At 36.6% G+C, this 57671-nt stretch carries 50 protein-coding genes and 4 tRNA genes (1 of these 54 only partly in view); 39 read left to right on the top strand and 15 right to left on the bottom strand.

The features are described from left to right. From V2145_RS19165 to rlmH, 17 genes are all read left to right on the top strand, one after another. Positions 1 to 461, top strand: partial view of a YybS family protein gene (locus tag V2145_RS19165; RefSeq protein WP_094910940.1) — the 3' portion only. 487 nt of this gene lie to the left of the window's left edge; the window shows 461 of its 948 coding nt (coding positions 488–948); its start codon lies off the left edge, out of view; the stop codon is at positions 459 to 461. A 38-nt stretch (positions 462 to 499) separates the two neighbouring features. Then, positions 500 to 2473 (top strand): DHH family phosphoesterase, encoded by a 1974-nt coding sequence (locus V2145_RS19160; RefSeq protein ID WP_330988113.1) that lies wholly within the window; start codon positions 500 to 502, stop codon positions 2471 to 2473. Beyond that, positions 2470 to 2919: a 50S ribosomal protein L9 gene (rplI, locus tag V2145_RS19155; RefSeq protein WP_025907889.1), complete on the top strand. Its 450-nt coding sequence runs from the start codon at positions 2470 to 2472 to the stop codon at positions 2917 to 2919. The genes V2145_RS19160 and rplI overlap by 4 nt, the downstream gene beginning before the upstream one ends. A 120-nt stretch (positions 2920 to 3039) precedes the next feature. Beyond that, positions 3040 to 4404 (top strand): replicative DNA helicase, encoded by a 1365-nt coding sequence (gene dnaB, locus V2145_RS19150; protein ID WP_094910942.1) that lies wholly within the window; start codon positions 3040 to 3042, stop codon positions 4402 to 4404. 187 nt (positions 4405 to 4591) lie between these two features. Continuing rightward, positions 4592 to 5878, top strand: a complete 1287-nt coding sequence (locus tag V2145_RS19145) for an adenylosuccinate synthase (protein ID WP_094910943.1) — start codon at positions 4592 to 4594, stop codon at positions 5876 to 5878. A 143-nt stretch (positions 5879 to 6021) separates the two neighbouring features. Further along, positions 6022 to 6094: transfer RNA gene (locus tag V2145_RS19140), tRNA-Lys, on the top strand. A gap of 13 nt (positions 6095 to 6107) precedes the next feature. Further along, positions 6108 to 6179, top strand: a tRNA-Glu gene (locus V2145_RS19135). Positions 6180 to 6204: 25 nt separating this feature from the next. Then, a tRNA-Asp gene (locus V2145_RS19130) sits at positions 6205 to 6280 on the top strand. 9 nt (positions 6281 to 6289) lie between these two features. Beyond that, positions 6290 to 6362 (top strand) — tRNA-Phe (locus tag V2145_RS19125). Positions 6363 to 6555: 193 nt separating this feature from the next. Next, positions 6556 to 7263, top strand: a complete 708-nt coding sequence (gene yycF / locus V2145_RS19120) for a response regulator YycF (RefSeq protein WP_076513581.1) — start codon at positions 6556 to 6558, stop codon at positions 7261 to 7263. Between the two features lie 9 nt (positions 7264 to 7272). After that, positions 7273 to 9168, top strand: coding sequence for a cell wall metabolism sensor histidine kinase WalK (gene walK, locus V2145_RS19115; RefSeq protein WP_094910944.1), 1896 nt, complete (start codon positions 7273 to 7275; stop codon positions 9166 to 9168). Further along, positions 9159 to 10523: a YycH family regulatory protein gene (locus V2145_RS19110; protein ID WP_094910945.1), complete on the top strand. Its 1365-nt coding sequence runs from the start codon at positions 9159 to 9161 to the stop codon at positions 10521 to 10523. Before walK ends, V2145_RS19110 begins: the two co-directional genes overlap by 10 nt. Continuing rightward, entirely contained in the window at positions 10510 to 11289 is a 780-nt protein-coding gene (locus V2145_RS19105; RefSeq protein WP_094910946.1) for a two-component system regulatory protein YycI, read from the top strand. Before V2145_RS19110 ends, V2145_RS19105 begins: the two co-directional genes overlap by 14 nt. Positions 11290 to 11307: 18 nt before the next feature. Continuing rightward, on the top strand, positions 11308 to 12102 hold the full coding sequence (locus V2145_RS19100) for an MBL fold metallo-hydrolase (protein ID WP_094910947.1): 795 nt from the start codon (positions 11308 to 11310) through the stop codon (positions 12100 to 12102). A 127-nt stretch (positions 12103 to 12229) separates the two neighbouring features. Continuing rightward, on the top strand, positions 12230 to 13444 hold the full coding sequence (locus V2145_RS19095; protein WP_131887570.1) for a S1C family serine protease: 1215 nt from the start codon (positions 12230 to 12232) through the stop codon (positions 13442 to 13444). A gap of 76 nt (positions 13445 to 13520) precedes the next feature. Further along, on the top strand, positions 13521 to 13679 hold the full coding sequence (locus V2145_RS19090; RefSeq protein ID WP_131887569.1) for a CxxH/CxxC protein: 159 nt from the start codon (positions 13521 to 13523) through the stop codon (positions 13677 to 13679). 73 nt (positions 13680 to 13752) lie between these two features. Continuing rightward, positions 13753 to 14232, top strand: a complete 480-nt coding sequence (gene rlmH, locus V2145_RS19085; RefSeq protein WP_094910949.1) for a 23S rRNA (pseudouridine(1915)-N(3))-methyltransferase RlmH — start codon at positions 13753 to 13755, stop codon at positions 14230 to 14232. A gap of 63 nt (positions 14233 to 14295) precedes the next feature. Here rlmH and V2145_RS19080 read toward each other — a convergent pair whose 3' ends face one another. Beyond that, a complete protein-coding gene (locus V2145_RS19080) occupies positions 14296 to 15468 on the bottom strand; it encodes an MFS transporter (RefSeq protein WP_330988112.1) in 1173 nt (390 codons plus the stop codon). An 81-nt stretch (positions 15469 to 15549) separates the two neighbouring features. On the opposite strand from V2145_RS19080, the gene yeiL reads away from it, so the two are divergent. The 11 genes from yeiL to V2145_RS19025 all read left to right on the top strand — a co-directional run bounded on the left by yeiL (position 15550) and on the right by V2145_RS19025 (position 26685). Beyond that, complete coding sequence (gene yeiL / locus V2145_RS19075; protein ID WP_330988111.1) at positions 15550 to 16227, top strand: transcriptional regulator YeiL; 678 nt, start codon at positions 15550 to 15552, stop codon at positions 16225 to 16227. A gap of 139 nt (positions 16228 to 16366) precedes the next feature. Then, positions 16367 to 17116, top strand: a complete 750-nt coding sequence (locus V2145_RS19070) for a methionine ABC transporter ATP-binding protein (RefSeq protein WP_311856034.1) — start codon at positions 16367 to 16369, stop codon at positions 17114 to 17116. Continuing rightward, positions 17109 to 17771 (top strand): methionine ABC transporter permease, encoded by a 663-nt coding sequence (locus V2145_RS19065; RefSeq protein ID WP_330988110.1) that lies wholly within the window; start codon positions 17109 to 17111, stop codon positions 17769 to 17771. The genes V2145_RS19070 and V2145_RS19065 overlap by 8 nt, the downstream gene beginning before the upstream one ends. Before the next feature lie 15 nt (positions 17772 to 17786). Next, positions 17787 to 18617 (top strand): MetQ/NlpA family ABC transporter substrate-binding protein, encoded by an 831-nt coding sequence (locus V2145_RS19060; protein WP_311856036.1) that lies wholly within the window; start codon positions 17787 to 17789, stop codon positions 18615 to 18617. Between the two features lie 175 nt (positions 18618 to 18792). After that, on the top strand, positions 18793 to 20118 hold the full coding sequence (locus V2145_RS19055) for a 2-hydroxycarboxylate transporter family protein (RefSeq protein WP_311856037.1): 1326 nt from the start codon (positions 18793 to 18795) through the stop codon (positions 20116 to 20118). Positions 20119 to 20626: 508 nt separating this feature from the next. Further along, positions 20627 to 21028: a hypothetical protein gene (locus V2145_RS19050; RefSeq protein WP_131887564.1), complete on the top strand. Its 402-nt coding sequence runs from the start codon at positions 20627 to 20629 to the stop codon at positions 21026 to 21028. A gap of 228 nt (positions 21029 to 21256) precedes the next feature. After that, positions 21257 to 22843 carry an ATP-binding protein gene (locus V2145_RS19045; protein WP_286175387.1) on the top strand — a complete coding sequence of 529 codons (1587 nt, stop codon included), beginning with the start codon at positions 21257 to 21259 and terminating at the stop codon, positions 22841 to 22843. A 1-nt stretch (position 22844) separates the two neighbouring features. Continuing rightward, positions 22845 to 23525, top strand: a complete 681-nt coding sequence (locus tag V2145_RS19040) for a response regulator (protein ID WP_330988109.1) — start codon at positions 22845 to 22847, stop codon at positions 23523 to 23525. A 214-nt stretch (positions 23526 to 23739) separates the two neighbouring features. Next, positions 23740 to 24687, top strand: a complete 948-nt coding sequence (locus V2145_RS19035) for a tripartite tricarboxylate transporter substrate binding protein (protein WP_442956801.1) — start codon at positions 23740 to 23742, stop codon at positions 24685 to 24687. Between the two features lie 13 nt (positions 24688 to 24700). Beyond that, entirely contained in the window at positions 24701 to 25159 is a 459-nt protein-coding gene (locus V2145_RS19030) for a tripartite tricarboxylate transporter TctB family protein (RefSeq protein WP_094910960.1), read from the top strand. 26 nt (positions 25160 to 25185) lie between these two features. Beyond that, on the top strand, positions 25186 to 26685 hold the full coding sequence (locus V2145_RS19025) for a tripartite tricarboxylate transporter permease (protein WP_330988107.1): 1500 nt from the start codon (positions 25186 to 25188) through the stop codon (positions 26683 to 26685). A gap of 65 nt (positions 26686 to 26750) precedes the next feature. Here the strand turns inward: V2145_RS19025 and ahpF are convergent, their stop codons facing one another. Together ahpF and ahpC are read right to left on the bottom strand one after the other, a co-directional pair. After that, positions 26751 to 28280 carry an alkyl hydroperoxide reductase subunit F gene (gene ahpF / locus V2145_RS19020; RefSeq protein ID WP_330988106.1) on the bottom strand — a complete coding sequence of 510 codons (1530 nt, stop codon included), beginning with the start codon at positions 28278 to 28280 and terminating at the stop codon, positions 26751 to 26753. A 13-nt stretch (positions 28281 to 28293) separates the two neighbouring features. Further along, complete coding sequence (ahpC, locus tag V2145_RS19015) at positions 28294 to 28857, bottom strand: alkyl hydroperoxide reductase subunit C (RefSeq protein ID WP_094910963.1); 564 nt, start codon at positions 28855 to 28857, stop codon at positions 28294 to 28296. Positions 28858 to 29491: 634 nt separating this feature from the next. Here ahpC and V2145_RS19010 point away from each other — a divergent pair. From V2145_RS19010 to V2145_RS18985, 6 genes are all read left to right on the top strand, one after another. Next, a complete protein-coding gene (locus V2145_RS19010; protein WP_131887562.1) occupies positions 29492 to 31228 on the top strand; it encodes a cache domain-containing sensor histidine kinase in 1737 nt (578 codons plus the stop codon). Between the two features lie 51 nt (positions 31229 to 31279). Continuing rightward, a complete protein-coding gene (locus V2145_RS19005) occupies positions 31280 to 32452 on the top strand; it encodes a response regulator (protein WP_094910965.1) in 1173 nt (390 codons plus the stop codon). A gap of 24 nt (positions 32453 to 32476) precedes the next feature. Next, positions 32477 to 33751, top strand: a complete 1275-nt coding sequence (locus tag V2145_RS19000) for an ABC transporter substrate-binding protein (RefSeq protein ID WP_330988105.1) — start codon at positions 32477 to 32479, stop codon at positions 33749 to 33751. Between the two features lie 238 nt (positions 33752 to 33989). Then, positions 33990 to 35477: a glycoside hydrolase family 68 protein gene (locus tag V2145_RS18995; protein ID WP_131887559.1), complete on the top strand. Its 1488-nt coding sequence runs from the start codon at positions 33990 to 33992 to the stop codon at positions 35475 to 35477. A 148-nt stretch (positions 35478 to 35625) separates the two neighbouring features. After that, a complete protein-coding gene (locus V2145_RS18990) occupies positions 35626 to 37173 on the top strand; it encodes a glycoside hydrolase family 32 protein (protein WP_131887558.1) in 1548 nt (515 codons plus the stop codon). Between the two features lie 143 nt (positions 37174 to 37316). Further along, complete coding sequence (locus V2145_RS18985) at positions 37317 to 38762, top strand: DEAD/DEAH box helicase (protein WP_330988104.1); 1446 nt, start codon at positions 37317 to 37319, stop codon at positions 38760 to 38762. Between the two features lie 35 nt (positions 38763 to 38797). Here V2145_RS18985 and V2145_RS18980 read toward each other — a convergent pair whose 3' ends face one another. Next, positions 38798 to 40249: an alpha-amylase gene (locus V2145_RS18980; RefSeq protein WP_330988103.1), complete on the bottom strand. Its 1452-nt coding sequence runs from the start codon at positions 40247 to 40249 to the stop codon at positions 38798 to 38800. Between the two features lie 180 nt (positions 40250 to 40429). On the opposite strand from V2145_RS18980, the gene proB reads away from it, so the two are divergent. From proB to V2145_RS18965, 3 genes are all read left to right on the top strand, one after another. Further along, positions 40430 to 41251, top strand: coding sequence for a glutamate 5-kinase (gene proB, locus V2145_RS18975; RefSeq protein ID WP_094910971.1), 822 nt, complete (start codon positions 40430 to 40432; stop codon positions 41249 to 41251). Positions 41252 to 41368: 117 nt separating this feature from the next. Beyond that, positions 41369 to 42130, top strand: coding sequence for a threonine/serine exporter family protein (locus V2145_RS18970; RefSeq protein WP_094910972.1), 762 nt, complete (start codon positions 41369 to 41371; stop codon positions 42128 to 42130). 15 nt (positions 42131 to 42145) lie between these two features. Next, the gene (locus V2145_RS18965; protein ID WP_025910424.1) at positions 42146 to 42601 is read left to right on the top strand and encodes a threonine/serine exporter family protein; all 456 of its coding nucleotides are present in this window, start codon (positions 42146 to 42148) and stop codon (positions 42599 to 42601) included. Between the two features lie 57 nt (positions 42602 to 42658). Here V2145_RS18965 and V2145_RS18960 read toward each other — a convergent pair whose 3' ends face one another. From V2145_RS18960 to V2145_RS18915, 10 genes are all read right to left on the bottom strand, one after another. Continuing rightward, complete coding sequence (locus tag V2145_RS18960; RefSeq protein ID WP_330988102.1) at positions 42659 to 44731, bottom strand: LTA synthase family protein; 2073 nt, start codon at positions 44729 to 44731, stop codon at positions 42659 to 42661. A 168-nt stretch (positions 44732 to 44899) separates the two neighbouring features. After that, positions 44900 to 46273, bottom strand: coding sequence for an O-antigen ligase family protein (locus tag V2145_RS18955; RefSeq protein WP_131887554.1), 1374 nt, complete (start codon positions 46271 to 46273; stop codon positions 44900 to 44902). Positions 46274 to 46298: 25 nt separating this feature from the next. Next, positions 46299 to 47804 carry a murein biosynthesis integral membrane protein MurJ gene (gene murJ / locus V2145_RS18950; protein WP_094910975.1) on the bottom strand — a complete coding sequence of 502 codons (1506 nt, stop codon included), beginning with the start codon at positions 47802 to 47804 and terminating at the stop codon, positions 46299 to 46301. A 27-nt stretch (positions 47805 to 47831) separates the two neighbouring features. Then, positions 47832 to 48164: an EamA family transporter gene (locus tag V2145_RS18945; protein ID WP_094910976.1), complete on the bottom strand. Its 333-nt coding sequence runs from the start codon at positions 48162 to 48164 to the stop codon at positions 47832 to 47834. Next, positions 48157 to 48498 (bottom strand): EamA family transporter, encoded by a 342-nt coding sequence (locus V2145_RS18940; protein ID WP_247600547.1) that lies wholly within the window; start codon positions 48496 to 48498, stop codon positions 48157 to 48159. The genes V2145_RS18945 and V2145_RS18940 overlap by 8 nt, the downstream gene beginning before the upstream one ends. Further along, entirely contained in the window at positions 48495 to 50201 is a 1707-nt protein-coding gene (locus V2145_RS18935; RefSeq protein ID WP_286175386.1) for a DUF6020 family protein, read from the bottom strand. Before V2145_RS18935 ends, V2145_RS18940 begins: the two co-directional genes overlap by 4 nt. Before the next feature lie 5 nt (positions 50202 to 50206). After that, entirely contained in the window at positions 50207 to 51136 is a 930-nt protein-coding gene (locus V2145_RS18930; protein WP_094910978.1) for a glycosyltransferase family 2 protein, read from the bottom strand. A 2-nt stretch (positions 51137 to 51138) separates the two neighbouring features. Beyond that, positions 51139 to 52233 carry a glycosyltransferase gene (locus V2145_RS18925; protein ID WP_311856061.1) on the bottom strand — a complete coding sequence of 365 codons (1095 nt, stop codon included), beginning with the start codon at positions 52231 to 52233 and terminating at the stop codon, positions 51139 to 51141. A gap of 260 nt (positions 52234 to 52493) precedes the next feature. Continuing rightward, positions 52494 to 53282 (bottom strand): endonuclease/exonuclease/phosphatase family protein, encoded by a 789-nt coding sequence (locus V2145_RS18920; RefSeq protein ID WP_330988101.1) that lies wholly within the window; start codon positions 53280 to 53282, stop codon positions 52494 to 52496. A gap of 2 nt (positions 53283 to 53284) precedes the next feature. Beyond that, positions 53285 to 54922 carry a PTS transporter subunit IIBC gene (locus V2145_RS18915; RefSeq protein ID WP_094910981.1) on the bottom strand — a complete coding sequence of 546 codons (1638 nt, stop codon included), beginning with the start codon at positions 54920 to 54922 and terminating at the stop codon, positions 53285 to 53287. Between the two features lie 218 nt (positions 54923 to 55140). Between V2145_RS18915 and pgmB the strand changes: the two genes are divergently transcribed. Next, positions 55141 to 55806, top strand: a complete 666-nt coding sequence (gene pgmB, locus V2145_RS18910; protein ID WP_094910982.1) for a beta-phosphoglucomutase — start codon at positions 55141 to 55143, stop codon at positions 55804 to 55806. Between the two features lie 115 nt (positions 55807 to 55921). After that, entirely contained in the window at positions 55922 to 56785 is an 864-nt protein-coding gene (locus V2145_RS18905; RefSeq protein ID WP_094910983.1) for a Cof-type HAD-IIB family hydrolase, read from the top strand. Between the two features lie 23 nt (positions 56786 to 56808). Here V2145_RS18905 and pdxK read toward each other — a convergent pair whose 3' ends face one another. Beyond that, complete coding sequence (pdxK, locus tag V2145_RS18900; protein WP_094910984.1) at positions 56809 to 57633, bottom strand: pyridoxine/pyridoxal/pyridoxamine kinase; 825 nt, start codon at positions 57631 to 57633, stop codon at positions 56809 to 56811. Positions 57634 to 57671 lie beyond the last annotated feature (38 nt).

The raw sequence follows: 57671 nt of genomic DNA, 5'->3' as shown, positions 1-57671 counted from the left end.
AAACCATTACAACTTTTAAATATTTACTTCCACTGTTTATTGTCATGTTGGGGGTTGTTTGTGCCTTCTTTTCTCAGTTAATCGCTGCATCTGTATTAAAGCGTTTGAAGCATGATATTGAATCATTTCCACCATTTCGTGAACTGCAATTACCTAAAAGTGTAATTTGGTACTATTTAATTGTATTAATTTTATCATTTCCTTCATTTAATTTTGAAGAGGGATCATTTATGTTTATCGCCATCTTAAATTTAGCGATGGCCTTGCAAATGTTAGTCATGTTACAAGGATTTTCTTTTATCTTTTATTTTTCATATCAAAAAGGTTATTCGAAAGCAATTCCAGTGATTGTAACAATTTTGGCATTTATTCTGCCAATTCTCCTTCAATTTGTACGTATCTTAGGTATAATTGATTTAGGATTTAATTTACGTAAGCGTATTGGGAATGTGGATAAATAAAAGTTAATGTGGAACTTAAAGATTAGGAGCTGAAATAGATGCCTGTCTTTACAAAGAAAAATATCATTCGTTATCCATTTTATTTACTGTACAGTATTGCTCTTATTTTAGTAGGGGTAGTGACATATCACAACTGGATGATTGGCGTAGGGGGCTTTGTGCTTTTACTGGTGACCTTGCTGCTGTTTATTAAAATGGAGCGAATGTTAGTAGACGAGCTTGAAAAGTATATCTCAATGATTTCTCACCGGGTGAAAAAAGTGGGGGAAGAGGCATTAATGGAGATGCCGATTGGGATTATGTTGTTTAATGATGAATATCAGATTCAATGGACTAACCCTTTTCTAGCTTCTTGTTTTGATGAGGATTCATTAGTAGGACGTTCCTTGTATGATGTAGCCGAAAGTGTTGTTCCGTTAATTAAGCAAGAAGTTGAGACAGAAGTAGTCACTTTGCATGAAAGAAAATTTAAAGTAATTATCAAAAGAGAAGAACGTCTACTTTACTTTTTCGATGTTACAGAGCAGATAGAAATTGAAAAATTGTATGCTGATGAAAGAACCAGCATCGGTATTATCTTTTTAGATAACTATGATGAGCTTACACAAGGAATGGATGATCAAGTGAAAAGTAACCTGAACAGCCAAGTTACTTCTCTGCTTAATCATTGGGCTCAAGAATATGGTATCTTTATCAAACGGACGTCTTCTGAGAAGTTTATTGCAATTATGAATGAACAAACATTACTTCATCTTGAACGTAGTAAATTTTCGATTTTAGATCAAGTACGTGAAGAAACGTCCAAACAGAATATACCGCTTACACTAAGCATTGGAATCGGTACTGGAACCTCTCCATTACCTGAATTAGGTGCACTAGCTCAATCCAGCCTTGACCTAGCACTAGGACGTGGTGGAGATCAAGTAGCGATTAAACAACCAAATGGTAAGGTGAAGTTTTATGGTGGCAAAACAAATCCAATGGAAAAGCGTACAAGAGTACGTGCACGTGTCATTTCGCACGCCTTAAAAGAGCTTATCACCGAAAGTGGTCAGGTTATTATCATGGGGCATAAATATCCAGATATGGATGCGATAGGCGCTGCAATTGGTATTTTAAAAGTAGCACAAGTAAATCAAAAAGATGGATTTATCGTTTTAGATCCTCAACATATTGATACGGGTGTAAAGCGGCTTCTAGAAGAGATTAAGAAAAGTCCTGATCTTTGGGAACGATTCATTACCCCTGATGAGGCACTTAATCTAGTGGGTGACGATACATTACTGGTGGTTGTCGATACTCATAAGCCTTCACTTGTAATTGAAGAACGATTATTAAATCGAGTTGAAAACGTTGTGGTCATTGATCATCATAGACGAGGCGAGGACTTTATTGAAGATCCTCTACTCGTCTATATGGAGCCATATGCTTCCTCTACTGCCGAATTAGTGACAGAGCTATTAGAATATCAACCTAAGCGTTTTAAAATTGATATGCTAGAAGCCACTGCTTTATTGGCAGGGATTATTGTAGATACGAAAAGCTTTACCCTTAGAACTGGTTCTCGAACGTTTGATGCTGCGTCCTTTTTAAGATCTCAGGGAGCTGATACAGTTCTTGTTCAAAAGTTCCTTAAAGAAGACATTAATCAATATGTGCAAAGAGCTCGTTTTATTGAACACGCAGAAATCTATAAAGCAGGAATTGCTATCTCAAGAGCAGATGAAGCTGAAACGTATGATCAAGTGTTAATTGCACAAGCTGCCGATACATTATTATCGATTAGCGGAGTCGTTGCTTCATTTGTTATTTCGAAAAGAAGAGATCAGCTTGTTGGAATCAGCGCTCGCTCACTAGGTGATATCAATGTTCAAGTAATTATGGAAAGCTTACAAGGCGGCGGTCATTTAACGAATGCAGCTACTCAATTACAAAACATGACGTTAGATCAAGCAGAAGAGCTATTAAAGCAAGCAATTGATGAATACTTGGATGGAGGTAAAAAATCATGAAAGTCATTTTCTTAAAAGATGTAAAAGGTAAAGGGAAAAAAGGAGAGGTTAAAAACGTAGCCGATGGTTATGCACATAACTTCTTATTGAAGAATGGATATGCTGTTGAAGCAACAGGTGGTAATGTAAAAGTATTAGATGCTCAAAAGAAAAAAGAACAAAAAGAAGCTGCACAGGAATTAGAAAACTGTAAAGAACTAAAGAACACGCTCGAATCTCTAACAGTAGAGTTAAAAGCTAAATCAGGTGAAGGTGGCCGTTTATTTGGTTCTATTACAAGCAAGCAAATTGCAGAAGAATTAAAGAAAAAACATAACATTAAAATTGATAAGCGTAAAATCGAATTAGATGATGCTATTCGTGCGCTAGGTTATACAAATGTACCTGTGAAACTACATCCTGAAGTAACGGCTACAGTAAAGGTTCATGTAACAGAACAAAACTAATGATAAACAAGGATTAGTCTATAAATAGTAAGGTTAAAATAAGAATAAATTAAATGTTGGCGCGAAGAATTTCGCGCCAACATTTGCGATAATCGAAAAAGCGATAGAGGGGCATAAACTATGAATGATCTTTTTGCTGATCGTCTACCGCCTCAAAATATCGAAGCTGAACAGGCGGTATTAGGGGCAATTTTCCTAGAGCCATCTTCTTTAACGTTAGCGTCTGAGTTATTAATTCCAGAAGACTTTTATCGAGCAGCTCACCAAAAGATTTTTACATGCATGCTAAAACTTTCAGACCAAGGTGAACCGGTCGACTTAGTTACGGTTACATCAGATTTAGCAAATCAAAAAATCTTAGAAGAAATAGGTGGAGTGGCATATCTAAGCGATTTAGCTAACTCTGTACCAACTGCTGCTAACATTGAATACTATGCGAAAATCGTAGAGGAAAAATCGATTCTTCGCAGGCTTATTCGAACAGCGACTGATATTGCTTCAGAGGGTTATGCGAGAGAAGATGAAGTCGAAGTCTTATTGAATGAAGCGGAAAAAAACATTTTAGAAGTAGCACAGCGTAAAAATACGGGCGTGTTTCAAAATATTAAAGATGTTTTGGTACAAACCTATGACAATATTGAAGTTCTTCACAATCGTAAAGGTGACATTACAGGGATTCCAACAGGGTTTACTGATTTAGACCGCATGACTGCAGGGTTTCAGCGAAACGATTTAATCATTGTTGCCGCACGTCCATCGGTAGGTAAAACTGCATTTGCGCTAAATATTGCCCAAAACGTAGCAACCAAAACAGATGAAAACGTAGCGATTTTCAGTTTGGAGATGGGAGCGGAACAGCTTGTTATGAGGATGCTTTGTGCAGAAGGTAATATTGATGCACAAAGGTTAAGAACAGGCTCTTTAACATCGGAAGATTGGGGAAAGCTAACCATGGCAATGGGCTCTCTATCTAATGCTGGTATTTATATAGATGACACGCCAGGTGTACGAGTAGGAGAAATTCGCTCAAAATGTAGACGTCTGAAGCAAGAAGGCGGCCTAGGAATGATTTTAATTGATTATCTACAGTTAATTCAAGGAAACGGTCGAAGCGGCGAGAATCGTCAACAAGAAGTATCGGAGATTTCTCGTTCGTTAAAAGCATTGGCACGTGAACTTCAAGTTCCTGTTATTGCACTATCTCAGCTTTCACGTGGAGTTGAGCAACGTCAAGATAAAAGACCAATGATGTCGGATATTCGTGAATCAGGAAGTATTGAGCAGGATGCTGATATTGTTGCCTTTTTATATCGTGAAGACTACTATGAAAAAGATACTGAAAATCAAAATATTATCGAAATTATCATTGCTAAGCAGCGTAACGGGCCAGTTGGAACGGTGCAATTAGCTTTTGTGAAGGAATATAATAAATTCGTAAACTTAGAAAGACGCTTTGATGATTCGGGTGTACCACCAGGTGCATAAACCTCTCAATTCGAGAGGTTTTTTTGTATATATATCGTATATGTTCGGTAAAAAGCAGTATATTATCTTTGTTTAAGATTAAATAGTTCGGATTTACATTGACTTTACTATGATAAATTGATACACTTATTTACGGTTAAATTATGTCGTAGTAGGCTGTTGCTTACTAAGCGGAGGTGCTTAAGATATGTCTTCAGTTGTTGTAGTAGGAACACAATGGGGAGATGAAGGAAAAGGGAAGATTACAGACTTCCTGTCAGAAAATGCAGAAGTAATTGCACGTTACCAAGGTGGAAACAATGCTGGTCATACGATTAAGTTTAATGGTGAAACGTACAAATTACATTTAATTCCTTCAGGGATTTTTTATGATGATAAAGTTTGTGTGATTGGAAATGGTATGGTTGTAGATCCAAAAGCACTTGTTCAAGAATTAAAATATCTACATGATCGTAACGTAACAACAGATAACTTACGTATTAGTAACCGTGCGCATGTTATTTTACCTTACCACTTAAAATTAGATGAGGTAGAAGAAGAGCGCAAAGGTGATAATAAAATTGGAACAACGAAAAAAGGAATTGGTCCAGCATATATGGATAAAGCTGCACGTGTAGGTATCCGTATTGCAGATTTATTAGACCGTGAAGTGTTTGAAGCAAAATTAACGCAAAACTTAGCTGAAAAGAATCGTCTTCTTGAAAGAATGTATGAAGTAGAAGGCTTTAAATTAGAAGATATCTTAGATGAATATTACGAGTATGGTCAACAGGTTGCAAAATATGTTGTCGATACGTCTGTTGTATTAAATGATGCTTTAGACGAAGGTCGTCGCGTACTATTTGAAGGTGCACAAGGTGTTATGTTAGATATCGACCAAGGAACATATCCGTTTGTAACTTCTTCTAACCCTGTTGCTGGTGGGGTAACAATCGGTTCAGGTGTAGGTCCTTCAAAAATCAAGCATGTAGTGGGTGTATCAAAAGCATACACAACTCGTGTTGGTGACGGTCCGTTCCCAACAGAATTAACAAACGAAATTGGTGATCAAATTCGTGAAGTAGGTCGTGAATACGGAACAACAACAGGTCGTCCACGTCGCGTTGGTTGGTTTGACAGCGTAGTTGTTCGTCACGCGCGTCGCGTAAGTGGTATTACAGATTTATCTTTAAACTCAATCGATGTTTTAACAGGAATTGAAAAATTGAAGATCTGTGTAGCATATCGTTATGAAGGTAAAATCATTGAAGAATTCCCAGCTAGCTTAAACGTTTTAGCTAAATGTGAGCCTGTTTATGAAGAGCTTCCAGGTTGGACGGAAGATATTACAGGTGTGAAATCTTTAGATGAGTTACCTGAGAATGCACGTCATTATTTAGAGCGTGTTTCACAATTAACTGGTATTCCGTTATCCATTTTCTCAGTGGGACCAGATCGTAAACAAACAAACGTATTACGCGGAGTTTATAGCTAATAGTGTAAAAAAACCAACGTTTAGTTTCTTAAACGTTGGTTTTTTTGTTAAATTCATTTCTTAAAAATATTTTTCTAAAAAAACTATTGCATTTAATATCTAAATCATGTTATTATTACACATGTCGCTGATATTCATAGTATGAGCCATTAGCTCAGTTGGTAGAGCATCTGACTTTTAATCAGAGGGTCGAAGGTTCGAGTCCTTCATGGCTCACTTTTATTACTATGGCCCGTTGGTCAAGCGGTTAAGACACCGCCCTTTCACGGCGGTAACACGGGTTCGAATCCCGTACGGGTCATTTTTATTACATATTATAAACTGAGGGTCCCGTGGTGTAGCGGTTAACATGCCTGCCTGTCACGCAGGAGATCGCGGGTTCGATTCCCGTCGGGACCGCCATTTGATGATGGCTCGGTAGCTCAGTTGGTAGAGCAAAGGACTGAAAATCCTTGTGTCGGCGGTTCGATTCCGTCCCGAGCCATAAAAAGCATGACTTTTAAAAGTCATGCTTTTTTGTTTGTATATGGTTGAAAATTAATGCTGTTGTTGTATAGTAGAGGATGAATTTGTGACGATTACTATGTTATGAAGTATAATACAATTAGTGTATTCAAACATTATGAATACTTACTTTCCTATTTTTTGTTCGAAATGATAAAAGGAGAACGATGATCATGGATAAACGTATTTTAGTAGTAGATGATGAAAAGCCAATTGCAGATATTTTAAAGTTCAATCTGCAAAAAGAAGGTTACGAAGTGTTTTGCGCTTACGATGGTGTAGAAGCACTTGAAAAGGTGGAAGAAGTACAACCAGAAATGATTCTGTTAGATATTATGCTACCGCAAAAAGATGGCATGGAAGTGTGTCGAGAAGTTCGAAAAAAGTATGATATGCCAATTATTATGTTGACCGCTAAAGATTCTGAAATTGATAAAGTACTTGGCCTTGAACTAGGTGCAGATGATTATGTAACAAAGCCTTTCAGTACGAGAGAGCTGTTGGCGCGAGTGAAAGCAAATTTAAGAAGACATCAACAGATTTCAAATAATGTTGAAGAAGAAGAGAGCAATGAGATTACAATCGGTGCACTTGTCATTCATCCTGATGCTTATATTGTTTCAAAGCGTGGAGAAACGATTGAATTGACACATCGTGAATTTGAATTGCTGCATTACTTGGCAAAGCATATCGGACAAGTTATGACGCGAGAGCACTTGTTACAAACAGTATGGGGCTATGACTATTTTGGTGATGTTCGTACAGTTGATGTTACTGTTCGAAGATTACGTGAGAAAATTGAAGATAACCCAAGCCATCCAATGTGGATTGTAACAAGACGTGGGGTAGGTTATTATTTGCGTAGTCCAGAGCAGGAGTAACGCTACGTTATGAAGAAAGTCCGGTTTTTTCAGTCCATTCATTTGAAGTTTGTATTAATTTATGTATTGCTTATTTTAATTGCAATGCAAATCATTGGTGTTTATTTTGTACGCCAGTTAGAAAAAGAACTTGTTAATAACTTTACAAATTCATTGACAGAACGTGTAGGGTTACTTGCTTATAATATTGAACAAGAGCTAGAAAAAACACGTAACGACACGTCCCCTACTTTAGAAGAAGACTTAGAAGTAGTGCTGAGAGACTTTGCTTCTATGCAAGGGATTTCTTCTAAAGATATATTAGAAGTGCGCGTTATTGACCCGAATAGACGTATTATAGGGACATCAAATCCAAACCCTGAACAAATAGTAGGGAAAAAGATAAATGATTTAGCCGTTACGAATGCTCTTTTAGCAGGTACATCTTCTAATAAGGTATATCGTAAAAGTGGTGACAGAATTAGAGTATTGACTGTGCCTATTCGTCTACAGGATGATGTAGGAGGAAATGCTTCTACAAATCCAAATAGCCGAGAAAGTTTACAGTCAGAACAAGAGATACTAGGTGCTGTTTATTTAATTGCGACGATGGAGCCGGTCTACGAGCAAATGAGGAAAATTAATAGCATCTTTGCTTCCGGTACAGTTATATCGTTAGTTATTACAGCACTTTTAGGTGTGTTTTTGGCTCAAACGATTACACGACCAATGTCTGAGATGCGTAAGCAGGCATTAGAAATGGCAAAAGGAAACTTCTCAAGAAAAGCAAAGGTCTATGGTTATGATGAGATAGGACAGCTTGCCTTAACGTTTAATAATTTGACAAGGAAACTGCAAGAAGCACAAGCTACTACTGAAGGAGAGCGGCGTAAGCTAAGCTCTGTACTTGCTCATATGACAGATGGTGTTATTGCTACTGACCGTAAAGGTAGAGTGATTTTAATTAATGACCCAGCTGCGTCGATGTTAAACGTTTCACGTGAAACTGTATTGTCAGAGCCCATTGTCACGCTTTTAGGTTTAGATGAAACACATACATTCGAAAGCTTATTGGCTAATCAAGATTCACTAATCCTTGATTTTAGTACGAAAACAGAACCGTTTATCTTGAGAGCCACTGTGTCAGCTATTCAAAAGGAAACAGGTTTTATCAACGGAATCATTATTGTCTTGCACGACATTACAGAGCAAGAGAAAATCGATCAGGATCGACGGGAGTTTGTAGCAAACGTCTCTCATGAACTTCGAACACCTTTGACCACAATGCGAAGCTACTTAGATGCTTTGGCAGAAGGCGCGTGGCAGGATAAAGAGATAGCTCCAAACTTCTTACATGTTACTCAAACAGAAACAGAGCGCATGATTCGTTTAGTTAATGACTTGTTGCAATTATCTAAGTTAGATAGCGAGGACTATCGTTTTAGTCGAGATCCGGTTAACTTTGTAAAGTTCTATCATTACATTATTGATCGTTTTGAAATGACAATTGAGCAAGGAATTACTTTTGTTAGAGAACTACCTGATGAATCCATCTATGTAGCGATTGACCAAGATAAAATTACGCAAGTATTAGATAATATTATTTCAAATGCGATTAAGTATTCACCAGAAGGGGGAACAATTACGTTTTCCATTAAACAACACACGCATGAAATTGTGGTGAGTATTAAAGACCAAGGCATGGGAATACCAAAGTCAAATCTGTCTAAAATCTTTGAACGCTTTTATCGTGTGGATAAAGCGAGAACGCGTAAGCTAGGAGGAACAGGTTTAGGTTTAGCGATCGCAAAAGAAATTATTGAAGCTCATGATGGTCGAATATGGGCAGAAAGTAAAGAAGGGGTTGGGACATCTATTTACTTCACACTCCCAATTGAAAGCGAGAATGATGAAGAATGGGAATGAGATATGAAAATATAAAAACCATTGTGCTAGTGATTCTGGTGGTTTTAAGCTTATTCCTGACTTGGAATTTATGGTCCTATCAATCACCTTCTGATTTAAACACTGAAACCCAAAACCTTCAAGAGGCTGAGGTAGGTGGAAAGAGTGAACTGGAGGAATATATACGTCCTACGAAGGTACTCTATCACCAAAGCGGCAGTCACTATCTATCTCATGAAGAAAAGCAAATAGACTCATGGTTGCAAGAGATGAAAACGTGGAAATTAGCAGATATTACGGATGTTTCGAGTGCCATTGAGCCTAGTGGCTTTTTAAACTATGTTCATGATAATAATTCTGTAGAAATTGTATATCCTGACCTAATACCAGTGGAAACTTTTCAGCAAATGTTTAGTTTTACCACAGATAAATTACCAAGGATAGATTTTGATCGGGTAGTCATAAAGATAAAAAAGACGCCTACTTTGTCTGTAAATATGTATTTGGTGAACTATAATCAACAAAAAGTGTATGCAGTAAAAATTAGTAATGTAGTGAAGAACGATGTGCAAAAACTAGCAGATGCGGGAACGTCAGCAGAGCGTTGCGTAGTTTATAAAAAGAATGAAAACCGATATATTTTCATACCAGCTCAAACGCCTGATATGCACAAGCTTTATGCATATGAAGCACCTTTAGATATTCGTAAATTTCAAGATGCGCTGTTTACAAATCCAAGTTATGCCCGAACAGAAAGCTTAGCATATAGAGAGCTGTATACAGAAGGAACAAAGGTTATTAATGTAAATACACGAACAAATGTGATGGAGTATGTTAACCTGGTGAATTCGAATACAGAATCAAATGATGACGCAAATTTATTAAATCGTAGCTTTAGCTTTGTTAATGATCATGCTGGATGGACAGAGCCCGATTACCGTTTTGATAGTTGGAATCGTGTAACAAAAGAGATTACATATCGTTACTATCACGATAATCACCCTGTATATAGCAACCAAGGCATGACAGAAATCTATCAAAGGTGGGGTAATGCTGAAGTCTTAAATTATCGTCGACCTTTGTATCGCTTTGTTCAAGTTTCCTTACCTGAAACGAAAGTGCAGCTCCAGTCTCCTCAAGAAGTAATTGAAATGATTGAAAAGCATCAGGATTTTGATCCTTCTCTGCTAAATGACATATCAATTGGATATCAGCTTGAGGAAGGGATTGGGAACAATCAACAAAAAGATAAGGATAAAGCCGAGTATGATTCAAATTCCGTTACATTGGTTCCTTCTTGGTTTTACTACTATAATAACAAGTGGTACCGAGTTACGTTACCTGATGAAGGAGGCGTAAACGGTGGATTGGAATAAAACGAAATCGATTTTCATTGTAACGTTCCTAGTCTTAGATTTATTTTTAATTTATCAATTCATGAAAAAGCATGATCAAGATCAGTATTCATTATTTGTTGAATCAAGTATTGAAGATCAGCTAGCTGCAGAAGGAATTACTTACACGGAGCTTCCTAAGATTGAAAAAAATGCATCTTCACTAAACGCAAATAGTAAAGGGTTTAGTGAAAGCGATTTGAAAAAGCTTAAAAAACAAAAAGCAAAATTAATTGATGAAAAAACAATTGAAAGTACGTTAGATAAACCAATTCCTGTTCCTACAAAGAATAAAACATCAAAGCTAAACCAGTTCTTACAAGACTATGTTCTTTCCGGGAATGCATATACACTTTGGAAAATCAATGAAGATAAAAATACAATTACATTTTATCAACAGTATAAAAATAAAGTTATTTACGATAATGAAAATGGCATTGTCATTGCGCATTTAAATGACAAAAATGAAATTACTTCTTATGAGCAGACCCTTATGGAAAATATCGAGCCTTTAGACGATGAACAAGAAGTTCTTGCGCCAATTAAAGTGCTTGAAAATCTGTATTTAAAAGAAGAGTTAACCGAAAAAAGCACGGTAACAGAAGTAGAGTTAGGTTATTATACTTTTGATTTACCTTTGCCAAGCTCACAGGTCCTTGCACCTACTTGGCACGTTGTCGTAGACGAAGATGTTGACTATTTTGTAAATGCTTTTGAAGGGCAAATCATTCAAAAGAGTTCAAAATAGTATATTGGAGTGAGAAAAATGAGTTTGCATTTTAGCGTGCTAGCTAGCGGTAGTACTGGAAATGCGATTTTTGTAAGTGATGGAGACCAATCGCTATTAGTCGATGCAGGCTTAAGTGGTAAAAAAATGGAGTCACTTTTTCAAGAAATCGATCGAGATATTCACAACGTATCGGGGATACTGGTAACTCATGAACATAGTGATCACATTAAAGGGCTAGGCGTGTTAGCCCGTAAATATAAGCTACCTATTTATGCAAATGCAAAAACATGGAAAGCTATGGACGGGTTAATTGGCCAGGTATCACCGGATCAACAATTTCACTTTGAAATTGGTGAAAATAAAACATTTGGAAGCATTGATGTTGAATCGTTTGGTGTGTCGCATGACGCTGCTGAACCAATGTTTTATGTTTTTCATCAAGGAGATAAAAAACTGACGTTAATTACGGATACTGGCTATGTAAGTGATCGTATGAAAGGCATTATTAAAAATAGTCAGGCTTATGTTTTTGAAAGCAACCATGATGTTGAGATGCTTCGCATGGGCAGGTATCCTTGGAGCGTTAAGCGTCGTATTTTGAGCGACGTGGGGCACGTTTCAAATGAGGATGCAGCATTGGCAATGGCTGATGTTATTGGCGATCAGACAGAGAGGATTTATCTAGCTCATTTAAGTTTAGATAACAATATGAAAGAAATTGCTCGAATGTCTGTTTCACAAGTTTTAGCTGAAAAAGATATTGATGTGAAAGAACAGATAAAACTTTATGATACAGACCCTAATAGACCAACACCGATTGTTTATGTATAGTCTACATGAACAAAACAAAAAATAACTTCATTTAGATGGTTAGAAAGAAACAGAAGTGTCTAAAAAAGTAATAGTTAATCTGTTTCGGTACGTATAATCATAATAAATGAAAAGGTCGGTGATGGATATGGAACATTATGATGAGAATCGTGAACCGTCTCCTTCACGTCAAAAGCCAAGAAGACGTGGAGGCTGGTTTCTGTCGTCATTAATAGGAGCAATCATTGGAGGAATAGTGGTTGTCATTGCACTTCCATTTTTATCGGAATCAAATTTACTTCCAAACCCTCCAGCAGAAGAAAGTCAAGGCTCCATTCAAAATGGTGAAGATATTGTTCAGAAAACGGTATCTGTTGATGTAAACACAGATACTACAAAAGCTGTGAACCAAGTTAATGAAGCAGTGGTTGGAGTAGTAAATATTCAGCAAGGCGAAAGTTTTTGGAATGAAAGTGGGACAGACGCTGGCACGGGTTCGGGTGTCATCTATAAAAAACAGGGAAACAAAGCCTTTATCATTACAAATCATCATGTGATTCAAGGTGCCAAGCAAATTGAAGTCAGCTTGTATGACGGATCTAGAGTACCTGCACGCACATTGGGAAGCGATGAGTTAATGGATTTAGCCGTTATTGAGATTGATGCTGAACACGTAACCAAAATTGCTAACTATGGGGATTCAGATAAGCTGAAAGTTGGGGAGCCGGTTATTGCTATTGGAAACCCTCTTGGACTGCAGTTCTCTGGTTCTGTAACACAAGGTGTAGTCTCTGGTGTCAATCGTGTCATTCCACAGGACTTAAATGGTGATGGAAGCCCTGATTGGCAAGCAGAAGTTATTCAAACGGATGCAGCGATTAACCCTGGTAACAGTGGCGGTGCTTTAATTAACATTGACGGCAGGTTAATTGGAATTAACTCCATGAAAATTTCTCAGCAAGAAGTTGAAGGAATTGGCTTAGCTATTCCAATCAATATGGCCAGACCTGTTGTAGATGATTTAGAAAAGTATGGAGAAGTAAGAAGACCTTATTTAGGTGTTGGAACATTATCGTTAAGCGAAATATCAGGTTATCATCTAAAAGAAACGTTAAAGCTTCCGCAAGACGTTGTAAATGGTGTTGCCGTATTAAACGTTGCAAATGGCTCACCAGCTGCTAAAGCAGGCTTAAAAGAATATGACGTTATTGTTGCCTTAGATGGAGAAGATATTAAAGACTTAGTAGGATTACGTAAGCATTTATATATCGACAAAGAAATAGGTGATAGTATGGAAGTGACGTTTTATCGACAAGGCAAAAAACAAACGGTCACGGTGAAGCTATCACGCGAGTCATTATAAACTAAAAGTTATCCACAGAGAAACTTTCTCTGTGGTCTTTTTACTGATACTTGTGAAAAAGAAAGGAGATCATAATTTGAAAATTTATTGTTGCTTAGAACATACAGAATTAGCGTTAGATGTAGCCGTAGATGAGATTGAGTTAGCCCCAGTTTTTAAAGAAATAACTGAAGATGAGCGCAATCATGTATGTGAATACTGCGAAAATCCAGCGTTATACACAGTGGAAAACTAAAAAAACACAGGTTGTGTATATATATTGTGGATATGTGGATAAAATCTGTGGATAATTTATAAGGGAGATTATTTTGAATATTTCAATTGTATCGATCGGAAAATTAAAAGAGAAATACTTGAAGCAAGGCATTAACGAATACTTAAAACGATTAGCGCCTTATGCCAAGATAGAGATTATCGAACTTCCCGATGAAAAAGCACCTGAGAATTTGAGTGAGTCGGAAATGGTTCAGGTCAAGCAAAAAGAAGGAGAGCGCATACTAAGTAAAATTGGGCAAGATGTACATGTTATTGCTTTAGCGATTAATGGCAAACAGCGTTCATCTGAAGAGTTGGCCAAAGATTTAGACTCGCTTGCTACATATGGAAAAAGCAAGGTAGCTTTTGTCATCGGAGGATCACTGGGGCTCAGCGATGAAGTGATGAAAAGAGCAAACGCTACGCTCTCTTTTTCAAAGATGACGTTCCCACATCAGCTTATGCGCTTGGTGTTGGTTGAACAGATTTATCGTGCGTTTCGGATTAATCGTGGTGAACCGTATCATAAGTAAAAACTCTACTTTTATAGAAAAAAGAAGCTGGTTTAACTTAAACCAGCTTCTTTTTAATCAAATCTAAGCAGACAATAAAACCTTCTTTTCCACTTCTAGTTTCCGGTACATAAGTGCAATTAACATCGCAGGTAAGCTACATGCAAGCATTCCAATGAAAGCATACCTTGGCTCAATTTCATATAAGAAGCCACCGAAAACTGTAAATACAGCCGTACTCCAGCTGAGTGCGAAAGCTGAATACATGCCTTGAGCTTTTGGAATATGTGTATGTGGAATGTTTGCTGTTAGGTACTTCATGAAAGCATAGTGCCCCATCGCAAATGAAAACGCATGTAGGATTTGGGCCATACAAAAGACAATAATGTTTGGAAAAATAAATACTAACACCCATCGCAGAGAAGAGCCAGCTGCAGCTAATGCTAATAGGGTACCCGGTGAAAACCGGCTAAAGCGTTTATCTGCAATCGAAAAGAAAATAATCTCAGCAATAACGGCAATATTGATAATGACACCGATTAGATAGATTGGCGCATCAATTTCTTTTAAAAAGATATAGCCATAGTTGTAATAAGTAGCATGGGCAGCTTGGAGAAGCACTACGATAACAAGTACAATTAAGAAATGTTTAGTGCGAAATAAATCTAAGATATTTACCTTTTTACTTGGATTTACTTGAGGTTTCTGCGATAAAATATCCGGAGCACTTGTGAAGCTGAGAGCCACAAAGCAGCTAATCCCAAGCAGTAGCGCCCAAAAAATAACGTTATCCCCAAATATTCCTGTAAACACGGTTAACAGGATACCTACAGAGACAAACCCAATAGATCCCCATTGGCGGCTTTTTCCGTAGTGTTTCAGCTGCTTGCTTTGTACAAGAACACCCGCGACGCTATCTAAAGCTGGCATTAAGGTTGGATAAAAAATATGCAAAAAGACGGTTACCACTAGTAAGCTTGTAAACGAATTAGCTGGAATGTAACAAAGAATTCCAATCAATGTGCCAATTCCCGCGATATTTAAAAGTGCTTTATTACTGATTCGTTCTAATAAATAGGGAAAAGCAAATAGTGTAGAAAGACCTCGCGCCACTAATCCAATACTCATAATAAAACTAGCTTCTGAAACGCTAATTCCTTTTGTTTGAATCATCCAGCCTGACCAGTAAGGTAGAAAAATTCCCCATGTCAGAAAAAAACTAAAAAAATGTGTGCTCATCCAACGTTGTGTATTCATTGATATCCTCCTTATCAATGGCATGATATCATGAGAATAAATAAGATTACTATGAGATATCTCATAGTTTTGAGGTGGAAGATGGAAATTTACAAAGGCGAAAAAAAACAGTTGTATCTAGAAAGCTATTCAATTGCTAATCAGTTTTCTTTTCCAATTGAAGAATTTCTTGAAGTGCGAGAGTATAAGCGAGATGAATGGATTATCCGCGAAGGGAAAAGACCAGATTTTTTGTTTTATGTGACAGAAGGCAAAGCGAAAATCTATGTAACGCATCAAAATGGAAAAGTATCGCTTATTAATTTTATTAGCGCGCATGATTTTATTGGTGAAATGGAATTGTTAAACGATGTGTACTATACAAAAGGTATTCAAGCTTCTACTAAAACAGTTTGCTTTGCCTTGCCGTTTTCGCAATGTCGCACGAGGTTGCTTGAAGACGCTAAGTTTCTTCGGGAATTAACAAAGTTCTTGAGTGCAAAAGCAACGTTGATGGCAGCTAAGTACTCACAAAGCCTAGCTTTTCCTCTAGAAAATAGGCTTGCAGACTTTATTTTACAAACGGCTGATAAAGGATTTTACCGAGAAAAGCACGTCATTGTTTGTGACTACCTCGGCGTTTCTTATCGTCATTTATTGCATGTGTTGACACAGTTCTGTGAGAAAGGATATTTGCAAAAAGAAGGTAGAACCTATCAAATTAAAGAACAGCGTGCTTTATATGAACTTGCCGAAGCAATTAAGAATAAAAGCGTGTAAAGTCCAAGCTGAATATATAGTAAAAATTAATAAAATCACATAAAATAATGTTAAAATAAACAGCGTTGTATCATTTCTTAAATATATCTATTCATACGAATATTCTCACCCTTCAATTAAAGAAAGGAGGGGTTTTTTCATGATTAAATTAAATCGTGTAAGCAAAAGATTTTCACATTTTGAAGCAATTAAAGAAGTGTCTTTAGAGATAAATAGTGGTGAGATTCATGGAATTATAGGAGCGAGCGGAGCAGGAAAGTCAACGTTGCTTCGCCTTATGAACCTAATTGAAATTCCTGATGAAGGAGAAGTAGAAGTGAATGCTCAAAACTTAACAAGGATGAGTGGAAAAAAGCTTCGCGAAGCGCGAAAATCAATTGGGATGATTTTTCAGCACTTTAATCTCGTTTCAAATAAAACGGTGTACGATAACGTAGCTGTTTCACTAGAGTTAACACAAACGCCAAAGGAAGAGCAGAAAAAGCGCGTATCTGAATGTTTACGCTTTGTTGGATTAGAAGAGCTTAAAGGTAAATATCCGTCTCAGCTAAGCGGTGGGCAGAAACAACGTGTGGCCATTGCACGTGCCCTAGCAAATAGGCCGCAAGTTTTACTGTGTGATGAGCCAACCTCCTCTCTAGACCCTAATACCACAGCTGACATACTAAAAGTCTTAGAAGATATTAATAAGCGCTTAGGTGTGACGATTGTCATTGTTAGTCATGAGATGGAAGTCATTAAAAGCATATGCAATTGTGTGACCGTTCTCGAAAATGGATCTATTTATCAAACGGTCATTACAAAGCCAAACGGTGTTCAAATGAAGGACAATGGGGCACAATACTTTGTAGATCAATTAACACGGGGAGAGGAAGCGAACAATGCTTGAAGTTTTGGCGCAATACGAAACTGAAATTTGGCAGTCTATTGGTGAAACCTTTGTCATGGTGGGTGTTTCAATTGTAGCTGCGGTTTTCATCGGCCTTCCCGTTGGCACTTTTTTGTTTCTTTGTCGCAAGGGGCAACTGCTTGAAAATCAGCTTATATTTTCAACCTTAAACCTCTTGGTGAATACGATTCGTTCGTTTCCATTTTTATTACTAGTCGTCTTCCTCATACCGTTTACTCGGTTTGTCCTCGGGACAGCAATTGGAACAGCAGCAGCAACAATTCCACTCTCAATTATTGCGATTGCACACTATTCACGTCTTGTGGAGCAATCGCTGTTAGATGTGCCTAAAGGCGTTATAGAAGCAGCAATTTCTATGGGGGCATCTATTCGAGAGATTATGTTTAAGTTTGTTTATGTAGAAGCACGTTCAGGCCTAATTCTTGGACTGACGACCTCAATCATTAGCTTTATTTCGTATTCCACTATTATGGGAGTTGTTGGTGGAGGAGGAATTGGTGATTTTGCCATTCGGTATGGATATCAACAATTTAAAACAGATTTAATGATGTACATGATTATTATTATGATTGTATTGGTGCAGTTTGTTCAATTTATTGGAATGACTGTAGCCAGAGTATTGGATAAAAGATAAGTAATGGAGGAAAAAATGAAAAAACTATTCTTTTTTATGTTGGTGCTTGTTGTAGCATTAAGTGGTTGTGGCCAACCAAACGAAGCAAAGGAAAATAAAAATAAGCAAGGACAAGATGGAGAAGAAGTGACGTTAAAAGTAGCTTCTTTAATACCACCAATGACAGAGATTTTAGACCTTGTAAAGCCAAAGCTAAAGGAAGAAGGAATTAACTTACAAGTAGAAGTCTTAAGTGACAACGTACAGCCAAATAGCGCGCTTGCAGCTGGAGAAGTAGATGCAAACTTCTTTCAACATGTGCCGTATATGAAAGAATTTAATCGTAATAACAACGCAGAATTAGTAGCTGTTGAGCCAATTTATTTTGCAAACTATGGTGTATATTCGAAGAACTACAAGTCAGTGGAAGAATTACCTGATGGTGCGACTGTGGCCATTGCTAATGATGTTTCTAACATTGATCGTTCGCTTTCTTTGCTTGCACAGCATGAGGTTATCAAGTTAGGTGAGAAGAAAGATACGTATTATACGAAGGCCGACATTAAAGAGAATCCAAAAAACCTTCAGTTTAAAGAAGTTGATTTATTAATGCTATCGAGAATGTATGATGATGCAGATGCGGTAGTCATGACGCCAGCTTATGCTGCACCTCTTGGCTTAACCCCAAAAAGTGATGCACTTCTTACTGAAGGAGTAGACAATGATTTTGCGATTACCTTAGTGGCGCGCAAAGATAACGCTGATTCAGATGCAATTAAGAAGCTAGCTGAAGCAATGACAAGCCCAGAAGTTCGTAAATTCTTAGAAGAAAAGTACGACGAAACAGCGATTCCAGCCTTTAAATAAATAAAAAAGCCATTTGAAGATTTTTTCAAATGGCTTTTTTATTTATATTTCAGTAATTTTACTTTTTTTAATTACAAAACTTTAATAAGTTTCATAATCTATCAACGCTTGTTAAAAATCATTTAGAATGTCTATAAGTCAACTTGAAAACGATTACAAAAGGGGGATAAAGCGTATGGAAAAGCCATTGAGAAAATCAGATGTCTTAGATCAAAAGCCAAAGGTATATGACCTTTCGCAAAACAATATGCAGCCAACAATTATGGGAATGCCCATCTTATGGTTTGCTTTGTTTTTAGCTATCACAGTTGTAACGGTTTATACAGGTAATCTACCTGCTGGAATGATTGGAAGTTTACTTGTCATGGTTGTATTTGGTGAAGCTTTAGGTTGGATTGGAGATCGTTTGCCAATCATTAAATCATACTTAGGTGGAGGCGCTATTGTTGCTATCTTCGGTTCCGCTTATATGGTATACAGTGGGCTTTTACCTGAAACCGTAACGACAAATGTAACGGAGTTTATGACCACTGCTGGATTTTTAGACTTTTATATTGCTGCTTTAATTACGGGTAGTATTTTAGGAATGGATTCAAAAGTACTCATTAAGATTGGTGTTCGCTATTTTGTTCCAATCTTTGGTGCAGTGATTGGAGCTATGGTTATTGCAGGTTTGGTAGGAGCACTCATTGGTTTTTCAATTCGAGACGCTATCTTAGTTATTACTCTTCCAATCCTAGGTGGAGGAATGGGAGCTGGAGCAATTCCGATGGCTCAGGTTTATTCTGAATCACTTGGAAATTCACCAAGTTATTATATTTCAATTCTTGTTCCTGCATTAGCATTAGGTAATGTATTTGCCATTATCTTTGCAAGTTTACTAAACAGTTTAGGTAATAAAATTCCTTCATTATCAGGAAACGGCCAGCTTATCCCGGGCTTAAAAATAGAAGAAAAGAAATCAAAGTTTGATATCTCGAAAATGGGAATTGGGTTACTAGCTGCTCTATTATTCTTTGCGTGTGGCCATTTATTAGGCGCAATTATTCCGCTTCATCCATATGCTTTGATGATTATTCTTGTTGCAGTTGCTAAAATTGCAAACTTAATACCTGAAAATGTTGTAGAAGGTGCGAGCCAATGGTATCAATTCGTTGCTAAAACATGGACACTCGCTTTACTGTTTGGAATTGGTGTAGCGTATACGGATTTAAATGCCGTGTTAGAAGCACTAAGCCTGCAGTATATCTTACTAGTAGCAGGCGTTGTATTAGGTGCCGTAATTGGAGCAGCACTGCTTGGACGATTAGTTGGATTTTACCCAATTGAATCAGCGATATGTGCAGGTTTATGTATGGCTAATATGGGGGGAACTGGTGACGTAGCCGTTCTTTCAGCCTCTAAGCGTATGCAGCTCATGCCATTTGCACAAATCGCTTCTAGATTAGGTGGTGCTCTAATCTTATTGTTAACAGGTTTAATTATTCCACTCTTTATGTAAAGGCTGGGTTATACCTTTGTTATTTTTATTCAGATAGTAAGAAGTAAAATCTTTTTTACAACTAATATTTATTCTCTTATTAATCCTCTAGCTTGTTTAGATATGCTGGAGGATTTTCTCATTCTTTAAATTGGTAATAGGTATATTGATACCCTTTTGGATTAAGTTAATTGATACATGAATACTAGAAATAGTATGTATGAAAAACTTTATAATTATGATTTTAAAGGAAAAGAAGTCGTTGCTTACTATAAAATAATTAGTTATATTTAATAAAGAACATTTATATTAAAAGGATTTTTATGAACTTAAACATTTCTGTTAGGAAATAATTTATCAAGTTATAAAGCCGTAAAACATTCTTTAAATTTAGATAGCCTAGGTTGAAAAATGACTATCAAGTAGTTCTAATATACTATTGGAGATTGGAGAGCTAACGCGTTAAGACATGTTTAAGTGGAAAAAAATTTTATTAATAGTTGTGTGTGCTGGAGTATTTCTTTTTTATATGGGATATTTCAATAAACCAGAGGACAAGGTAAATGATTTCGTATCAGCTTACAATCATCAAAATGTGCGAGCAATGATTGGAATGTTTGACAATCAAGAAGTTAATCAAATGAAAAGTGCGATGAGCTTTGCAGGGAAAATTAGTGAGGCAACATTAGGAATAGATGCGAGCGAGTTGTTAATGGATTTCCTACCTATTTCAGAGAGTCTTTTAGGGTATACAGGCTCCCGAATGGACGCTTATATACAGTCAACTGACATGGATTTATTACATAGTGAAGCAAAAGTATATACACAAATTTCAATCAGTGAAGATGAAGCAACTGAGAACGAAAACATTATCTTTTTTCTGAAGAAAAAAGACCGAGAATGGTATATTACTGATATTCAAGAGTATTAAAAAGTATTAAATAAAATAATGAAAGTTAAAATGAATTTTTTATATCGACACAATGAAAAGTCTATATAAGAATATGTTCTCCTTACTAAAAACAAAGCAACTTCTGTTTATTAGTAAGGTTTTTTTATAAACTAAATAACCAAGGTTTAAAATAATCAGATAATTCTAACTAAGACTACCAATTAGCTGCATCTCTCGTTATACTAAAATAGTAGGGGGCGTTGCAAAGTGAAGGCTCGTTGGCCGTTAGAGCGTAAATTTATGTTTTTGATTTCTATTTTGGTTACGATGATCATGTTAATGGTAACCATTGTATATGTTTATTTTGAACGAAAACAGACGCGTGAATTAATGGGAGAAAAAGCATTAACAACGGCAATTGCTGTTTCAGAAATGCCACTTGTAAAGGAAGTTATTCTACAAAATGAAAACGCTATAATTATTCAGCCGCTTATTGAGCGAATTAGAAAACAATCAGGTGCAGAATTTATTGTAGTTGGTGATGCAGATGAAGTTCGTTATACTCATCCTCATAAAGAGAAGGTTGGTCAAAAGATGATTGGTGGAGACAATGAACGAGCTCTTATTGAAGGAGAAAACTATATTTCATTTGCAAAAGGCTCTCTTGGGATGTCAGTGAGGGGAAAATCACCTATCTATGATGAAAATAATAGGATTATTGGCGTTGTATCTGTCGGCTTTATGCTATCTTATGTAGACTCTTTATTTGGACAAGGGCTTGCAGCTTTTTCAATTTGGCTTGCTTTTATTTTTATTAGTGGTGTTGTAGGTAGTTTTATGCTTGCGAGAAGTATTCGCAGAGATACATTTGGTTTAGAGCCTTATCAAATTGCTAGATTGTATAAAGAGAGGGAGGCTATTCTAGAAGCACTGAATGAAGGGTTAATTGCAACAGACCAAAAAGGGAACGTAACGCTCATTAACCATTCAGGTAAAAAAATTCTTGGAATTAGAGAGAATATTATCGGCCAACCAATTCGAAAAGCTTTAAGGAACTCAGAAATTTCAAACGTGCTTGCGAATCAGCTAGCCGTTGGTCACTACGAAACAATCTACCATAAAAAGCCGCTGCTCGTGCACTATAAAATGATTGGTGACAAAGATAGTTACGCGGGCAAAGTAGCAAGTTTCCAAGAAAAATCTGACGTTCAAGAGCTGCTCAACACTTTATCAGAGGTTCAACAGTATTCTCAAGATTTGCGTGCGCAAACTCATGAATATACGAATAAGCTCTATGCTATTTCTGGCTGGTTACAGCTGGGACACGGTGAAAAAGCTAAACGATTCATTCACGAAGAAATTGGTCAGCAAAAAATATATGAACGTGTACTATTTGAACGAGTAAATGATTCAACTATACAAGCGGTTTTGATTGGCAAGCTTTCAAAAGCCTCTGAAAAGAAAATTGATTTTGTTATTGATGAAGATAGCATGGTTCACAAGACTTGGCCGACCAAAATGACGGCACCTTTAGTCACTATATTAGGAAATATTATTGATAATGCGTTTGACGCTGTAGCAGAACAAACAGAACCGCTCGTCGATTTGTTTCTAACAGATGTAGATGGTGAACTAATTATTGAGTTAGGAGACAACGGTAGCGGTATTAAAAATAAAGATTTAAACCTTGTTTTTAATGAAGGTTATACTACAAAAGCAGGGGGACATAGGGGTTTTGGGTTAGCTCTTGTGAAAGCTGCTTTAGATGAACTAAATGGAACGATCTATCTATCAAAAAACCAGCCACACGGGACTGTTGTTCACATACATATACCAAAAACAGGAGCGACATGATATGAATGTTTTAATTGCAGAAGATGATTACAGAGTAGCAGATATTCACTGTCAGTATGTAAAAAGCTTAAAGCAAGTAAACGAAGTAAAAACCGTTGCAACGGCAAAAGAAACCCTACTGGAACTAAAGAACTGGCAACCTGATTTAATTTTATTAGACGTATATCTGCCAGATCAAACAGGAATAGACTTAATTCACCAACTGAAAGAAGAATGTTTAACTGTACAGGTAATATTAATCACAGCTGCAACAGATATAAGCATATTAAAAGATGCGTATAACCTTGGTGTCATTGATTATTTAGTCAAACCAATTGAACTTCAGCGTCTTTCTGATGCGATTGAGAAAGTAAGCAGAAATAATCTGGTCTTAAATTCTCAGCAAAAAATTACTCAAACGATGGCAGATCAGCTTTTTCAATTTAAAAATATAAAAAAAATAGATGGAAATCATCTTCCAAAAGGTATTGATCAATTAACTTTAGAAAAAGTAAGAGAATTATTACAACAGCAAAAAGAAGGAATTACAGCAGAAGAGCTTGGCAAGCTTCTAGGCGCTTCTCGCACTACTTCAAGACGATATCTAGAATATCTAATCTCTATTCGTGAAGCAAAAGCTGAACTGGTATATGGGATTGTTGGAAGACCAGAGCGAAAATACTATGTTGTTTCTTCCGAATAAGAAGCTTTCAAAGAGTCCATTCTTTGAAAGCTTCTTTTTGTGAACAAAATGAACTTAATTTGTAAAATAAACTTAATACACTTTAAAAAGAAAACGGTTACAAAAAGGGGTGCGGTAGGTAAAATTAGTTAAAAACAAAAAGGAGGCGCTTTCATTGGTTAAAAAATGGTTAGTTTTACTTAGTGTAAGCTTAGTTGTATTAACCGGCTGTTCCATGCCAGTTCAACAAGGAAAAGTTAATGAACAAGGAGAATGGGAGCCAGATCGATCTATTGAAATTATTGCGCCATCTGCAGCAGGTGGAGGATGGGATACTACTGCACGTATGCTAGCACGTACAATTGATGAAGAAAACTTAGCAAACAAAGGATTTGGAGTTGTAAATAAGCCAGGTGGAGGAGGCGCTGTTGGCTGGGCGTACATCCACAAGCGCAACGATCCTCATAATCTTTTTATTAGTTCACCACCTCTACACTTTGTCGCATTGAATGGACAGTCTCCTTATGGATATGAAGATTTTACACCTATTGCGAATTTAATTGCGGATTACGGAGCTTTTGCAGTCCGTGATGATGCTCGTTGGGATAACTTAGAAGAGCTTTTTGCTGAGATGAGAAAAACGCCAGAAAAAGTAACTGTTATTGGAAACTCTTCACCGGGAAGCATGGATCATATGCAGTTTATATTGTTTGCAAACGCAGCAGGGGTTGATATTACAAAAATTCGTTACATTTCTGACCAAGAAGGTGGAGCGATGACAGCTGTTTTAAATGGTAGTGTAGATGTCGTTTCAACCGGTGTATTAGACGCAGCTGAACAAGCACGAGCTGGAAAAATGAAGATTCTGGGTATCACGTCACCCGAAAGACTAAAAGGAGATAAATTTTTAGGTACTTTACCAACAGGGAAAGAACAAGGGATTGACACAGAGTTTATTGTTTGGCGTGGTATTTTTGGACCTCCTAATATGACAAAAGAGCAATTAGAGTATTATCAACAAATCTTTAAGAAAGCGTCAGATTCAAAGTCATTTGCAAAGGTTCGTGAATCTTACGGCTGGGATGAACAATACATGGACAGTGAAGAATTTAAAGTATTTTTAGATGAACAATCAAAAGAGTTAGAGACTTTATTGAAAGAATTAGGATTTATAAAAGAATAAAGGAGGTAATCGTATGAACTGGTCTGTTAATAAGGGATTAGGTTTAGCATTAATGATTATATCAGTCGTCTATTTATTTTTAGCATTTAGTTTACCTGAGTACGCGTTTGTTCCTGTAGATTCAGATCTTATTCCAAAAATATTAGGCTTTTGTTTGTTTATATTAGCTATTGTTCTCTTTTTTAGCCCAGATAATGATACAGAGGAGCAAAAGAAAAAGCGTGTTATTAAGCGGAATGAATTATTTATGCTTTTAGGGGTGATGGCTCTTATTTTAGCTTATATTACCGTACTAGAAGTAGTGGGATTCGTTATTATGACAACGGTCTTTATTATTTTCTGTTCCCGCTTTCTCGGCTATAAAAACTGGGTGGCAAGTATTTCAACAGCCTGTACTTTTTCTCTTGGTTCTTATGTTTTATTCAACTATGGCTTAGCTATTCGATTACCAGCAGGTATTTTACCATTTTAAAGAGGTAGGAAAGGGGGATGAGAGTCATGTTTGAAGGGATCATACAGGGGTTTCAAGTCGCTTTTAGTTGGGAAGCTATCTTATTTGTCTTTATTGGTGTCTTTATCGGAACAATTATTGGAATGATTCCCGGTCTGGGGCCAATTAGTGCAATTGCAATTATGATTCCGGTCACATATGGGATGGATACAACAAGTGCATTGGTTATGATGGCAGGGGTCTATTATGGCTCGATGTATGGTGGGTCCACATCTTCTATTTTGTTAAATGCTCCTGGGGTAGCAGGGACGGTTGCAGCATCATTCGATGGTTATCCGATGTCTCAACAGGGAAAAGCAGGTAAAGCGTTAGCCATCTCAGCCATTTGTTCATTTATTGGGGGGACTGTTAGCGTTATACTTTTAATGATGTTTGCACCGATGCTGGCCAGCGTGGCCATCGTGTTCGGTCCTCCAGAATACTTTGCACTGATGCTCCTTGGGCTGACGGCCATCGCTAGCCTATCGGAAGGTTCAACAATTAAAGCGTTAATTTCAGCAGTTGTTGGTTTTATGGTGGTGACCATTGGAATTGATGCACAAACTGGTACGAGCAGATTTACATTTGGTAGCGTAAACTTATTAGATGGAATTGACTTTTTAATTATTGCGCTTGGCGTATTTGCTTTGGCTGAAGTTTGCTTCTTAATCTTAAACCGTAAGCAAAAACTAAAGGGATTAAATAATATCGGTAGTCTAAAGTTAAGTAAGCAAGACTATAAAGACATGGCCGGACCTATGGCGAGACAATCCTTTCTTGGCTTTATCTTAGGGGTTTTACCGGGGGCAGGGGCAACAATTTCTTCCTTTGTGGCTTATATATCCGAAAAGAAGCTAGCTAAAAAGCCAGAAGAATTCGGAAAAGGATCTATCAAAGGTTTAGCAGCACCAGAAACAGCGAATAATGCAGCAACAAGCGGCGCGTTTGTACCATTATTAAGTCTAGGAATTCCAGGCTCTGGAACAACAGCTGTGATGTTGGGAGCATTTCTTGTTTTAGGTGTTCAACCTGGTCCATTACTCATGACAGAAAATCCATCTGTGTTTTGGGGAATCATTGCGAGTATGTATATCGGAAACGTATTTTTGTTAATTTTAAACCTTCCGTTGATACCATACTTTGTGAAAATTTTAAAAGTACCACGTCCACTTTTAATTTCACTCGTTATTATTTCAAGCTTAGTGGGAGTATATGCAGTAAGTTTCAGCACGTTTGATTTATATCTCCTCGTTTTGTTTGGAATCTTAGGTTACTTGATGAGAATCTTTGCGTTTCCAGCAGCACCGTTTATCCTAGCTTTTATTTTAGGTGGAATGATGGAAAACTCGCTTCGTCAATCGTTAACAATTTCAGGTGGATCATGGAATATCTTCTTAACCAGTCCGTTGGCCATGTCACTGATTGTGCTAACAATTTTAGCGATAGTAGTACCTGCATGGAGAGGGAGCTTAAAGCGTAAAAAAGAAAATACTCAAATTGGAATGTAGCTATAAAAAAGAGCCCTTGTCCAAAGACAAGGGCTCTTTCAATTGGATAATTCGTTAAATCTTAATCAGTTACGAATTAGGTAATCAAAAGCACCTAAAGCTGCTGTTGCACCTGAACCCATGGAGATAATAATTTGTTTATAAGCACTATCTGTGCAGTCTCCCGCAGCAAATACGCCAGGAATGCTAGTTGCACCATGCTTATCAACGACGATTTCTCCCATGCGTGTACGTTCTATGTCATCGCCTAACCAATCAGTGTTTGGTACTAAGCCGATTTGAACGAATACGCCTTCTAATTCAACGTGTTTTTCTTCCTCTGTCTCACGATCAATATAAGTAATACCGTTTACTTTATCCGTTCCGGTAATTTCTTTTGTTTGAGCGTTTTTCACGACAGTTACGTTTGGAAGGCTGTTTAGGCGCTCTTGTAATACAGCATCAGCTTTTAATTCAGACATATATTCAAAAACAGTTACGTGATTAACAATACCCGCAAGGTCAATCGCTGCTTCCACGCCTGAGTTTCCACCGCCAATAACAGCTACGCGTTTACCTTCAAATAAAGGGCCATCGCAGTGTGGGCAGTAAGCTACACCTTTGTTTTTGAATTCTGCTTCTCCAGGTACACCAACATTACGCCAGCGAGCACCTGTTGAAAGGATGACTGTTTTACTTTTTAGAACAGCACCGTTGTCTAGCTCAAGCTCAACAAGGTCTTTTTTCTCTAAGCTACGAGCGCGTACTAAATTCATTACGTCAATGCCGTAATCTTTAACATGCTCTTCTAAGCTTGCTACGAGTTTAGGACCTTCTGTCTTTTTAACGCTAATAAAGTTTTCGATGCCCATTGTGTCCATAACTTGGCCACCAAAGCGCTCGGCTACAATACCAGTGCGAATACCTTTACGCGCTGCATAAATTGCAGCACTTGCACCAGCCGGACCGCCACCAACAACGAGTACATCGTAAGGATCTTTATCAGCAAACTCTGCTGCATCTGGGCCGCTGCCCATTTTACTTAAAATTTCTTCGATTGTCATACGACCACTGCCAAACTCTTCACCATTAAGGTAAACAGTTGGAACTGCCATAATGTCTTTGCTTTCTACTTCGTCTTTGTAAGCCGCACCGTCAATCATTGTGTGAGAGATCCCGTCGTTTAAGATACTCATTAAGTTTAGAGCTTGTACAACATCTGGGCAGTTATGGCAGCTTAAGCTGATATACGACTCAAATTTGTATTCGCCTTTAATGTTCTTAATTTGGTCAATCACTTTTTGATCAACTTTTGGTGCACGTCCACTTACTTGTAATAAAGCAAGAACTAATGAAGTAAATTCATGTCCTAAAGGGACACCAGCAAATGTTACACCTGTATCTTCACCGATACGATTTACGCTAAAGCTCGGTGTGCGCTCTAATTCAGCTTTTTCAACTTTAATACGAGATGACATTGTTGCTAGTTCATCTACTAATGAAAGCATGTCACGAGATACTTTATCTTCTCTCGCGCTCACTTTTAGCACAATGTCACTTTCTAACAATTGAAGATACTGATCTAGCTGTGCTTTGATATTTGCATCTAATAACATGTAATCAAACTCCTTAGATTTTACCTACAAGGTCAAGTCCTGGTGTTAGTGTTTCAGAACCTTCTTGCCATTTAGCTGGGCAAACTTCACCTGGGTTTTTACGCACATATTGTGCTGCTTTAATTTTATTTACAAGTGTGCTTGCATCGCGGCCGATACCACCAGCGTTGATTTCAACAGTTTGAATAACGCCATCTGGATCAATGATGAATGTTCCGCGATCAGCAAGACCTTCTTCTTCGTTTAGTACTTCAAAGTTACGAGAGATTTTTTGTGAAGGGTCACCAATCATAATGTATTCAATTTTATTAATTGTTTCTGAATGGTCATGCCATGCTTTGTGTGTGAAGTGTGTATCTGTAGAAACTGAATATACTTCTACGCCTAGTTCTTTTAATGCTGCGTATTGATCTTGTAGATCGCCTAATTCAGTTGGACATACGAAAGTGAAATCTGCTGGGTAGAAGCAAACTACGCTCCATTTACCTTTAAGGTTTTCTTCAGTAACCTCAAGGAATTCACCTTTTTGGTAAGCTTGTGCTACGAATGGTTTTACTTCAGTTCCGATTAATGACATATCGAAATTCCTCCTCAATAAATTATAATAATTCTAATTCAATACTCATTATTATATAAAACCTGTTGTTTTGTCAAAGGAAATATGGTTAGTTTTTAAAAAAAGTTGTCTGATCGTCTGATTTCCTTTGAAAAACAAGGTTTTCTACAGTGTTTCTACATATATCTTATCACTCTTGTGTGTTTTTTATCTAATAATATGATTGTATAAACTGGAAATGTATAAGTAGTTTTTTTATCTAATGAAGGAAAGAAAATTTGAAAATAAAAGGTGGTGATTGAGAATAATTGAAGTTTATTGCATCTGCTTAATTTTATTAGTGGCTAAAAAGTATACAGTTTAATTCTTGGAAGGATAAAAATGGAGTTTTGTTTATATTCTAATTACATTTTTTAGGCTTAAATACCTATTCGAAAAAACTCCTTAAGAATGAAATGTATAAAAATTCATGAATTATAAATAGTAATTCTTATAAATAAACCATTATAAACCATAAAAACATTATTTTTCATATTTTTAAGAGGCGTAAGTATTGCTTCGGTATGATTGACGTAATATAAGCCATGTTATAGTCTATAAATGCTTTAGGAAAGGCTTTTCAGGTGGTTTAACAATATAGAAAAGGAGCCAATAAATGAGAAGCTTTCAAGTTCGGTTATTACTGCTTCTAGTCGTGCTTATTATCTTACCATACTTCCTATCGGTATTTGTTATTTATGGAAATACCAAAAGTAGCATTGAGAACAAAGAGCTGGAGAAAAGCCGCGAAGAGCTACGTGAAGCGGGGAATGATCTTGAGCAACATTTTGAAAAGATGATTATATTGCCTTATTCCGTTTATAACATGCCCGATATATTACAAGTTTTTGATGAGGGCTTGCCAAAAGAAGGTAGCAATGATTTTTTATCCTTTGAAAAAAGTATTGAAACATTTTCAGCTACAAGACCAGAATTGGTGCAGCTTCGCTTTTACTTTCACAAGGAAAATGAATCATTGATTGTTTATAAATCAAATTTAAGCGCACCAAAAACACAAGTTAACTATGTCAAGCATTCTCCATTTAAACAGCTTTATCAATCAGAGCAAGATTATGTGATTGAAGAGCCGCATAAACTCAAAAATTATAACAACGTTCCAATTATCCCTAAGACAGAAGATTCTATGGTATTAACAATGCACCATAAAATCAAAAATATTTTAAGCGAAGAGTTTCTTGGCTTTCTAACAATGGATATTGATATTAATTCATACGCTCCGTTAGTAAAACAGCTTGAGGGAGACGATGGTACGTCGGTTTTCTTGCTCAACGAAGATTATAAAGTAATGTATTCTAGTGACTCAAAGCAAATGGGACAAAAGATTAGTCAAAAGGAACTTACAGGATTGAGTGAGTCAAAAGAGCTTATACTTACCGAAAGCTTACAAGCACCGCTAAATAACTGGAAAATAGTGAAGGTTATCTCTAAAGATGCGCTGTTCCAAGATGCTAAAAAAGCAGCTTCTACTAACGTTTTGTTAGGTTTAGGCGTGGTAGTGCTGGGGGTGATTATGGTTTTTCTAATTTCACGAATTGTCACAAAACCCATAAGGGTTTTGAGTGATAAAGTACGGTCGATTGAAGGTGGAAATATGGATGTGACTCTTACAACTTCTCGTAAAGATGAAATTGGTCATTTGGAGAATCATATGCAAGAAATGTTATATCGTATTAACAATCATATTGATCGTGAGTATAAGTTGGAGATTGAAGTGAAGAAAAGTCAGCTAAGAGCGCTCAAGTCTCAGGTGAATCCGCATTTCTTGTTCAATGCTTTGCAGTCAATAGGAGCTGTTGCTTTAGATTGTGGGGCAAAAGGTGTTTATCGACTAATCATTTCTTTATCAAAGATGATGCGCTATTCACTTCAAGCAGATCAATTGGTAACGGTGAGACAAGAGTTGGACTATATTCATTCCTATCTAATACTTCAAAAAGAGCGCTTTGGTGAAGAGATTGATATTCAATTTTCTATAGGACATGGGGTGGATAATGCATTTATTCCAAGCATGCTTTTGCAACCTTTGGTTGAAAATTATTTTAAGCATAGCTATGAAAGCAATAATGATGAATCAAGATTAGAAATCATCGGTAAAAAAGAAGGGGAAGTTATTCAACTAAAGATAAAAAGCTACGGTCCATCCCTTCAAGAAGAGGAGCTCAGGTTACTTCGCCAGACTATTTATAGCAAGCATCACACGCAAAAAGGCATCGGATTAAAAAATATTTATGATCGGTTATTGCTACACTTTGGGACTGCTGCATCGTTTCACATTGATAATCTAACGGGAAAAGGGTTTGAAGTGGTTATTACAGTTCCTATAAATAAGTAGTATGTACGTTCTTTTTCGCTATTGACGTGACTGCTAAGGGAGGTAAATATAGTGAAAGCGTTAATTGTTGATGATGAAAAAAATGTTCGTAAAGTCTTACGCCAATTGGGAGAATGGGAAAGTGTAGGAATCAATGAAGTATTAGAAGCTACTAACGGTATAGAAGCCTTAAAGATAATTGAAAAAGAAATCCCAGATTTGATTTTTACGGATATTAAAATGCCAAAGATGGGTGGTCTACAGCTGATTGAAAGGTTAAATCAGCAGTCATATACAGGAAAAGTTATACTTGTTACAGGGTATGATGATTATACATTTATGCGAAAAGCTATTCAATTAAATAGCTTTGATTACTTGTTGAAACCCATTGATCCAGAAGCCTTTCAACAGGTACTAACAAAAGCAGTAGACTCTTTCAAAACAGAACAAGAAGGGAACGAGGAACTACTAGCCGAAGCTAAAAAACTTCATCATAGTCAGCTAATGACTTCCTTATGCTTAAATGAAGGAACAGATACAGTATTTTTACATTCGATAATTCCAGAAGCAGAAGAAATAGATTTTACACTTCTATATTTTTATCAAGGGCATCAACCTGACCCTTGTATCAATAAGCTTTCAAATGAATTACAAGCGCGGAATATTGGAGCAACGTTTACGTTTCAGGGGGAGGAGAATCTTTATATTATCCTAACAGCAAAAAATCAATGGATTTATGTAGAGCAGTGGATAAGTGAAAATATTTCAATTCCAATTCGTTTGGTTCAAGATTCATTTTCTTCCTTTACTCAAATTCCAGAAGTGTTTCACAGGTTGTTGACAGCACTAAATAGCAATCGATATCGAGCGATTCGTCAAGTAGATGAGTTAGAAGCACTTAAACGTATGCAAGAAATAGTAGCATATGTAGAAGACTATTATATGGAAGATATTAGCCTAGAGAAACTATCAAAAATGTTTTTTTTAACAAGAGAACATATATCGAGAAAATTTAAAAAAGAAACCGGTATGACGTTATCTAAATATGTAACAAATCTAAGAATAAGACAAGCTAAACAGTGGTTATTGGAAACGGATGAAACCATTTATTCCATTTCGTTAATGCTTGGCTATCAGGATGAAAAGTATTTCTCAAAGTTGTTTAAGAAGGTAGTTGGATTAACCCCTTTTGAATATCGGACTTTATACACCCATGCAAGAGATAATAAAAAATCATCTATATAGTCTAAGAGAGGCAAGGGTGAACAAATGAAAGAAAAAATATGTTATCTGTTTTTTGTCTCTTTTTTACTAAGTGTGTTAACAAGCTGTGATTCTTCAAATGCTCAAACTGAAACGGAAAATAAAGAAACAGAACAGGTCGTCTTAACTATACGTAATCCTAAAGTAGAAATTGCAACACAGTTTGAACAAATGGTACGGGAGTATGAAAAACAGAATCCAGATGTCAAAATCTACGTCGAAACAGTGGGTGGAGCATCAGATGATTTTTCTGATATTATTGCCCAAATTGCTGCAGGTCAAGGGCCTGATATCTTTACGAATATCGGCTATGGTGCGACAAAAGAATGGATTAATTATTTAGAAGACTTGAGCAGCCAGCCTTGGGTTGAAAAAGCATATCCTGATACGCTAAAGCCAATTACGCTAGAAGCAAAGGTATATGGCATGCCGATGGACATTGAAGGTTTTGGAATTGTTTATAATCGAGAACTATTTCAAGAAGCAGGTATTCAATCCGTTCCTCGCACGTATTCAGAGTTAAAAGTGGCAGTAAAGAAGCTTGAAAAAATTGATGTTACGCCTTTTGCAAACGGATATTATGAAGAGTGGAAGTTGGGTTATCACTTGACTAGCCTTGCCTTTGCAATTCAGCAAGATCCAATAAAATTTAATTATCAGCTGAAAAAAGGTGAAGAAAGCTTTGCGACAAACGTAATCGCAAAAGATTTACTATCATTCTTAGATTTAACTCTCCAATACGGAAATCAATCTGCGACAAAAACAGATTATTATAATGAAGTGGAGATGTTAGCAAATGAAGAAGCAGCGATGGTACTGCAGGGAAGCTGGATACAGCCTCTATTAGATGAGGAAGCTCCGGGTAAGTCGTTTGGTATTTTTCCGATTCCATTAAATGATAAAGCTAACAGCAAAATTTTAACAGGTGTTCCAAACTACTGGGTTGTAAATAAAAAATCATCTTCGATCAAAAAGCAAGAAGCCAAAAAATTCTTAAATTGGATGGTGTCATCAAGTGAAGGTCAGCGGTTTATGACTGAACGCTTTAGCTTTGCTCCAGCTTTTAAGCATATAAAAACAAATGATATAGGTCCCATTAGTAAAGAAGTACTGAATGTTTACCACACGAAAGAAACCTATAATTCCAATTGGTTTGCCTACTCATCATCCGCTAAGCGAGAAGCAGGTCGTACGCTAAAAAGATACTTGAATCGAGAGCTTTCACAAAGCGAAACGCTTAGACAGTTAGATGACGTTTTACGGGAAGCTAGCAAGCCATAATCATTAAAGCCCTTTCTCAATTTGAAAAAGGGCTTTTTTATCATTCTTTTGTCATGAATATCAATTTAAGACGAAAACTCAATCAATTTATGCCGTATTCAGCCAAAGCATTGTTTTTTATACTGAATCTATCAGGTATGGAACGAACGATCAATCAAGCCAAAACTAATTAAAGTCAAAGAAGTATCGTCCGTGTCTTGCCAAAGCATGAAAAACTATCTACTAGGAGGAAAACTTGATGAACTTTCGTAATTTTGCGTCAAAAGCAACGGTAGCATCCTTAAGTGCAGCAATTTTATTAGGAGGTAGCTTTACACCTGCTTCTGCTCAAGGTAAAGGTGTAGATGAAGCACAAGCAAAATCCTATAAAGAAACGTACGGTACTTCACAAATTACGCGTGAAGCAATGAAGAACATGGTAAACCAACATGGTGACAAGCGCTATACGGTACCAGGCTTTGATGAATCAACAATTAAAAATGTAGAATCAGCTGTTAAAACAGATAAAAATGGAAACAAAATTAAAATGGATGTATGGGATACGTGGCCATTGCAAAATGCTGACGGTACGGTAGCGGAATATAACGGTTATCACATTGTATTTGGTTTAGCTGGAGATCCTAAGAACCCTAACGATACATTTATCTACATGTTCTATAAAAAAGCAGGAGACAATTCCGTTGACGCTTGGAAAAATGCTGGTCGTGTATTTGACGATAATGACAAGTATGAAGCAAACGACAAATATTTAAAAGGGCAAATAGAGGAATGGTCAGGATCTGCACTATTCACAGATGACGGTGAAATTCGCTTATTCTATACAAACCGCGGTGATTTTAATGAAAGCCAAAAATTATTTGGTAAACAAACCCTTACAACAGCACAGGTGAATGTGTCTGAACAAAAAGAAAATACGCTGAAAGTTGACGGTGTTGAAGATCATAAATCAATTTACGAAGGTGGAGACAGCAAAACGTATGAGTCTGTAAACAAAGCTTTCGAAGACCGTAACTTCATGAACAATCATACGCTACGTGACCCTCACTATATTGAAGATAAAGGGCGCAAATATTTAGTGTTTGAAGCAAATACAGGTACTGAATACGGTTATTCTGGTGAAGAGTCTCTTTACAATCGCGCTTATTACGGTAACGGTATGAAATTCTTCCGAGATGAGTTTAAGAACCTTGAAAATAGTGATAAGAAAGATGAAGCAGAGCTTGCAAATGGTGCAATTGGCATTGTTGAAATTAACGATGACTACACGTTAAAAAATGAAATGAAGCCTCTAATTGTATCGAATACGGTAACAGATGAAATTGAACGTCCAAATATCTTCAAAAAAGATGGCAAGTTCTATCTATTCACAAGTACACGCGGTTCTAAAATGACGACTGATGGTGTCGATGATAAAGACATTTACATGCTTGGCTATGTATCTGATTCTTTAACAGGTCCATATAAACCGATGAATGAAACAGGTATCGTATTGCATCAAGATTTAGATCCAAATGATGTAACATGGACATACGCACACTACGTGATTCCACAAAAAGACTCTGACAAATTTGTTGTGACGAGCTATATGACAAACCGTGGATTCTTTGAAGATAAGAAATCAACGTTTGCACCTTCATTTTTACTTGATATGAAAGGTAACAAATCTTCGGTTGTTCAAAATGGCATTTTAGAACAAGGTCAAATCACGTATGATGAAAAGCAGTAATAATCTTTGATATGAAATGAAAAAGAAAATGTCATGAGCATGGCATTTTCTTTTTATGTATTGGGTAAAAACAGTGAGTAACACAATACTTTTAATAAAGCGTGGTGATAGTATGAGCAGGCTGAATTCAACACAGAGAAGGTGGACTATGCTAGTTATCATTTTAGTAATCATAATAGGCGCCAGCATTTATGTATGGATGAATCAAATGAATAAAGAAGACAAGAGCGAACAAAAGCCTTTGGAATCAACATCCTATCGCTCGTCTTATCATTTTACAGCACCCGATAAATGGAAAAACGATCCCCAAAAACCGATTTTCTACAACGGGAAGTATCACTACTATTACCTTTACAATAAGGATTATCCTAATGGCAATGGAACCGAATGGCGACATGCAACTTCAGAAGACCTTGTTCATTGGAAAGATGAAGGAGTAGCCATTCCGAAGTACACGAATATAAACGGAGATCCATGGTCAGGTTCTGTTGTTGTTGATCGTACTAATACAGCTGGTTTTGGAGAAAACGCGTTTATTGCAGTTGTAACGCAACCTTCAAAAGATGGAGGCAAACAAGAGCAGTATTTATGGTATAGCACAGATGAAGGAAAAACGTTTCAAAGTGCTGGCGATGAACCTGTGTTATCCAATCCTGGAGTAGAAGATTTTCGCGATCCCAAAATTATATGGGACGATGAACGTGATAAATGGTTAATGCTACTTGCAGAAGGTTCTAAGGTTGGGTTTTATGAATCAACGAATCTGAAAGAATGGCAGTTTACTGGTGACTTTCAAACGGAGGATCTTGGCGTATTAGAGTGCCCAGATTTATTTCAAATGAGGGCTCCTGATGGCACCGTTAAGTGGGTACTTGGTGTGAGTGCAAATGGTGAAGCAGTCGATAAACCAAACAACTATGCTTATTGGATTGGTGACTTTAATGGAAAGAATTTTGAAAAAGAGCATGAAGAGCCTCAGTGGCTAGATTACGGTTTTGATTGGTATGGTGGCGTTACGTTTGAAGATGGCCCCGCTGAAGACAAGCTAAACAAACGTTATGGACTTGCATGGATGAACAAATGGTCGTATGCAGATAATACCCCTACTATGGAATTCGACGGATTTAATGGAACGGATTCAATTGTTCGAGAGATCAGGTTACAAGAAGATGAGCAGTACGGTTACGCATTAGCATCTCAGCCCGTGGCTGACTTAAACAAACTTGTACAATCGGAGAAGACATATAATGATATAACATTAACAAATGAATCCAACACGCTGGATGCGAAGCGAGAAACGTACCGAATAGAAGCGGATATCTCTTGGAAAGACAGTAAGAATGTTGGGTTGCGTTTACGAGAATCAAAGGATAAATCTAGACATATTGATGTAGGATTAGCTATTTCTGAGAACTATTCCTACGTAAACCGAGCGTTTGTCAACAATCCAGATGAAGAGAAAAAGTTTCAAGAAAGCCAAGCGCCTTTTGATGGTGATAACAAAAATGCGCGTCTGACGGTTCTTGTTGATAAAACAAGTATAGAAGTGTTTATAGATGACGGGAAAGTGGCACATTCCAATCTAGCATTTCCATTAGCTGACGACCAAGCTATTTCACTGTTTTCTTCCGGTGGTACAGCGACGTTTGAAAATGTGAAGGTTGAAGAGTTAGGAACAAGCCAAAACAGTGAATAAGCATATGAAAAAGCTTCGGCCATAAGTAGCCGAAGTTTTTTTATGTTTGTTCTCTCTCTCAAATCGTTTATACTAAAAAAAGCTTATAAAGTGAATTCTATATGTAACAAGAAACGTTAAATAATAAAAAAGTGAGGAACTATATGTCCAGTTCAATATTTACTGATTATGCAATCAGTGATTCAATTATAAAGGCGCTAGATGCCTTAGAATATAACCAACCAACACCGGTTCAAGCACGTGTTATCCCCAAGGTATTAAAAGGTCAAGACGTAATTGTGACCTCACAAACAGGTAGCGGAAAAACCGCGTCCTTTGCCATTCCACTGTGTGAAAAAGTAGATTGGCTTGAAAATAAACCGCAAGTATTAGTACTGACACCGACTCGTGAGCTAGCGGCACAAGTTAGTGATGAAATGAAGAACATTGGTCGCTATAAGCGTATTAATAGCGTGGCCATCTACGGTCGACAGTCTTTTATGAAGCAAAAGACTATGCTAAAACAAAAAACACATATCGTAGTAGGGACACCTGGTCGCGTCTTAGACCATATTGAAAAAGGTACGTTATCTATTGAGTGTTTAAAATATGTTGTATTAGACGAAGCGGATGAGATGTTAAATATGGGGTTTATTGATCAAGTATCAGCCATTCTAGATAAACTTCCACAAAGTCGTACTACGATGCTTTTCTCTGCAACCTTTCCAGCTGATATTGAAGGTTTAGCTAAAAAATATATGATTAATCCTGAACGTATCCAAATCGAAACAGTAGGAAAAGCCCCTCAGCTTATTACACATCATGTGATGGAAGTGGAGGAAAATAATAAGCTTTCCTTGTTAGCAGACGTCACCGTTGCTGAAAACCCGGATAGCTGCATCATTTTTTGCCGAACACAAGAACGAGTAAAAGAGGTTTTTCAGTACTTAGACGAACATGATTATTCTGCTGATTTACTGCACGGAGCGATGGTTCAAGAAGATCGCTTTGACGTAATGGATGATTTTAAGCGAGGCGAATTTCGCTACCTAGTAGCCACTGACGTTGCTGCTAGAGGAATTGACGTCGAAGAGATTACGCTTGTCATTAACTTTGATTTCCCACTTGAAAAAGAAAAGTACGTGCATCGTACGGGTAGAACAGGCCGTGCTGGTAAGTCAGGAAAAGCGATTACGTTTATGACGTCTTATGAACAAAAATTCTTAGAAGAAATTCGTGAATATAGCCAAGCCGATATTGAGTTAACGAATCCGCCATCTGCTGAACAAGTAAAAGCCAACAGAACGGCTTTTCAAGAGAAAATGGAAGCACCGGTAGTTCTAAGAGAAGAAAAGCGTGAAAAAGTTAACCAAGATATTATGAAGTTATATTTTAATGGCGGTAAGAAAAAGAAAATTCGTGCGGTTGATTTTGTGGGAACCATCGCTAAATTGCCTGGTATGTCTGCTCAAGATATTGGTATTATTACCATCCAAGATAACCATTCGTATGTTGAGATTTTAAACGGTAAAGGTTTAGCTGTATTGAAGGAATTAAAAAATAAAAGTATCAAAGGCAAGAAATTAAAAGTGCATGAAGCGAAAAAATGAAAAATGCTCATCTACACGCTGTAGATGAGCGTTTTCTATTGCTTAATCCAGACGGATACACTTTGACCATTAACCGTGAAAGAACCATAGCCATCCTCATTAATGATGACCTGATCATCTCGTTTTTCAAGCATATCAACCCAAGTACTGCCGGCGTGCTCTTTTCCTACAAACATTTTCTTATATCCTTCATCTCCGTTTGAAAGAACGATAGCACAACCAGATCCTTCAATAGAGGGTTCTCCATGACGAACCCAACCAATTGTATTAGGGTGATCAAAATAGTCATCTTGGTCTCCATACGCTTTGTGATAGCGCACCGATAAAAGCTTTGTAAGCATTTCTTTTTTTGCGTCCATAGGGTTGTCCCCAGAAATGCCAAAGAAATCTCCATAAAATACGCATGGATACCCATCTTTTCTAAAAAGAATTAAGGCGTAGGCTAATTCTTTAAACCAGTCTTCTACCCATGACTCAAGGGACTCATTAGGCTGCGAATCATGATTATCCACAAAGGTAACGACATCTAATGGGTGCGTTTGGACTAGTGTATCATCAAATACTGTTTGTAAATCAAAATCTCTTCCTTTTTGTGAAGCTTCATATAATTTGTAGTGAAGGGGAACGTCGAAAATATCAATACCGTGTTCAACATGATCTAAAAAGTCTGCTGCTGTTCCTAAGTCAGGGTGCCAAAATTCCCCTATAAAATAAAAGTTGTTTCCTTGCTGAGACGTAATTTCTGCTGTAAACTCTTTGATAAAGTTATAGTTGATATGCTTAATAGCATCTAGTCGATAGCCGTCACAATTTAATGTTTTTGCAAGCCACTTTCCCCAGGAAATCATTTCTCTTTTAACATCTGGATGGTCGTAATCAATGTTGGCATACATAAGGTAATCATAATTTCCAAACTCGTGGTCCACCTCTTCATTCCATTTTTTATTTTCACCAAGAATTTTAAAGACGCCTGTACGGTCTTCTTTAGCGTCATAGTCTGTCCCATTAAAATGTGCAAAATTCCATTGGAAATCGGAATATTGACTGTTTCGACCATTAAACGTAAATTTAGTCCATCCTTCAATATCAAAAGGTTCAGATATCTCGTTGTTTCGATTATCAGCATCTACTTCAATGACTTGAAAGGTCTCTGTTTCATCAGCTCCTGCTTTGTGGTTCATGACAATGTCAACATACACGCTGATTCCATGGTCATGACACGCTTGAATTGCTTCATGTAATTGCTCTTTTGTTCCATACTTTGTAGCGGTGCTTCCTTTTTGCTCAAATTCACCTAAGTCATAGACGTCATAGACACTATAACCATTGTCATCAGGTGAAGATGCTTTTGTAACCGGAGGAATCCAAACAGCATCAATGCCAGCTTCTTTTAACTCAGGTGCTATATCCCTTAAACGATTCCAATGTTTTTGATCAGCTGGCAAGTGCCATTCAAAAAATTGAATCATTGTGTGATTACGTTCCATTCATCTCATCCCTTCACACCCGTTTTCTAGTTATATTCCTACTATATGTGTTATCTAAACCATGTATAAAGGTAATAATTTCAAAAATAGAAAGTATCATGTAATGAAAAACCATAAGACTTTTCTCATGAAGTCTGCTATAATTTTTAAAAATTATAAGCTTTTGGAGGAATGAACAGCATGGGGTATCGAGATCAATTACATAGCTGTAAACGTATCGTAGTCAAAGTAGGGACATCAACTTTGACGTATGATAACGGAGAGATTCATTTAGCGCGCATCGAAAAACTAACACGTGTTTTGTCTGATTTAATGAATTCTGGAAAAGAAGTGATTTTGGTTACATCGGGTGCAGTGCAGGTGGGAGTGAAGAAATTAAAGTTAGCGAATCGACCAACGTCAATTCGTGACAAGCAAGCAGCAGCAGCTGTAGGACAGTCTGAATTAATGCATATTTATAGTAAGTTTTTCGGAGAATATAGTCATATTGTTGGGCAAGTGTTGCTAACCAAAGATGTTATTGAAGATGAACACGTTCGAAGCAACGTGGTCAATACATTTGAAAAGTTAATTGAAGATCGTGTCATTCCAATTGTTAATGAGAATGATACCGTAGCAATTGATGAAATCGAGAATATTGTACGCTTTGGAGATAACGATAATTTATCAGCTATTGTTTCAGTACTTATTCAAGCTGATTTGCTAGTTATCTTATCAGATATTGATGGTTTCTTTGACTCGGATCCAACTAAAAATGAAAATTCGATGCTGATTAAAGTTATTGAAAAAGTTACGCCAGAGCTAGAAGAGTTTGCGGGAGGGAGTGGGTCCTCCGTGGGAACAGGCGGCATGGTAACAAAGTTAACGGCTGCGAAACGTGCTACGTTAGAAGGAATCAATGTGATTTTAGCAAATGGAAAAGACCCTGCTATCCTACGCGATTTAATTAATGGTAAAGAGCTAGGAACGTTGTTTTTATCTCAAAAGCAAAAAGTCCGTTAAGAAAAAAGTGTGGGAAATCCACACTTTTTTTAATTAAGCATTGCGTATCATCCTTTATTTCTTATACACTGTATGCTGTAAGAAACAAACCAGACTTTAGACGTTTGGAGTGAGAAGATGAAAGAAAAGAAATTAGATAGATATGACATTATGGATGTATGCTTACTAGCAGGGAAAATCATGTTGGAAAGTGGAGCAGAAACGTATCGAGTGGAAGACACAATGATGAGGATTGCTGCTTCATTTGGCATTAAAACGTCACATAGTTATGTCACTCCAACGGGAATTATGTTTTCTTTGGAGACGAGTGAGCCAACCAAAACAAAGCTTATACGTATTTCAGAACGTACAACAGATCTAAAGAAAGTAACATTAGTTAACAGCGTTTCACGTCAAATCAGCCAAGGTCAATTACAATTAGAAGAAGCATATGATGCTTTAGAAAATATCGCAGAATCAAACGTTGCGTTTCCTCTATGGGTCCAGCTTGCGGCAGCTTCTATTTCAAGCGGCTGTTTTTTAATCATGTTTCAAGGTCAGTGGTTAGATTTTATTCCAGCTATGTTAGCAGGAGGGCTTGGGTTTTTAACACTTGTTTATTTCCATAGGATTATTCCAATTAAATTCTTTGCTGAGTTTACGGCTTCACTAACCATCGGTACGCTCTCACTGCTATTTGTTACGATTGGTGTTGGAAGTGAACTTGATAAAATTATTATTGGTTCGGTTATGCCTCTGGTCCCAGGGCTGTTAATTACAAATGCTGTACGGGACTTAATGGCAGGACATTTGTTGTCAGGCTTATCTAAGGGAGCTGAGGCTTTTTTAACGGCTTTTGCAATTGGTGCTGGAATTGCAGTTGTATTTACATTGTTATAAGAAGGAGGGCTGCATGTGACAATTATCGAGCAAATTATTACAAGCTTCATCGCTTCTGCCGCATTCGGTATTATTTTTAATGTTCCACGTGAATCATTATTAAAATGTGGTTTTGTTGGAATGATTGGCTGGTTAATTTACTTTTTAATGACGATGTACAATATTGATGAAGTGCCAAGTACAGTAGCATCCGCATTTTTTATTGCAATTATTAGTCAAATCTATGCAAAGGTATATCGCATGCCTATTATTATTTTTACAGTTGCGGGTATCATCCCACTTGTACCTGGTGGCATTGCATATGACGCCATGCGAAATTTCGTGGAAAATGATTATAATACAGCAATCAGCTTAGCTGCAAAAGCATTTATGATTTCAGGATCAATTGCCATTGGAATTGTATTCTCGGAAGTAGTTAACCAAATTATTCGACAATCGAAATTAAATGTGAAAGCAAAATATCGTCCATAAAGAAAAAAGGTCCCCCAATCTCATTGAAACAAATCAATGGAGATCAGAGACCTTTTTTTATTTATACAGCAACTCTTTTCCATATTGCTTTCCAGATAACGTATCAAACTCTAGAAGCTGGTATTGCTTCATGAATTGAATAGCGTCTCGTTTTAAAGAAGAAGTCTCGTGAACAACTTCTCCTTCATCATTTACATAAATTTGCTTACGAAAAGCTGGAATATGTTCTTTCATTTTTGATAAATAGCTATAAAATAGCGTTGGCTGATAGTTTAATTCATCTACAATCATCGGTGCAAAATACATCGGACTAATCACTCCTAATTCTTGCTCCATGTTTAAATCAAAGTTCGCCATGAATAAGAGTGGTGTTTCATAAAATTCTTTTGATTTTTGAAATTCGTCTGTGTTGCCAAAGCCGCCTTCTATATAGCCTTGAAGATTTTTACCTAGAGCAGGTAAATGATCTCCCCAAAATACAACTAGAGTGGGTTCATCAAGTTTTTGTATTTCAGTTTCTAATTTTTTCAGAGCTTCATCGGACTGCTTAATACCTTCAGCATAAATTTCAATTTCGCTTTTTATTTCAGGAGATAAGTTGTCTCCTTCAACAGATATCGTTTTTTCGCCACTATACTTTGTAGTCGGATACGGAAGGTGATTTCCAATCGTCACGGCGTGAATAAACGCTGGTTTATCTGATTTCTTTAACGTATCTAAAACTTGATTAACAACTGAGTCGTCTGAAACAAATCCCTCGTTATCCTTTTCTGTAAAGTCCATTTCATCAATAAATAAACTTTTTTCAAATCCTAGATTTGGATAGACGTTTTGGCGCATGTACATAATACCATTATTTGGATGAACTGCTTCCGTGTAGTAGCCTAATTGATTTAGATAAGAAGCAAACGAAGGATATTCTTTTTTGCTCAAAATGTGTTGAAATGGTAAACCTCCAGGGTTAAATGTATCCATTGAATAGCTTGTCAGTGCTTCAAATTCTACATTAGCTGTTTCCCCACCAAATGCAGGGCTGAGCATGGACCCAGAAGGATACTTCTTCATTAGCTCTTTTGTATGCTCTAATGGATCGTGTGAAAAAGAAAGGTTTAGCTTGGTAGGATCCCAAAAAGATTCATTCATGATAAAGACAATGTTTGGCTTTTTGTCTGCTTTAGAATCACCATTGAATGGCTTTACTTCTTTTTTCATATTCTCGATAACGGTTGTGACGCGTTTTTCAGAGTAATCCTCAGGCTCTTCTAGAATATTTGTCTTGATGTTCGAAATCATGCCAATAACAGGGCCGTTGTAGTAATAATTATTTTGCTGATTCCACGGCATGATGGCTGAATATTTTTCATAGTACTTTGCCGCAAAGGTATCTTCAAAAAACAGAAATGATTTGGAGATAAAAACAATTGGAACAATAAGTATAATACGAATTCTCCAATCAATTTTGAGCTTAGGTGAACGGAACCATAGAACAAGCAAGGCTATTAAGCCAATTACCACGAGTATGGTAGTTGAGAGCGAGATGGAATCTCGAATCATTGGTATAACATCTTTTAGTTGCGTAATTTGAATAAAATCATTAGGGAAGACGGGTTCGTTTCTAAAAATCTTTTTATAGTAGTTCGTCAAGGCAAGAATAAAAAACAATAAAATTGAAATTCCACTACCGATATAGACTTCCCCTGCTAAAACAATAACTCCAAAAGTTAATAGAGAAAGAATAAAGGAGCTTAATAAGTAGCGGTCTGTATATTCTTGAATCCACTCAATTGATTTACCAGGTTGATGTAAATCAATATGATAGATAAGAAACAGAAGGGCACCTACTAAACCAATAAAGATTGCAAGTGAAAATGCAGAAGCAAGGTGATAAAGTTTGGATTCGGCAAACTTTGTAACTAGCTCTTTTTTGGCTAGCCCCCAAAAAGTTAGATAGCTTAATATTAAAGAAATAAAACTAACAAGTACGATAAAAGATGCTGTGTGGATTTGCGCCCAATCAAAAGCGAGATTAAAGTCGCCTGTAGATAAAGTTATTGTTATCCCATACAAAAATATGGTTAGGAATAGGTAAAAGATAAAGGTAGGTAAAAACTGAATGATGCGTTGATACATAAAGCATTCCCCCAAAAAAATAATAGCTTTACAATCTTAACATAAATTTAATACTTTTGAAGGGAAAATGTTTTGGAAGGATAGATCAAAGGTAAATAACAAAAGACGGTTTTACCTGTAAAGGTTATAAAAAGCCGTTAAAGGATGGAGACCTCTAACGGCTTTAATTTAATCTAATGTATTTGATTTATAAAAGTGTATACAAGCAAGGTATGCCGCTGTTACAGCAAAATAAATAGTTACAGCGGGTGCCGTAAAGACGTGACCAGCAACAAACGCAATACCTAGCGCCAGTACAACAGATGTGCTATACATCATAAATGACTCATTCCAAAGCTGTGAAGGTTCGCTAATGAATCGTTTTACTACGTATAGAGCAATAATTAGAAGAGGTAAAATCCACAGGATAAACCCGATAATACCAAGTGAGAAGAAAAGGTCATAAAAGTCCATTTCAATCATCTTTGGTGGTTGTTCTTCTGTGTAATTCCCTGCATATCCCATTCCTAAAAGCTTACGAGCGATAGGAGCCTCTTTATACTGTTCCTTATGGTGAGCTAAAAAGTCTTCACGACTACTTAAGATTAAGTTTTCAATATCGCTATTGTCTAACTTTTGTCGCTTTTTCTTTTTCTTGTCAGTAGTACTTTCATCTTCAGGCTGTTGTGGCTGCTGTTCTTTCTTTTTATTTTCTAGTAAATCGATATGCGCATATGTGTTTGTAAAAGCAGGAGAAATAGGAGTTGTTACTCCAACTACTATTAATAAAAGAATCGAGATAATTAAATTAGACTTCACTGCGCGTTGCTTTGTTGCAAATAGTTTCATTACTAATACAACAAATGCAACACCTAACGATAAAATGACAGCTCCTAGCCCTACTTTTGTTCCAATCATAATTGAAGATATGGCAAGCAAGATAAATGGAATCCAAAAGTAAAATTGCTTTAAGGACTGCGTTTTCTTTAATCCAAATAAAAGTGTTAAAGGTAACAGTAGCGCAACGATTGCTCCAAGTTCGTTAGCAGCATAAAACCAGCCTTTGAATCCTGTTTTATTATATTGATAACTCTCTAGGGCTGTTCCTGTAAGCATGGTTACAATGAACACAATGCTGATAATAAGAGAAGCAATCAATAAGTTTTTGTTGAGAGCTTTTGAAACATTTACAGATTGGCGATACATTGTAAAGACTACAATAGCACCTAAGAGCGTTACGTTCATATAAACAACTTTATTAAAGAACTTTATTTCCTGAGCTAAGTAATAAGGATCTTTCCATTGACTGTTAAAGTAAATGTTAACACCCAGGAATAATGCAAAAACAATTAAATAGAGAATTGAATATTTGGCCCACTTGGACTTTTTAAAAAATATCAGTAAAATGATCCCCACAAATACCATATATAAGAACCGGATGATTACACCGATTGAAAGAGGACTTTCTACATTTAAAATCATATATGTTGTTAGCATATCAATAATTGGCTGTATTGAAATAAAACCAACAAACAGAAAAAATAACCAGTATGCGTTCTTCATATAGTAATCTCCTGTTTTAGTAAATTTAACGTTTTCGTTTGCGTAAAACCATCATAATTCCATCTACTTTAAATATAAACGTCGATATTAAGTATACTAAACCTCCCACTAAGCATACAACCGTAAATCGAACCAGAACATGTAAATCGTTTACAAACTGTATATCTTTTAGGATGTACATAGCGATCATAACGGGGATGCTAGCTACTAAAATTTTTGTGGTTTCCGTTAGTAAATAGCGGAAGTGGAAACCATTTATAAGACGGTTTAGCATAATGAATACAATGGCAGTATAGAAAAAACCTACAACAGACATTGAAAGTGCAAGACCTTGGTAACCTAAAAATTGCGTAAATGTTAGGTTGAAAATGATATTCAGCAGGATTGATAGTAGCCCGATGCGCATAATAACATGACCTTTTCCTAATGAATAAAAACCTTTTGCTAAAATTGCTTGTAGTGAATAAAAGAATACGGATCCAAAGTAATAATAGGATGCATCAGTGGTTTTTAAAGTAGAATTAGCGTCAAATGCACCGCGTTCATAAGCAATTTGAACAATATCTTTCATATAAAAGCTCATAATGACAAGTGTTGGAACAAGTAACATCAACATAAATGTTAACCCTTTTTCGATACCTGTTTTGAAACGTTCTTCATTTTTATCGTTAAGAGCTTTTACAATCAGTGGGTAGATAATTGTCGCAACGGTAACACCAAAGATGGCTTGAGGAATACTAACAAGTCGAAACGCATAGTTCAAGTAAGAAATAACACCTTCTCCAAATGCCCCTGCAAAAAAGAAATTGACTGTTAAATTGATCTGTCCCACCATAATGGTAACCCCAACAGGTATAAAGACTTTATAGAAGATTTTAACTTCTTCTCTATCTATCTTCTGCTTCCATAGCAGCAAGTTTTTTGGCTTAAAGTACACAACTTTAATGAGAAACGAAGCAAAAGTCCCTAAGAGATACCCTAATGCAATTGCGTATCCACCCATTACACCCTGAAGTAAAATGGTGCTTAGGATGGTAAACAACACAACAACTGTTTGAGAGAATACGGAGAAGGAATATTGACTGTTAGCATCAAATACACCTTCGTATACCGCGTTTACCCCTACCAAAGAAAGAGACAAAAAATATAGAATTGCGGTATAGATACCAATATCAATCGCTGCTTTAGAAAAGTTAGGGTAACTAGCAGGAAAGTAAAAGAATGCTGCTATTGATCCTATAATAGAAATGGCTAAGCAAATGAAAAACGTAGATTTTACGATGTTTGTAAGATGAGATTTCCCTTTTCCTTCTTTCTCATAGCTCAAGTAGCTGGGGATAAAAGCATCTTTCATTCCCGTAAGCATAAATAAAATAAATGCATTTGGAATAATCATCGCTGCGTTATATGCATCTACGATATAGCTTGTACCGAAGAAGTTAGCGATTACTAAATCTCGAATCATACTGGAAAACTTTAAAAATAAGGTTGAAACAAGTAATAAAATACTTGCAATCTTTAAGCTTTTCATAAATTCAAACTCCTGCCTTTTTGCTGTTTAGCTATTAGCAATAATAAAACAACCAATAATGATAAGAGCACATCCAATCATTTGTTTGACAGTTACTTTTTCTTTTAACAAAAAGTAGCCAAATAATAGTGTCCATACATAAGTAATAGATGTTAACGGAAAAACAACCGAGTAGGGTAACAATGTTAAAACATATACGTTTAAAAGTGCTGATATTCCGTAGAACGAGCCTCCACCTATCAAATAGATAATAGCCATTTTCTTATTTTTAGCGCTCAAAGCTGTAGAAATCTGTTTGAAAAAGACAGCTCCAACTGAACCTAGAAGAGTCATAATGAGTAAAATCGGTATACTAATCATCGTGGCCACCTACCAATAGAACCCCAATAATAATAACTGCTGTACCAATCACTTTTATAAAGCTAACAGCTTCATTTAATAAAAAGAAGCCTAGTGCAATACTAATGACATATCCTAAGCTTAAGAAGGGATGAAGGAGCGAAACTCTTTCATATTTAAACGCTAAAATCATAAAAATAGCTCCACAACCGTAGAGTAAGAAGCCAATAATTAACATAATGTTGAATGAACCGTTGGACAACTTCCAAAGAAGCTGTCCAATGGCTGTAAACATTGAGGCAATAATAATTAAGAAAATGCCTAATTTTCTATTGTATTGTACGTTATTTGTCAAAGTTGACCCCTCTCTTCTTCACCTTTTCTAACAAAAGCTAATCCGACAAAGAAGAAGCTGACAAATACGCTTGCTAGTAAGTAGCGAAAGTCTTGTGCAGGTAACGCTGCTAGTACTGATAGCGTATTTAATAGCCATGGAAATAAAACAATGGAAGACGTGATTCCTTTTCTTGCAATGAAGAAAAGAGAAAACAGTAAGATAACGCAGTGATAAAAAGCAGGCTTCCATAAGAAAAATAAAGAAGGACTTTTAAAGACTTCCAAATATGCTTTTGCTGTGTTTGTAATCAACGGTGAAACTACGGTATTTTCAAGTCCAAATTTATTTCCGTAATATACGTTTGTTACATACGTGTCGGTATAGCCATCTTCAAAGGGTGTTGTTTGCCATACTAATGCCGTTTGTTTTAGAAATCCTTCCATTGCTAGATAAGGATTCTTCATAACAATACTGATGTAATTTTTGAAATATAAACCAAGGTCTTGAAAAATAAATTCCCGGTCGTAATATTCCCACGTGAATTTAATGGGATCACTTTTATATGGATTGTATTTTTCTTTCCAAAGTTCAATTGGGAGAACGTTGTTAAAGTATTCACGCTCAGCTTTAGACATCTCCCCATCATTAACAATAATATTAGCAATTTGTTGCGTCGGAATCGATAGCGCTTCGTTGGGATCCGAAGGTTTAACATCTAACCAGTTAAAGACAGGACCTGTGATAATTTTTTGTAAAATAAAAATGACTAAAAATAAAGGAACCAAACGCTTCCAGTATTTTCTGAACAATACGATTAAACATAAGAATGTAATGATAAAAACAGGAAATCCATTATGTCTAAAAAAGGCTACACCGAATGATGATAAAAGCAGCATAAAGATTCCATATTTAGACTGAATAAATGCTCCGTTTGATAAATACACTCTTGCGATATTTACCGTGAAAAATAGCAAAAACGCGCTGTATAGAATGTCTTTCCAGATAATAATGGAAAAGATTAAAAAGCTTGGTATTAATAATACAAGTAATGTTAGAATTCCTAAAACAATAGGTGGAACTTGCTTTTTAATGAGAAAGTGAAACGTGTATACATAAATACTAGACACGACTAGAATTTGAACAATCGTAATCATTCCAGGGTGATCCCATATTTGAGTTAGTATCATAATTAACCAAGTAATCATAATCGGATGCCAGTCATTAAATTCACGAGTGTGTGCTTGTTCCCACTGAGCCAGAGAATCAGGCGTCATTCCACCTGGGAAAAAGGCTAGCCAATAAAAGGCGCTCATACCTAAAATACAAATTCCGATAATCCATTTATATTTTTTTGAATAACTGACAGACGAATCTGGATTAAAATGTGCTTTAAAGGTTGTTACACAAGCAATTACAAATCCCAGTGCAATCACCCATCTTCCAAGAATATAAAGAATAAAGCTGAAGATAGTGGATGCTGTCATATGCAAGTTACTTAATAAAGAAAACTGTATGATAAAGCTAACTGCTACGATTAGGAGCCATTGTATTGATGTAAATGAAGCATAAGCTCTATTTTTATAAATAAAAATAGAGCTTATGCCTACTAATACTAACAACATGAAAACAGAGGGAAAACTTATCCCGTCAGGGGCTCCAATAAAAATACCTATCAGTGCAAAAGCAGTCGCTATTAAATAAAGAATAGGTTTTTTATTCACGGTGATTACTCCCTTATTTGTTCAATCTTCTTATTTAATTCTAGTTCATATTGCTTTCGGTTTAACGATGCAATTGTATCTAGGATAAGTCCAGAAACAAACGATAGTACACCAAGCAGGATTAAGCCCGTTGCTAGGATTGATGAAGGAACCTTTGTAATAAAGCCTGTTTTGAAAAATTCATAAATAACAGGTGTTCCTACCGCTAATCCAGCTACTAAGAATAGTAGAGTCCAAAGTGAGAAGAACTGTAACGGCTTGTACTCCTTGAATAGAGTAAAAATCATTTTAAGTACTTTGTATCCATCAGAGAAGGTGTTAAGCTTTGATTCACTACCTTCTGGACGGTCACGATAATCGATTGGAATTTCTTTTAAGCGGAAGCGCTTGTCCAGAGCATGTAAGCTCATTTCTGTCTCAATTTCAAAACCAGGACTCATAACAGGAATAGACTTCACAAACAGCTTGTCGTAAGCTCGGTAACCTGTCATGATATCCGTGATGTTGCTTTTATATAGATTATTAATCAGTGAGCGAACTAGGTTATTTCCAAAGTTATGGAATGGACGTTTATTTTCTTCAAAATACGTACCGTTTGAAAGGCGGTCACCAATCGTCATATTTGCTTCTTTGTTTCTGATAGGTTCAATGAGCTGATGAACAAACTCAGCTGGGTAAGTGTCATCACCATCAACCATTACATAACAATCAGCATCTATATCTTGGAACATCGATCGAACCACGTTCCCTTTTCCTTGCTTTAATTCTTTCTTAACAATAGCCCCGTGAGCAAGTGCAATTTCACTCGTTTTGTCTTTTGAATTGTTATCATAGACGTAAATATCAGCTTCGGGTAACTCTTTTTTAAAGTCATCAATTACTTTTCCAATTGTTACTTCTTCATTGTAACAAGGAATTAAAACTGCAATTTTCATCCTTACACCTCATTAAAGAAAATTGTTGGTAGTTGCTGAGAAATCTCATCTACACTGTATAATTTGGCTGTGTTCACAGCATGTAACGACATGTTTTCTTTCTGTTCTGCAGATGATTCCATGAAAAGGCGCAATTTCTCCTTTAGCTCTCCTGCTTGACCAGGTTCAAAGAAAAGACCGTTTTTTCCATCTATAATGTAGTCCTTAAGTCCGCCGATACGGCTACCAATTACAGGAGCACCACAGGCCATTGCTTCTAAGCCAACTAGACCTAGGCTTTCTCCTTTCCGAATCGTCGGAAACACAAATGCATCAATGACATTATAAACATGGGCTAAAGAGGATTGTGGAAGCAAAGGAAAGTGAATAATTTTATCTTTTAAATTTAATTCTCGAACCATTTGCTTAAATTTTGGTTCATCCTTTCCACTACCAACATAAATGTATTTATAATCCGTAGGGTGTTCAGCTTCTAACTGGGCAATGGCTTGTAGATAAAATTCCCAACCTTTACCGACATCAATACGGCTTACACACCCAATATAGCGTTGTTTTTCACTTAAATTTAACTCTTTATAAGCCTTTTCTTTAGTAGAAAATGAATAAAATAATTTAAAATTAACGCCTCCGCTAGGAAATACGTAAATAGGCGTTGTAACTCCATATTTCTCCTGAACTAATTCTTTGTAGTAAGGAGATGGAGTGATAATTTTATGCGAACGATGTAACAGCTCTTTAACCCTTGGCTGAAATTTTTCTTGTGAAGGCACTTCAGGAACGACGTCTGAACCGTGAACGTTTGTTACAATCTTCACACGTTTATTTAACTTTTTTAAAATAAGCAGGGGTAGAGCATTATGAGAAGCATAATGCACGTAAAGATAGTCATACTTCTTTGTTAGTCCACTTGCTATTATTTTTAAATAATGCGAAGCATATCCAACTAGCTTTCCAAATTTGCCTGTTCGCTTCGTCATGATAGCTTTGTCTACTGAAAAACCATTATCAAGTAATATTTGCTCAGTATTTTTGACAAACACACCATAGCTAGGGAAATCTTTAGATGGATACATATTAGAAATGAGCAAAATTTTCATTTTGATTCTGCACCTATCTTCTTTTGATTTTGTATTTTTACCACGTTGATACATGAATTAAATGTTAGATAAGTAAATAAAAGGAATATTAATTCTTGTATTAACAACAACACATTATAGCATATTTATATTTTTAAATGTCAAAGTATTATACAAACAGCAAAGATTTAATCAAGGTTCATGTTATTATCATGTGCATTAACCATAATTCCATGTGAAAAGCTGCTGAAGTCTAGACTCCAACAGCTTTTTTAACTTGACTATGTTAATATGACTTCTACGCCAAAATGATCTGAAACAACAGGTTTATTGTTGCCATTAAAAATAACTTGAGATTGGGCTACTTTGAAAGGATCGCTCGTTAGGATTAAATCAATACGAAGCTTTTCTTTATTTTCATCCCAGCCTGCAATTTTACCTTCAACCGTAACACCTTCATCTTTTTTTAGAGCCAGGTCATAGGTATCATATAAAGGATGCTTTTTCATGTAATCGTATCCTTCGTTTCGAATAAAAGCATTATTGTTAAAGTCACCTAACAAGAAAAAGGGATGATCTTTTTTTACGGAAGTCCACAGAGAGTCAAACTGGTCTTTAAACGGTTCCTTATCATCTTTCCACCAACCTAGATGACAGGAGTAAAATGATAGCAGTTCGTCGTTATAAGAAATTGTTGCTCCCACTACTCTTCTTGTTTTCCAATCATTCACATCAGATGTTTTTGAAATGAAGAAAGAATGTTCTTCAACAATAGGGTGTTTTGTCAAAATCGCTAAACCTTCTTCGTACACTTCGTATCCCATGTGAGCAATATCCCAAACAAGCTCATAATCATGAACACCTAATTTTTTTAATTCCTGCAATAGGACGTATCCATAATTATCCACTTTGATGTGGTCGTCTACGTAAGCAGCTTCAATGTGCTGGCTAACTTCTTGTAGAGCAATTACATCATATTCTTTTTCTTTAATTACAGAAGCTAGACAAGAAATCTTGTCTAGCTGATTTTCTTCTTGCCAAGAATGGCAATTTAAAGTGAGTAGCTTCATGTTCACGCTCCTAGTAAGTCTTGGATATCGGATTTAAGAACATCAGCTTTTGGACCATAAATGGCTTGCACACCTTTGTCTTTTACGATTAAGCCTAGAGCGCCATTTTGTTTCCATTCTGCTTCAGTAGCTACAGAGCTAGTATCTTTTACCGTTACGCGAAGGCGAGTCATACAAGCATCAACATCTTCAATGTTTTGTTGACCACCTAATAATTCAATAATAACAGGTGCTAGAGAATCACTTTTTACGTTTGAAGTGCCGCTAGTTGAAGCTTCATCTTCAATGTAGTTTCCGTTACGTCCCGGAGTAGGGAAGTTGAAACGTTTAATCATAAAGTTTGCTACTGCAAAGTTTAATCCAAAGAATACAAGACATGCGATAATAAAGTTCACTAAATCTAACCATAATCCAGCTTTCACAATCATTGGCGTACGTGTAATCAATTCAATAACACCGAATGCGTGAACACGCACATCAATAATATCAACAATGGCAAATGCCATACCTGTCATGATTGCGTATACAACATAAAGAACTGGAGCAGCAAACATGAACATGAATTCGATTGGCTCTGTAACACCAGTTAAGAATACAGCTAGTGCAGCAGAGAAGAACATTGATTTATACTTTCTGCGTTTATCTGCATCAACGTTGCGGTACATTGCAAAAGCAATACCAATTAACGCAGCACAAGATAGAATCATTTGACCAACTTTAAAGCGAGCTGGCGTTACTTCATTTAATAATTGTTGATAGCTAGCTGTGTCACCAGCTGCTAGGAAGTTGTTTAAGTCAGCAATCCAAGCTAACCATAATGGATCTTGACCAGCTACTGTTGAGCCAGCGCCAGAACCTGTTAAAATTTGATACGTTCCACCAAGTTCAGTGTAGTTGATTGGAACCGTTAACATATGATGTAAACCAAAAGGTAATAAAAGACGTTCTAATGCACCAAAAACAAATGGAGCTAAGATTGGCGCTGTGTCACGAGATGTTGCGATCCACTGCCCAAAGCTGTTTAAAGCACCTTGGATGAATGGCCATACAATCGATAAGATAATTGCTGTAACAATTGATCCACCAATTACGACAAATGGTACAAAACGTTTACCATTAAAGAATGATAAAGCTTCAGGTAACTTATCGTAGTTGTAATACTTGTTAAATAAGTTGGCTCCAAGGAAACCAGCGATAATACCAACAAATACTCCCATGTTTAAAGCAGGAGAACCTAAGATAGATGTAAAGTAATCTTTTACGATAAGTTCTTGTCCAAATAAAGAAGTAATTTTTGCTTCTGGGTCAGCTAACATATCTGCATTAACCCCAAAAATTGCACCAGTAATACGGTTAATTAATACAAAGGCAATCAGCGCAGCAAATGCTCCACCAGCACGTTCTTTTGCCCAAGATCCCCCGATAGCTACAGCGAACAAGATATGGAGGTTTGTGATAATACCCCAACCTATGTCTTCCATAACTCGGGCAATCGTTTGCACAAGTGCCATTTCTCCACCAGTCATACCAACTAGCTTTCCAAGTGAAATCATAATACCTGCAGCTGGCATAACAGCTACAACGACTAATAATGCTTTACCAAACTTCTGCCAAAAATCAAATGAAAAGAATTTCTTCATGACTATTTCCCCTCCCCATTGTATGGGCTTTCAGTATATTGTGTGCGTTTACAGTTATTTTATAGCTGAAACGAATATAAACAGTGCAACCGTTTGCATAAGCTTATTTTAATAAAAGGGCTTTCATAATGCAATACTTTTTTAAAAATAAAAGTAGGAAATTTATTTCAATAATCGATATGATAAAAAAATACATAGTTAAAAAGGGGAGATTTCATATGCAAGTACAGTTTGAAGCGCTTATTTTTGACTTAGATGGTGTAATTGTTGATACAATAAACTTCTACTACCAAGCAAATAAAATGATTGCTGATGAGGCAAATGTTTATTTTACACAAGAATGGAATCAACAAATGCAGGGAATTAGCCGCTATGAGACAGTTAAGCAAATTGTAAGACAAAGTGACAAGGTTTATTCGGAAGAAGAGATACATGCATTAGCAGAAAAGAAAAACCATCATTATCAAGCATTAATTGAAACGTTAGATGAAAAGGCAATCTTACCTGGCATTTTTCAGTTGATAAAAGAAGCAAAAGCAGCTGAAATCAAGCTTGCAATCGCATCTTCTAGTTCAAACGCGATGTATGTATTGGAAAAAATCGGATTGCGGTCTTATTTTGATAAGGTTGTAACCAGTAGAGACGTAAAGCGTGGGAAGCCAAATCCAGAAATTTTTTTAACAGCAGCAAAAGCAATCGGTATCCATTCTAGAAACTGTGTTGCGATTGAGGACGGAATTGCAGGCTTAACCGCCATTAAGCAAACTGATATGTTTTCCATAGGAGTAGGGTTACACGAAGGAATGGAACAAGCGGATTGGCAAGTGTCTTCTACTCATGAACTAACGTTTGAGAGTGTAAACAAGAAGTTTGTAAACCGTTAATTGATTGAATGTAACGTCATCTATACAAATACTTATTATATTGTTTACATAGAAGTCAAAGACTAGGTAATAAAACATGTTAACCTAAAAATAAAACACAGCAGGGGGAATCAGAATGATTAAATGTGTTGCCACTGATATGGATGGAACATTAGTAAATAGTGAACAACAAATTAGTATAGAGAACAGCGAAGCAATTAAAGCTGCACAGCGTGAAGGTGTGGAAGTTATCGTAGCAACTGGGCGTTCATATGAGGAAGCTTCTTATGTATTAAAAGAAGCTGGTATCGAGACGTTCCTTATTTGTACAAACGGGGCAGAGGTTAGAAATAAAAAAGGTGAGAAGCTAGAAGCTTTTGGAATGACCCTTGATAAAATTAAAGCTGTTGAAGCAATTTTTAACAAGCATGAGCTGTACTTTGAAGTTTATACAAGTGATGGCACATACTCCAATGACTATGATAAAGCACTTTCTGTTGTAATGGATATCTATATGAGTGCTAGCTTAAAAAATCAGTATGATGAATTGCTAAAAGCAGCAAAAAAACGATTTGAAGAAGGAAAAGTAAAATTAATTGATGCGTATGAACCACTATTTCAAGATTCAAGTATCTTAATTTATAAAATGTTGGCTTTTTCATTCGATGATGAGAAGTTAAAACGTGCACGTGAAGAACTAAAATCATTTCATGGCATTGCTGTAAGCTCTTCAGGTAAAGAAAACATTGAAGTGAATAGTGAAGAAGCTCAAAAGGGAATTGCATTAGAGAAATTTGTGAAAAGTCGAGGTATCTCTTTACAAGAGACAATGGCAATCGGGGATAACTATAATGATCTTTCGATGTTTCATAAAGTAGGAATGGCCGTTGCAATGGGCAATGCACCCGAAGAAATAAAGCGTCATGCTCATGTCGTGACAAAAACAAACGATGAACACGGTGTAGCTGAAGCAATTCAAAGCATATTCAAGCCCGTATAAAAAAAGCACGCTTACGCGTGCTTTTAATTTGTTATTAACTCGTTTTTACGGCGATAAGCGCCATGATTTGTTGGCCCTACGTATTGATTTAATGGGAAAGAGTGGCGAATTGCTTCGGTAATAAATTCTTTAGCTGTATAAATAGCTGATTTCACATCATTCCCTTTAGCTAATTCCGCCGTAATTGCTGCAGAATATGTGCAGCCAGCTCCATGAGTAAAAGTCGTTTGAATTAGTTCAGACTCTAACAGTTCGAACGTTTCACCGTCGTATAGAACATCTACAGCCTTATCATGATTTAATTTACTTCCACCTTTAACTAATACAAACTGTGCACCTAAACTATGGATTTCTTTCGCAGCTTTTTTCATTTCTTCAATTGTCTTAATTGATCCAATTCCGCTTAATTGTCCTGCCTCAAATAAGTTTGGAGTAACAACCGTTGCTCTTGGTACTAATACATCGCGTAGACTAACTGCTGTTTCTGGGTGTAGTACTTCATCTTCTCCTTTACAAACCATAACAGGATCAATTACTACATTTTTAAGAGCATGCTCATCAATAGTCTTTGCTGCTAGCTCAATAATTTCGACTGAGCCAAGCATACCTGTTTTAAGAGCTTGCACACCTACCCCTTTTACAATGGTATCTAACTGCTTCTCGACAGTTGATGTTTCCTGTGGAAAAACATTATGTGACCAACCGTTTTCTGGATCCATTGTCACAATTGTAGTAAGAGCAGTCATGCCATAAACACCTAACTCTTGAAATGTTTTTAAATCCGCTTGGATGCCTGCACCACCACTAGTATCTGAACCAGCAATTGTAAGCACTTTATTCATACTCATGGAAAATCCTCCTTCGATCTAAGCTACTTATTTTCTTT

Origin of the sequence: Priestia sp. GS2, assembly GCF_036409025.1 — a bacterium.
Classification (GTDB): Bacteria; Bacillota; Bacilli; order Bacillales; family Bacillaceae_H; genus Priestia; species Priestia aryabhattai_A.
The sequence above is the reverse complement of the archived record's forward strand: the minus strand, read 5'-3'. Positions and strand labels throughout refer to the sequence as shown.

What these genes read in the sequence shown, in the direction of transcription:
- V2145_RS19160 (WP_330988113.1), top strand. Translation starts at nt 500, where the DNA reads ATGCCTGTCTTTACAAAGAAAAATATCATTCGTTATCCATTTTATTTA.
- rplI (WP_025907889.1), top strand. Translation starts at nt 2,470, where the DNA reads ATGAAAGTCATTTTCTTAAAAGATGTAAAAGGTAAAGGGAAAAAAGGA.
- dnaB (WP_094910942.1), top strand. Translation starts at nt 3,040, where the DNA reads ATGAATGATCTTTTTGCTGATCGTCTACCGCCTCAAAATATCGAAGCT.
- V2145_RS19145 (WP_094910943.1), top strand. Translation starts at nt 4,592, where the DNA reads ATGTCTTCAGTTGTTGTAGTAGGAACACAATGGGGAGATGAAGGAAAA.
- yycF (WP_076513581.1), top strand. Translation starts at nt 6,556, where the DNA reads ATGGATAAACGTATTTTAGTAGTAGATGATGAAAAGCCAATTGCAGAT.
- walK (WP_094910944.1), top strand. Translation starts at nt 7,273, where the DNA reads ATGAAGAAAGTCCGGTTTTTTCAGTCCATTCATTTGAAGTTTGTATTA.
- V2145_RS19110 (WP_094910945.1), top strand. Translation starts at nt 9,159, where the DNA reads ATGGGAATGAGATATGAAAATATAAAAACCATTGTGCTAGTGATTCTG.
- V2145_RS19100 (WP_094910947.1), top strand. Translation starts at nt 11,308, where the DNA reads ATGAGTTTGCATTTTAGCGTGCTAGCTAGCGGTAGTACTGGAAATGCG.
- V2145_RS19095 (WP_131887570.1), top strand. Translation starts at nt 12,230, where the DNA reads ATGGAACATTATGATGAGAATCGTGAACCGTCTCCTTCACGTCAAAAG.
- V2145_RS19080 (WP_330988112.1), bottom strand. Translation starts at nt 15,468, where the DNA reads ATGAATACACAACGTTGGATGAGCACACATTTTTTTAGTTTTTTTCTG.
- yeiL (WP_330988111.1), top strand. Translation starts at nt 15,550, where the DNA reads ATGGAAATTTACAAAGGCGAAAAAAAACAGTTGTATCTAGAAAGCTAT.
- V2145_RS19070 (WP_311856034.1), top strand. Translation starts at nt 16,367, where the DNA reads ATGATTAAATTAAATCGTGTAAGCAAAAGATTTTCACATTTTGAAGCA.
- V2145_RS19065 (WP_330988110.1), top strand. Translation starts at nt 17,109, where the DNA reads ATGCTTGAAGTTTTGGCGCAATACGAAACTGAAATTTGGCAGTCTATT.
- V2145_RS19060 (WP_311856036.1), top strand. Translation starts at nt 17,787, where the DNA reads ATGAAAAAACTATTCTTTTTTATGTTGGTGCTTGTTGTAGCATTAAGT.
- V2145_RS19055 (WP_311856037.1), top strand. Translation starts at nt 18,793, where the DNA reads ATGGAAAAGCCATTGAGAAAATCAGATGTCTTAGATCAAAAGCCAAAG.
- V2145_RS19050 (WP_131887564.1), top strand. Translation starts at nt 20,627, where the DNA reads ATGGGATATTTCAATAAACCAGAGGACAAGGTAAATGATTTCGTATCA.
- V2145_RS19040 (WP_330988109.1), top strand. Translation starts at nt 22,845, where the DNA reads ATGAATGTTTTAATTGCAGAAGATGATTACAGAGTAGCAGATATTCAC.
- V2145_RS19035 (WP_442956801.1), top strand. Translation starts at nt 23,740, where the DNA reads ATGCCAGTTCAACAAGGAAAAGTTAATGAACAAGGAGAATGGGAGCCA.
- V2145_RS19030 (WP_094910960.1), top strand. Translation starts at nt 24,701, where the DNA reads ATGAACTGGTCTGTTAATAAGGGATTAGGTTTAGCATTAATGATTATA.
- V2145_RS19025 (WP_330988107.1), top strand. Translation starts at nt 25,186, where the DNA reads ATGTTTGAAGGGATCATACAGGGGTTTCAAGTCGCTTTTAGTTGGGAA.
- ahpF (WP_330988106.1), bottom strand. Translation starts at nt 28,280, where the DNA reads ATGTTATTAGATGCAAATATCAAAGCACAGCTAGATCAGTATCTTCAA.
- ahpC (WP_094910963.1), bottom strand. Translation starts at nt 28,857, where the DNA reads ATGTCATTAATCGGAACTGAAGTAAAACCATTCGTAGCACAAGCTTAC.
- V2145_RS19010 (WP_131887562.1), top strand. Translation starts at nt 29,492, where the DNA reads ATGAGAAGCTTTCAAGTTCGGTTATTACTGCTTCTAGTCGTGCTTATT.
- V2145_RS19000 (WP_330988105.1), top strand. Translation starts at nt 32,477, where the DNA reads ATGAAAGAAAAAATATGTTATCTGTTTTTTGTCTCTTTTTTACTAAGT.
- V2145_RS18995 (WP_131887559.1), top strand. Translation starts at nt 33,990, where the DNA reads ATGAACTTTCGTAATTTTGCGTCAAAAGCAACGGTAGCATCCTTAAGT.
- V2145_RS18990 (WP_131887558.1), top strand. Translation starts at nt 35,626, where the DNA reads ATGCTAGTTATCATTTTAGTAATCATAATAGGCGCCAGCATTTATGTA.
- V2145_RS18985 (WP_330988104.1), top strand. Translation starts at nt 37,317, where the DNA reads ATGTCCAGTTCAATATTTACTGATTATGCAATCAGTGATTCAATTATA.
- V2145_RS18980 (WP_330988103.1), bottom strand. Translation starts at nt 40,249, where the DNA reads ATGGAACGTAATCACACAATGATTCAATTTTTTGAATGGCACTTGCCA.
- proB (WP_094910971.1), top strand. Translation starts at nt 40,430, where the DNA reads ATGGGGTATCGAGATCAATTACATAGCTGTAAACGTATCGTAGTCAAA.
- V2145_RS18970 (WP_094910972.1), top strand. Translation starts at nt 41,369, where the DNA reads ATGAAAGAAAAGAAATTAGATAGATATGACATTATGGATGTATGCTTA.
- V2145_RS18960 (WP_330988102.1), bottom strand. Translation starts at nt 44,731, where the DNA reads ATGTATCAACGCATCATTCAGTTTTTACCTACCTTTATCTTTTACCTA.
- V2145_RS18955 (WP_131887554.1), bottom strand. Translation starts at nt 46,273, where the DNA reads ATGAAGAACGCATACTGGTTATTTTTTCTGTTTGTTGGTTTTATTTCA.
- murJ (WP_094910975.1), bottom strand. Translation starts at nt 47,804, where the DNA reads ATGAAAAGCTTAAAGATTGCAAGTATTTTATTACTTGTTTCAACCTTA.
- V2145_RS18945 (WP_094910976.1), bottom strand. Translation starts at nt 48,164, where the DNA reads ATGATTAGTATACCGATTTTACTCATTATGACTCTTCTAGGTTCAGTT.
- V2145_RS18930 (WP_094910978.1), bottom strand. Translation starts at nt 51,136, where the DNA reads ATGAAAATTGCAGTTTTAATTCCTTGTTACAATGAAGAAGTAACAATT.
- V2145_RS18925 (WP_311856061.1), bottom strand. Translation starts at nt 52,233, where the DNA reads ATGAAAATTTTGCTCATTTCTAATATGTATCCATCTAAAGATTTCCCT.
- V2145_RS18920 (WP_330988101.1), bottom strand. Translation starts at nt 53,282, where the DNA reads ATGAAGCTACTCACTTTAAATTGCCATTCTTGGCAAGAAGAAAATCAG.
- V2145_RS18915 (WP_094910981.1), bottom strand. Translation starts at nt 54,922, where the DNA reads ATGAAGAAATTCTTTTCATTTGATTTTTGGCAGAAGTTTGGTAAAGCA.
- pgmB (WP_094910982.1), top strand. Translation starts at nt 55,141, where the DNA reads ATGCAAGTACAGTTTGAAGCGCTTATTTTTGACTTAGATGGTGTAATT.
- V2145_RS18905 (WP_094910983.1), top strand. Translation starts at nt 55,922, where the DNA reads ATGATTAAATGTGTTGCCACTGATATGGATGGAACATTAGTAAATAGT.
- pdxK (WP_094910984.1), bottom strand. Translation starts at nt 57,633, where the DNA reads ATGAGTATGAATAAAGTGCTTACAATTGCTGGTTCAGATACTAGTGGT.